The following is a 57,671-nucleotide window of genomic DNA, read 5'->3' on the forward strand; positions in this document are numbered from 1 at the left end:
TACCTTAATTAAATCTAAGTTATCTACACCTTTTGACGTTGAAAATTCTTTTCCTATCACTGAAGTGTTCACTGTTTTCATGAATTCTTCTAATAATGGTTTTGCAGCATGATCAAATAAGTAACAACCATATTCTGCTGTATCAGAAATGACTCTATTCATTTCAAAAAGCTTCTTTCTGGCAATGGTATTAGCGATTAATGGCAATTCATGTAATGATTCGTAGTACGCAGAATCTTCAATAATTCCAGCATTTACCATCGTTTCAAACGCCAATTCCACACCCGATTTTACAAAAGCAACCAATAACACACCATGATCAAAGTATTCTTGTTCCGAAATATGATCCGTGGTTAACGCTGTTTTTTCAAAAGCTGTTTCACCAGTAGCTTCGCGCCACTTTAATAGGTTTTTATCATCATTTGCCCAGTCTTCCATCATCGTTTTAGAGAAATATCCTGAAATGATATCATCCATGTGTTTCTCAAATAATGGTTTCAAAATTCCTTTTAACTGTTCAGACAATTCAAAGGCTTTTATTTTTGCAGGATTCGATAAACGATCCATCATATTGGTAATTCCTCCATGTTTCAACGCTTCCGTAATCGTTTCCCAACCTAATTGAATTAATTTTGCAGCATAATTAGCATCAACTCCTTCAGCGACCATTTTATCAAAAGCCAAAATAGATCCTGTTTGCAACACACCACATAAAATAGTTTGCTCTCCCATTAAATCACTTTTTACTTCTGCAATAAATGACGATGCCAATACACCAGCTCTGTGTCCACCTGTTGCAACGGCATATGCTTTCGCTTGATCCCAACCTTTGTTTTCTGGATCATTTTCAGGATGTACTGCAATTAAGGTTGGCACACCAAATCCACGTTTGTATTCTTCACGTACTTCCGTTCCTGGACATTTTGGTGCCACCATGATTACGGTAATGTCTTCACGAATTTGAGTCCCTTCTTCCACAATGTTAAAACCGTGCGAATAACTTAAGGTTGCTCCTTTTTTCATTAACGGCATCACAGCTTGTACTACATTTGTATGTTGTTTATCTGGTGTAAGATTTAACACTAAATCAGCCGTTGGAATCAATTGTTTGTAGGTTCCAACTTTAAAACCATGTGATGTTGCGCTTTGGTATGAATTGCGTTCTTCGTCAATAGCAGCTTGACGCAATGCATACGAAATATCTAATCCTGAATCGCGCATGTTTAACCCTTGGTTGAGTCCTTGTGCACCGCAACCTACGATGACTATTTTTTTGCCTTTTAATGCCTTGACACCATCTGTAAATTCAGAAGCATTCATGAATCTACATTTTGCTAATTGCGCTAACTGTTCTCGTAATGATAAAGTGTTGAAATAATTTGACATGACTTTGTTTTTTTTGAAGCAAGAACCAAGACATTTAGCATCTAGATTTTCTCACTCTTATGTTTTTTTGTTTGTTTTTAATTGAATTTATTTTGATTGTTTCCTCTTGAATCAAAAAATTGGAATTCATTGTTTTACTTTTTTAACTATCAATTTTATATGAAACAATCTAAAATCTTGGCTCTTACCCTGATTAATGATTGATTGCTTTGAGTATGCTTGAAATTTTCATTTCTTCTTTGGAAACTGCAATGCGTCCTGAACGTGTAAATTGCATGATTCCGAAGACACTGAGTTCTCTATACAACAATTCGATTTCTTCTTTACGTCCTGATTTTTCTATTACAAAAAATTGTTTGTTTACCGTGACGATTCGTGCATTACTATCTTTAATGATGTTTTGAATTTGACGTTCATCAAACAATAAATCTGACTTCATTTTAAAGATGCAAGATTCTTGATAGATGATTTCTTCTTCAGTGTGATAGTATGCTTTAATGACTTCGACTTGTTTTTCGATTTGACCGATGATTTTTTTAACTTTTTCTTCGGTCATCATGACAACAATGGTAAATCTGGAAACACCTTCAATTTCAGAAACAGAGATGTTCATGCTTTCAATATTGATGTGTCTTCGTTGAAAGATCGCTGAAATTCTATTCAACAATCCGATGTTATTTTCGGTGTATACCGAAATCGTAAATAGTTTGCTTGTTGTTTCCATACTACGATAATCTTATGTCTGAAACCGATGCTCCTGTTGGAATCATTGGAAATACGTTATCTTCTTTTTCTACACATACTTCAAGGAAGTATGCTTCTTTGCTTTGCATCATTTCTGCAACTGCTTCTGCTAATTCTTCTCGTTTGGTTACACGACGTGCATTTAGATGGTATCCTTTGGCAATAGCTACAAAATCTGGATTTGTCATTTCGGTAGATGCATAGCGTTTGTCAAAAAATAATTGTTGCCACTGACGCACCATTCCCAAGAAATCGTTGTTTAATACCACTATCTTAACCGCGGCTCTTTGCTGAAAAATGGTTCCTAATTCCTGAATCGTCATTTGGTAGCCACCATCACCACATACACAAACTACTTCGCGTTCTGGCGCTGCCATTTTTGCTCCAATCGCTGCTGGTAAGCCAAATCCCATTGTTCCTAATCCGCCCGAAGTAATATTACTTTTAGTTTGATTGAAATTTGCATAACGACAGGCAATCATTTGATGCTGACCAACATCAGAAACAATGGCAGCTTCACCTTTACTTTGTATATTAATTTCTTTTAATACTTCTCCCATCGTTAGACCTTCTTTTGTTGGATGTAGATCGTTTTTGATGACTTTTTCATATTCTATAGCATACAAATCGTCGAACGCGCGTCTCCTAATTGGATGTTCGTTTTTGTTGATTAATGATAAAATCGCAGCTAAACTCGTTTTGGCATCACCCAAAACTGCCACATCGGTTTTTACATTTTTATCAATTTCCGCAGGATCAATTTCGAAGTGAATTACTTTTGCTTGTTTGGCGTATGTTGCTAGGTTTCCTGTAACACGATCATCGAAACGCATTCCGATAGCAATCAGCACATCACATTCATTTGTTAATATATTTGGCGCATAATTTCCGTGCATTCCCACCATTCCTACATTTAATGGATGTTCTGTTGGAATTGCAGAAGCTCCCATGATCGTCCATGTTGAAGGAATTCCTGCTTTTTCAATGAAGTTTTTGAATTCTTGTTCGGCTTCACCCAAAATCACACCTTGTCCCCAAACTACCAAAGGTTTTTTAGCGCTATTGATCAATTTTGCAGCAGCTTTTAAAGAATCTTCATCCGTTTCAGGAACTGCTTTGTAACTACGAACTGCTGTGCACTTTTCATAAGCAAAATCGAACTCTTCAAATTGTGCATCTTTTGTAATGTCAATTAAAACTGGTCCTGGACGACCACTTCTAGCAATGTAAAATGCTTTTGCCATGACTTCTGGAATTTCAGAAGCTTTGGTAATTTGATGATTCCATTTGGTGACTGGTGTAGAAATACCCACAATATCTGTTTCTTGAAAGGCATCGCTTCCTAATAAATGAGAAGCTACTTGCCCGGTAATACATACCATTGGTGTGGAATCGATTTGTGCATCGGCAATTCCAGTAATTAAATTTGTTGCTCCTGGACCAGAAGTTGCAATGGCAACTCCAACTTCTCCAGAGATTCTCGCATATCCTTGTGCTGCATGTGTAGCACCTTGTTCATGACGCGTTAATACATGATGAATTTTATCTTGATACTTGTATAATTCGTCATATACTGGCATAATTGCTCCACCAGGATATCCGTATAATACATTTACACCTTCTGCTAGTAAACAACGAACGATAGCTTCGCTTCCTGTAAGATGTTCTGTTTTTTGAAGTGTTTCTTTTGTTTTTTGTATGGTTTTTGTCTCCATAATTTTATTTTTTTTGGATTCCTGCTTCATCTCGACTGCGCTCGATGTGATATAGGAATAGCAACGCTTTTTGTTCTAAAACTCATCAGTAACGCAACCTTTGGATGCTGATGAAACTGTTTTTGCATATTTATATAAAACACCTCGTTCAAATTTGAGTTCTGGTGCTTTCCATTGTTTTCTACGTTCTTGAAGTTCTTCTTCATTAACTTCTAATCGTATGGTGTTCGTTTCGGCATCAATTGTGATGATATCACCATCTTTCACCAATGCAATTGTTCCTCCTTCTTGTGCTTCTGGCGTAATGTGCCCTACAACAAAACCGTGTGTTCCACCAGAAAATCGTCCATCTGTAATTAATGCAACATCTTTTCCTAAGCCTGCACCCATAATTGCTGCAGTTGGTTTGAGCATTTCTGGCATTCCTGGCCCACCTTTTGGTCCTTCATAACGAATGACAACGACATCTCCTTTTTGGACTTTTCCATCACGGATTCCATCATTAGCTTCGTATTCACCTTCAAACACTTTGGCTTTCCCAGAGAATTTTAGACCTTCTTTTCCTGTTATTTTTGCCACACTTCCTTCGCTTGCTAAGTTTCCATAGAGCATGCGTAAGTGTCCTGATATTTTTATAGGATTTTCTAATGGTTTGATGACATCTTGACCTTCCGTTAAGTCGTCAACATCTAGTAAGTTTTCTGCAATGGTTTTTCCTGTTACGGTTAAACAATCGCCATGTAATAATCCTTTCTTTAGTAAATATTTTAATACGGCTGGAATTCCACCAACAGCATGCACATCTTCCATCAAGTACTTTCCGCTAGGTTTTAAGTCTGCTAAAAATGGTGTTGTATCGCTGATTCTTTGAAAGTCTTGTAAGGTAAAATCAATTTGTGCTGCTCTAGCAATGGCTAAAAAGTGCAATACTGCATTGGTTGATCCTCCTAAAATTGTTACCAAACGCACTGCATTTTCTAATGATTTGCGCGTAGTGATATCTGATGGTTTGATGTCTTTTTCAAGCAATACACGTATGGCTTCGCCTGCTGCTATTGATTCTTGTTTTTTAGCATCACTCAATGCAGGATTTGAAGAATTGAACGGCAATGTCATTCCCAATGCTTCTATAGCAGAAGCCATGGTATTTGCAGTGTACATTCCGCCACAAGCGCCAGCACCTGGACATGCTTTTTCAACGATATTTTGATATTCTGTTTCGTCCATTGTACCAGCAACTTTGCTTCCCCAAGCTTCAAAGGCGGACACTACATCGAGTTTTTTTCCATTGTGACAACCTGAATCAATGGTTCCTCCATAGACCAAAATACTTGGACGATTTAAACGAATCATTGCCATGAGTGCTCCTGGCATGTTTTTGTCGCAACCTACCACTGTGATAAGTCCGTCATAACTCATGGCCTGCACCACTGTTTCCATAGAGTCTGCAATGATATCACGTGATGGTAACGAATAACGCATTCCTGGTGTTCCCATCGAGATTCCATCACTCACACCAATGGTATTGAAGATTAATCCAACTACATCTTCGTTTTTGGTTCCTTGCTTGGCTAGCTTTGCCAAATCGTTTAAGTGCATGTTACATGGGTTTCCTTCATATCCTGTACTTGCAATTCCAATGATAGGTTTGTAAAAGTCTTCTTTGGTTAATCCGATTGCGTGCAACATAGCTTGTGCTGCTGGTTGCGTAGGATCTTGCGTGACTGTTTTACTGTATTTATTCAGATTGTTCATATTTATACTGCTTCTGATAGTTTTTTAGAGCGTTCGCATACTACTTCTTGCTTGTAAAGCTTCATGAGTTTGTAACCTAGAGACGATTCCCACGAAAGTGGAAACTTATAATCATCTAACGATTCCAAACCAACTACTTCAGCAGCGGTTCCTGTAAAGAATGCACTGTCTGCTTGTTTTAGTTCGTCAAGTGTAAAATGCTTTTCTTCTACCGAGAAACCTTCTTCTTTACAGATTTCAAGAATTGTAGAACGCGTAATTCCTGCCATGATATGTCCACGTTTTGGCGTGTAGAGTTTACCGTCTTTTTCCATGAATACATTTGCACCAGAACATTCTGCTACGTTTCCGTTCATGTCTAACAGTAAAGCTTCATCGTAACCTGCATTTTTAGCCTCGTTTGTAGATAAGATTGAATTTGTATAATGCCCTGTTACTTTTGCTTCTACAAAGCACGATTTTGGATTCGGTCTTTGAAAACGTGAAGTTTTTACTTTTAGGAGTTTATCTCCCATATATTTTCCCCATTCCCAACATTGAATCGTTAGGGACGACTCTTTAGCAGTTAATAAGCTCATGTTTGCTCCTGTGGTAAGCAATGGACGAATATAGGCGTCTTCTAAATTGTTTTTTTCTAATAGTTTATATGTAATCGCCACTAATTCTTCTACGGAATAGTTACATGGAATTCCCATGACTTGCGCTCCATATTTTAGGCGCTCATAGTGTTCTTCTGCTTTGAAGATTTTTGCGCCAAATTTTATTTTATAAGCTCTAATTCCTTCAAATACACCATTTCCATAGTGCAATGTTTGACTGTACATGTTTCCCGAAGCCTTTTCAGGATGCATGTATGCTCCGTTGTGATAGATGATACTGTCGTTTGTATAATACATGTAATTGTTATTATGATTCGAAATTAATTTTATTGTACTTTTTTTTGTGTTCAGTTTTGTTCTTTTCCCTAAAATCAATTGTTAAATTTTTATTTTAAACCACTGATTATTAATTGTTTAATTGTTTTCAAATACAACACTCAACCAGTGTTTTTTTCATAAAAAAAGCCTGTATCTCAATTGATACAGGCTTTTATTTTTTATATAGCAAATCGTATCAACTCAGGTAGAGTTCATAATAATAATGACGATGACGATAATGCTTGTTGTTATTTGATTCATTGTTTTTTATACTTTTCGCTTTTGTGTTCTGCTTTTTGAATGTCATTCTGAACTTGATTCAGAATCTTGTTGTTTTATTTATCTCTTTTATGTGAAGCTGAACTTGATTCAGCTTGACGAAATTTTGTTTCCAATTTTAAAATAAAAAAAGCCTTCCCGATAAAGGAAGGCTTTGTAAATTTTATACTGAAATTATATAGCATTCCTTATCCTTGTGAACTAATCACAATGACAATAATAGAAATGATATAGATAATTTGTTTTTTCATTTGTTAGGTCAAAGATTGAAAATGTTTTTTTAGAATCCTAATTTAATTTTAAAAAATATTGTTGCTATTTATGTGTTTGCAGTAAATTGTGTGGTTTATTTTATCAATTTCCCTGTACTTTTTGTTAGTATATAATTAAAATGCTCTACATCTTCACTATTAAGTTTTAAGATCCCTGTAATGGTAACAATATCATCAGTTCTATAGATTGGAGGAGAGGTAAATTCTACTTCTATTGCGGTTTCAGGTCCGCCAACTCCGCAGAAAAAACATGAAGACATAGGTCCTTTGGAAAGCACAAATAACCCACCACTTGGGTCTATATTTAAAAAATACCCTGTAATACTTACTTTTTTTCCTTCTAATGCTTTTACTGAAGACGAAAAATGTGGATACAAGAAATATTCATCATAAGTAGGAAAGTATTTTTTTTCAAATTTTACTTTTGCCAAATTTCGCCAAGTAATCTTCTTTTGTGCAAAACCTACAGTACAACTTAAAAATAGTAACGTTATTAAGATTTTATTTTTCATTACTTAAAATTGTTGAGATATTCATTTTTGTAATCGGATATATTGCCAGTAAAATAGCTGCGGCTATCATTATAAATATCAATGCTCCTATTTGAGCGAAATCTTCAAATGTGATACTTTGAAGTATTTTTTGATTGCTCATTACATCTACATTATTCACTAAAAAGTAAAGTCCCATTTTTGAGAGTATCAAGCCTACTACAAACGCAATGCATACAATTATTAGCCCTTCGTAAGCAATTATTTTTATCAATTGATTTTTATTTGCACCATAGGTACGTAATAATGCTAAATCGAACGAACGCTCTCTTACCATTTTATAGAGACTTATAAAAATAATAATGTTAGAGATCACTAAAATTATATACGCAATCCAAGAAATTGTTTTAAACCCTACACCTGTATATTCGTACAATCTATCTAGTTCATATTTAGGCAAAGCTGCCTGCATATTTGTGTTTTCATTAATTCTTCTTGGAAGTGTTAAAAACCCTGTTGGATTTCTAAACGAAACCAATAACGAAGTAATTTCTTTTTCATCATGATTTTCATGTTCATGCGTATCTTCTTCATGATCTTCATGATCTTCATGAATATCTGAATCAGCTGTATGCTCATGAGTATCTTCTTCGTGATCTTCATCAACATGATCATGATCGTGTACGTCCCACACACTTTCAAGATTAGTAATAATCAGTCTATCTATAACTTTTTGTGTAGGTTTGTAAATACCAACTACAATTAATTCTTCTTCGTGTACATCAATACTGTTTTCTACTAAGCCGTGAGAACTTAAAAAAGTATCTCCTATTTTTAGCTTTAATTTTTCAGCAACTAAATGCCCTAGTACAACTTCCATAGCATTTTTTACAGTACGCCCTTTCTCTAACTCAGCATTGTAAATAGTAGGAAAATCGCTTGTTGTTCCAACAATTTTATAACCTTTATAATTGTCGCCATAAGAAATTGGAATCGCTTGTTTTATAAAAGGATTTTCAGCTATTTTTTTTGCTTCTCCATATGAGATATTTCCTGTAGGATTATCCAAGTGCAGTACAGAAGACAGCACCAATTGTAAAGGGCTACCTTTTGCTCCAATAACCAAATCAATATCTCCCAAATTGTTTTTCATTTGATACTTGAAAGATGTTTTTAATTGCTGTATTCCTATGAGCAAGGCAATACTTAAACCTAAAATAAAGACACTCAAAAAAGTGTATATCGGTTTAATTTTGATATTTTGTATGCTAATCTTCCACAGCATCATAATGTTATGGTGTTTGAAAATGATGATTTCACTCTATGATCGTGGGTAATAACTATTAGATTTGCATTGGATTGTTTTGCTTGTTTTTTGAGAAGTTCAATAACAATACCACAATTTTCATCATCCAAACTTGAGGTCGGTTCATCCGCCAAAATAACTTTCGGATTATGAATAACAGACAATGCAATTCCTAAACGTTGCAATTGCCCTTCGCTCAAAGCATTGACTTTACGATTTTTATATTCTATTAAACCTAATTCTTTTAATAATTCATCAATAGCAGTGTTATGAATGCTTTTTTTGCTAAAGAAAAGACGTGCTTGCAAATTTTCAAAAATACTTAAAGATCTAACCGCATGATTTTTTTGAAATACGAGTCCAATATTTTGTCCTCTAAAGACATCTAACTTTCTTGTTCTTAAAGAACTAATATCAACTTCATCAATATGTATAGTACCACTAACAGGTTTTAATAAACCTGCCAAAAGATGCAAGAGTGTTGTTTTTCCTATTCCAGATTTACCTAAAATAAGTAGATTCTCTTGCGGTTTTAAGGCAACATTGGGAAAGTGGAATGTATGTTCTTTTTGTTTGTAATGAAATGTAAGATTTTCTGTTTTTATCATTGTATACGTTTGAGGGGAAAATGTGGTCTAAGATACTCTCTAAAAGATGTTTCACTTTTTAATGCTCATGCTTTCGAGAAACTCTTAAAAGTTTCCAATTAACATAATGCGCTGATGACACAAATAATGCTCCTAAAACAGTATTGACAACTTCCCATAATTCTGTAAATTCAAATCTTCCAATAGCAATTAACGCAAAACCTATTCCTGCGAGCAGTAAAGGTTTTCTTTGATGATGCATCTTTTTATAGCTAGGCCATAGCGATGTAAAAACAAATACAACTCCCATAAGAATGAACGTCCATTCTATCCAAGGATTTTCCAAAAAATGTAAACTACTTAAGGAAGAAAATGATAATACAATAGGGATTGCAGCACAATGTATGGCACAAATTAATGAACTTGTAAGCGCGATAATATCTATAGTGTTACTCTTTACTCTCATTGATTCTTTTTTTATTCATGGTTAGGTAAAAGATTTATTCATTAATGCAACTGAGTTGCATTAATGAATTCCACAAATATATTGTTTAGTTTATAGTATTTCAATATGTTTTTAATAATTATTTACTATTAACTTATAAATAATGATACATACAAGAGACAGACTTCCGCATGGTTGTAATTTTATAAGAGAGTAACACTAAACAACAATGCTTCAATACTACATGATTTTTTGTCATATAATACTGAAGCATTGCAATAACATTATTCAATCAAAGTCTTGTAAGCTACGTAAAGAAGCATTAATAAGCCTTAATCACTAGATTTTAAATGATAACAGCTACTTTTTTATCAAATAAATGAGTTTATACACGCGGTAAATCATTCACATCTTTTAATGGTAAATTAGTACTTCCCATCAAGAAAGCATCTATATGATGTGCTGCTTGGCGACCTTCTGAGATTGCCCACACAATGAGCGATTGCCCTCTACGCATATCACCTGCAACAAAAATTCCTGATTTGTTGGTAGCATAGTTTTTAGTCGTTGCCATTATATTGTTTCTGAAATCCATCTCCAATTCAAATTCATCTACAAGTGTTTTTTCTGCGCCTGTAAATCCTAAAGCCAATAAGACTAAATCACAATCCCAATGCTTTTCTGTGTTTGGAATTTGGTTGAGTTGCGGACGTTCTCCTTTTTTAAAAATCCATTCCACTTCTACCGTTTTTAAACCTGTTAAGTTTCCGTTGGCATCACTAATGAATTTTTTTGTAGCAATACTAAAAAAACGTTCCACACCTTCTTGATGCGAAGACGTTTCTTTAAGTTTCATTGGCCAATACGGCCACGGCTGATGTGCAGGACGACCAACAGTCGGTTTGTTTAATATTTCAAAATTAGTCACCGAAATTGCACCATGACGATTGCTCGTACCGATACAATCAGAACCTGTATCTCCACCACCAATCACAATGACTTTTTTATCTTTTGCCGAAATGATATTTTCAAAATTTACCAAACCATCAACATATTGATTGTTTAGTTTTAAAAAATCAATTGCTTGATGTACGCCTTTTGCATCTGCACCATCAATAGGAAGCGTTCTTCGAACAGTTGCCCCACCACAGAGTACTACTGCATCAAAGTCCTTTTGCAATTGTTTTGCATCAATATTGACACCAACATGCGCGTTGGTTTTAAAAATAATACCTTCTTCTTCTAATATTTTTAAACGCCTGTCAATGACATGTTTTTCCATTTTAAAATCTGGAATTCCATAACGCAACAAGCCTCCAATTTTTCCATCACGCTCAAAAACAGTTACAGTATGACCCGCTCGATTGAGTTGTTGTGCAGCTGCTAAACCTGCAGGTCCTGAACCTACAATTGCCACTGATTTTCCAGTTCTTATTTTTGGCGGATTTGCTTTGATCCAACCTTCTTGAAAAGCTGTTTCTATGATGTTTTTTTCAATGTTTTCGATACTTACTGGATCTTCATTGATTCCTAACACACAAGCTTCTTCACAGGGCGCAGGACATAAACGACCTGTAAATTCTGGAAAGTTATTGGTGGAATGTAAAATTTCTGCAGCAGCTTTCCATTTTCCACGATAGACTTTGTCATTAAAGTCTGGAATTAGATTTCCCAGCGGACAACCACTATGACAAAATGGAATACCACAATCCATACAACGTGCGCCTTGATCTTCGAGCTTTGATTTTTGCAATGCAATTGTAAACTCTTTATAGTTTTTGATACGTTCTGCTGGAGTTTCATACGCTTCATCTAGGCGTTTGTACTCCATAAATCCTGTTGTTTTTCCCATGTCTTACGCTGTTTGAAGTTGTTCTTGTTCTAATCGTAGTAATGCTTTTCTATACTCTTCTGGAAGCACTTTTATAAATTTCGGAAGATAGTCTTCCCATTGTTCTAAGATTCGTTTTGCTAGCGGACTTGATGTTACTCGATAATGATTTTGTATAAGTTGCTTTAATTCCATTTCATCTTCTTTTAATTCTACTGAATCAATGTTTAAACTATCCGAATTACAGTTTTGGAAAAATGTATTGTCTTCCGCTAAAACATAGGCGATTCCACCACTCATTCCTGCACCAAAATTACGTCCTACTTCTCCAAGAATTACCGCAACACCACCAGTCATATATTCACATCCATGATCGCCAATACCTTCTACCACTGCCTTTGCGCCTGAGTTTCGCACACAAAAACGCTCTCCCGCTTTTCCATTGATATACACTTCTCCAGAAGTAGCTCCATAAAGCGTTACATTTCCAGTAATGATATTATCTTCAGGAATGATTGTAGATACTTCAGGAACTTTTATGATGAGCTTTCCGCCAGAAAGCCCTTTTCCTAAATAATCATTGGTATTTCCATGAACCGTCATACGAATTCCTTTTGTGGCAAACGCACCAAAACTTTGTCCTGCAGAACCTTTAAAGTCTATGTTTATTGTATCTTCTGGCAAACCTTCAGCCCCGTAAATTTTTGAGATTTCATTACTTACAATAGCGCCAACTGCTCTGTCAATATTGGTGATATCTAATTTTAAGTCTGTTCGCTGTCTTCTAAATAAAGCTTGGTGTGCTTGTTTGATAATATTAAAATCTAAATGTGTTTCAAGTTGATGATCTTGTACTTCTGTATTGTAGAGTTTTACATCATCAGCAACTTCTACTTTGTGCAGAATTGGCGTTAAGTCAATTCCTGACGCTTTGTAATGTTCAATCGCTTTGTTTCTGTTGAGTTTTTGTACTTGACCAACCATTTCATTAACCGTTTTGAATCCAAGTTGTGCCATAATTTCTCGTAATTCTTGCGCTAAGAAGTACATGTAGTTAACAACATGCTCTGGCTTTCCTTTGAATTTTTTTCGCAATTCAGGATTTTGAGTTGCAATTCCAACTGGACAAGTATTTAAGTGACATACTCGCATCATTACACAACCAGAAGCTACTAATGGCGCTGTTGCAAAACCGAATTCTTCTGCACCTAATAAACAGGCAATCGCAACATCGCGACCCGTTTTTAATTGTCCATCACATTCTAATACGACACGATTTCGCAAATCGTTCATCACCAAGGTTTGTTGTGCTTCTGCAATTCCTAATTCCCATGGTAAGCCTGCATGTTTTAAAGAGGTTAATGGAGAAGCTCCTGTTCCGCCATCAAAACCAGATATAAGTATGACGTCTGCTTTTGCTTTGGCAACTCCAGCTGCCACAGTTCCTACACCAATCTCAGAAACTAATTTGACATTGATACGCGCTTCACGATTTGCAGATTTTACATCATAAATTAATTGTGATAAATCTTCTATGGAATAAATATCGTGATGCGGTGGCGGCGAAATGAGTCCTACATACGGTGTAGAGTTTCGTGTTTTGGCAATTTGCGGATTTACTTTTGGTCCAGGCAATTGTCCTCCTTCTCCGGGTTTTGCTCCTTGTGCTATTTTGATTTGAATTTCATTCGCGCTTGTCAAATAGTTAGATGTAACTCCAAAGCGTCCAGAAGCTACTTGTTTGATAGCTGAATTTTTCCAATCGCCTTGTGAACTTTTATAGAAGCGTTCTTGATCTTCTCCTCCTTCACCTGAGTTTGATTTTCCGCCAATTCTGTTCATGGCAATCGCCAAATTTTCATGGGCTTCTTTACTGATAGAACCATACGACATAGCTCCTGTTTTGAAACGCTTTACAATTTCCGTCCACGGCTCTACTTCATCGAGTGGTATTGGGTCAAATTGATCAAATTCAAACAAACCTCTAATTGTCATTAATGTTTTGGATTGATCATTTACTAGTTTTGAGTATTCCTTGAAAGTAGTCGCTTTATTGGTACGTACCGACTCTTGAAGTTTTGCTACAGTTAACGGATTAAACATATGTTTTTCTTGTCCGCGTCGCCATCTGTATTCTCCACCTACTTCAATACCTGCATTTACTTCATTTGGTTGAAATGCTTTTTTGTGACGTTTTACAATTTCTTGTTCTATCTCACGCAAACCAATTCCTTGGATACGTGTTGGTGTATTTGGAAAATATTTTTTGACTGTTGCTGTGTTGATTCCGACACATTCAAATAGTTGTGATCCTCGATACGAGTTTAAGGTAGAGATTCCGATTTTGTTCATCACTTTTAGAATTCCTTTTCCAATGGCCTTGTTATAATTTTTGATGGCAGCTAAGTATTCTAAATCTGTAATATCTCCATTGAGTACTTGCTTTTCTACAATTTCATTGACGATATACGGATTTACGGCACTCGCTCCAAAGCCAAATAGTAAGGCAAAATGATGTACTTCTCTTGGTTCAGCAGATTCTATAATGAGACTGATTTGTGAGCGTTTTTTGAGCTTATGTAATGCATGGTTTAAGTATGAACACGCTAATAATACTGGAATTGGCGCATGTTTTTCATCTACATATCTATCAGATAGAATGATAATATTTGCTCCATTATCAATGGCTTTTGATGCTTTGTGCATTAAATTTTCAAGCGCAATTTCCAATTCGTTCAACCCTCTATTTACTTCGTATAAAATCGAAATAGATTCTACTTTAAAATTTGGATTGCTTTCGTAGTTTCTAATTTTATCTAAATCGTGTTTTGAGATAACTGGATTTTGAATTTTGAGTTTTTTGCAGTGTTCTGCATTTATATCAAAAAGATTGACATCGCTTCCCAAAGTCAAACTAATATCTGTAATCAATTCTTCTCGAACACCATCTAATGGCGGATTGGTTACTTGGGCAAATAATTGTTTAAAATAGTTATATACTAATTGTGGTCTTTCAGAAAGAATTGCAATTGGTGTATCACTTCCCATAGATCCAATTGGTTCTTTAGCATTTTGTGCCATTGGGCGAATGATGGTGTCTAAATCTTCTTGCGTGTATCCAAAAACTACTTCTCGTTTTTTGAGTTCAATTTCATCATATTTGATCGGACCTTTTTTAGCTGATATATTTCGTAAATGAATTAAGTTTTCATTCAACCATTTTCGGTATGGGTATTTGGCTGCGATGGATTCTTTGATTTCCTCATCATTTACAATTCTTCCTTCATTCATATTTACCAAAAACATTTTCCCAGGTTCTAAACGCCCATGATACGCCACATTTTCTGGTTGAATGTCAACTACTCCCGTTTCTGATGACATGATTACATTTCCATGTTTCGTTACTGTATATCGTGACGGGCGCAATCCATTTCTATCTAAAACGGCTCCAATGTAATTACCATCTGTAAACGGAATAGATGCTGGTCCGTCCCAAGGTTCCATTAAACAAGAATTGTACTCGTAAAAAGCTTTTTTAGCATCAGACATGTCTGGGTTTTTCTCCCAAGCTTCTGGCACCAACATCATCATTGCTTCTGGTAACGATCGACCTGTCATGAGCAACAATTCCACCACCATATCTAAGGTTGCAGAATCTGATTTTCCTTTTAAGATCGTTGGTAATATTTTCTTTATATCATTGCCAAACAATGGACTTTTCATAATTTCTTCACGAGAAAACATACGAGATACATTCCCGCGAAGGGTATTAATTTCTCCATTATGACAAATGTATCTAAATGGCTGTGCTAAATCCCACGTTGGAAAGGTATTGGTTGAAAAACGCTGATGTACTAATGCTAAACGTGTATCCAAATCTGAATCAAACAGATCAAGATAGTATTCATTAATATGTTCTGGTTTTAACAATCCTTTAAAAATGATAATCTTCGTAGACAAACTTGGTACATAAAAGAACTGCTGCTCGGACAATTTAGAATTATATATGGTATGCTCTGCTATTTTGCGCGCTGCAAATAGTTTTAAATTAAAATCTTGGTTAGATTGCTTTGCGTTTGCTTTTCCAATAAATAGTTGTTTTACAAAAGGTTCTGTTTCTTTTGCTATTTCTCCTAAGATATCACTATTTACAGGAACATCTCTCCATCCTATAAGTGTAAGTCCTTGATTTTTGATTTCATTTTCAAAAACTTCGATACAAAACTCACGCTGATTTATTTTTTGAGGAAGAAATACATTACTTACTGCATATTCACCAGCACTAGGCAGTTTAAAATTGCAAAACTTTTCAAAAAAAGTATGCGGAATATCAATTAATATTCCTGCACCATCTCCTGTAACACCATCAGAACTTACAGCTCCTCGGTGTTCTAATTTTACTAAAATTTCAAGTGCTTTATGAATAATATCATTAGATCGTTTCCCAGTTAAACTACATATAAATCCTGCACCACAATTATCGTGTTCAAATTCTGGCAAATAGAGTCCTTGTTTCTTTAGCATCATCAAATAATTTTGGAGGTTTTTCAACCATGATTCGTTAACGAATATAGAATCCAGAATTTTATAATAAAAAAAGAGATCTCACTTTTCTCAAATCCATAATTAAACGCTTCTTAAATGAGAAAAAGGCAATTTTAAGTCCAATTTTTACGAAAAACACAGCTAAAAAAAATCATCAAAAATTGTTGATTTTTACGAAAACGTTTGCGAAAAATACATTTCGATGAAATATAATTATTGTTTTTATTAAAATTTTGAATATTCCTCAAAATTAAGATTGTTGATTTATTAAAAAAATGAATAAAAAAAATTATACCCATAAAAAAATAGGGTTTAAATTCGTATATCAATAAAAATTAAAGCTTAGCCCCTGTTTTTTTAAGGGTTAAAATAAAGTTTATATAGTTTTGAAAGCGTTTAACTAATACAAAATAGACTTTATGAGACATTTTTTTACGCTAACACTACTATTAACAACTTTAATTGTAAATGCACAGGAGGAGAACTCAGAAACTCCTAAAAAGAAATTCCTTTTTGAAGGAAGTGTTGATGCCTATCACAGAACCAATTTAACAGCCCCTAATGATGCAGATCAAATAGCACCCACCACTTCGTTTGCAGACACCTCTGGTTTTTCTCTCGGTATGGCTAATCTTATTGCTAGCTATGAGAAAGGGAAAGTCGGTGCTGTTGCCGATTTAGTTTTTGGACCTAGAGAAGAAGCTGCAAGTGCCACTGTATTAAATCAGTTGTTCGCTTATTATAATGTTAGCGAAAATACTAAACTGACCATTGGAAAGTTCAACACCTTTTTAGGATATGAAGTGATCTCTCCAACAGGAAACTTTAACTACAGTACTTCGTATTTATTTTCGAACGGACCTTTTTCACACACAGGTTTGAAAGCTGACTTTACACTTTCTGAAGATTTTAGCTTAATGCTTGGGGTTTTTAACCAAACTGATGTTACCGAATTTAATCCTGATGGCAGTTATGCTGTCGGAGCTCAATTAGGCTACAACAATCAATTCTTAAATCTTTTATATGATAAAGCTGGATTAGGTTTTGAAATTGACTACACTGGAGGTTTTGACGCTTCAGAAGGAATTTTTATTGGAATTAACGCTGCTTATGCCGACAATGAAGGCGAAGGGTTTTACGGTGTAGATATTTAACCTCAATACAGCGCTACAGAATCATTAACTATTGGTATCCGCGGAGAATATTTTCAAACACAAAGTGATGCCGTAAGTGATGACCCAAGTGTAATTGCCGTAACACTTACTGGAAGTTATGTAATTGATGAAGATTTAATCATTAAGCCTGAATTCCGATTTGACAGCGGTTCAGAAGACATCTTTATTGATACAGATTTAATGGCTACTAAAAGTTTAGGTTCTTTTGTTTTAGCTGCTATCTACAAATTTTAATCAAAAATAAGTACTAATAATAAATACAATTATGATGGATAATTTTTTAACAATTTTACCAACTATAATTACGCCTCAAGAAGTTGTTCCTGCGACTACTAAAGACATAGAGGCAGCGGTAAATGCCATTAATACAGATTTGGGAATGCTTTGGATGCTTCTTTCAGGCATTTTAGTTTTCTTTATGCAGGCTGGTTTTACACTAGTAGAATCAGGTATGACACGTTCTAAAAACGCGGTTAACATCGCTATGAAAAACATTCTAGACATTTGCGTCGGTTCGTTAACATATTGGCTTGTTGGATACTCTTTAATGTATGGAGACACTTCTAATGGTTGGTTTTTCTGGAGTGGATTATTCCAAGGAGAAGGTGCCGATTTATTTTTCCAAACTATGTTTGCCGCTACTGCTGCTACGATTGTTTCTGGAGCGATTGCAGGTAGAACAAAATACTCTACCTATATCATTTTCTCATTAGTAATGACCGCGGTGATTTATCCAATTTCTGGAGGTTGGCAATGGCAAGGAGAAGGTTGGTTAACTAAGCTTGGATTTATTGATTTTGCAGGTTCGTCTATTGTACATTCTGTTGGTGGTTGGGCTGCCTTGGTAGCTGCTATCTTAGTAGGACCTCGTATCGGAAAATTTGTTGACGGAAAAGTGATTCCTATTCCAGGGCACAACCAAATTATGGCAACTTTAGGTGTGTTTATCCTATGGTTGGGCTGGTTTGGTTTTAATGGTGGATCTCAGCTTGCTTGGGGAGGCGCAGATGCCATAGGAGCTTCTAATGTTGTTTTAATCACTAATTTATCTGCCGCAGCAGGTGGTTTAGCAGCATTAATAACTACTTGGATTTGGTATGGAAAACCTCATTTAGCACAAACGTTGAACGGTGCATTAGCCGGTTTGGTTAGTATTACTGCTGGCTGTGGTAATATGTCTTGTGGAGGTGCTGTTTTGGCTGGTTTAATTGGTGGTGTTTTAGTAGTAATTTCTATTGAATTTATCGAGAAAAAGCTAAAAATTGATGATGCCATCGGTGCGGTTTCTGTTCATGGTGTTGTTGGTGCTTGGGGAACTTTAGTAATAGGACTTTGGGGTATTGATGGCGACAAAGGCATTGGACTTTTTAATGGTGGTGGAGCCTCTCAATTAGGCACACAAGCTATTGGAGTTTTAGCGTATGCTGTTTGGGCTATCGTTTTATCTTTCATTGTTTTATACACACTTAAGAAAACAATCGGCTTACGTGTGAGTGCTGAAGTGGAAGAAAAACGATTGGATTTATCGGAACACGGTACAATTGCATATCCAGGAAAACGAGACAGAGGAGAATAATAATTTGAATAAAACTTAGTATAAAAAGCCTTGGAAAAAATGATTTCTGAGGCTTTTTTTATTTTATATTCTTATCTGTAATTTCTGAATGGTATTAAATTTGTATTTTTAGGAACAACTTTTAATAACACTACAATGAAAAAAATTACATATACACTCGTTTTAGTACTGTTTTGTTTTACTGCTGCTAATGCTCAAGTTTGGAAACAATTACGCGGTGGTGGAAAAGGAAAAGCTATTTGCAATGACAATGGAAACGTTTGGGTAATTGGCATGGGAAATAGTATTTTTTCCTTTAATGGTCGCTCATGGCGAGAATATCCCGGTGGCGGAAAAGCCATTGATATTACGGTACACAGAGGAACTCCATATATCATCGGAGTGAATAACGGAATATGGAAAGGAACGGGCTCAGGTTGGGTTCCAATGCCTGGAAACGGATTAGGAAAACGAATTTACAGTGACAATGGACAACTATGGATCATAGGTATCAATAATAATGTATTTTCGTTTGATGGCAGAAACTGGAATTTATATCCTGGTGGCGGAAAAGCTGTGGATATTGCTGCACATCGTGGCGTCCCATACATCATTGGAGAAGACGGGAGCATATGGCAAGGAAATGGAATGGGTTGGATACAACTTCGCGGAAGAGGAATTGGACAAAAAATTGCTTGCGATCAAGATGGAACCGTTTGGGTGATAGGAATTAATAATGGTATTTTTCGTCATCGATACAACCGTTGGGTAGAATATCGTGGCGGTGGAAAAGCCCTAGATATTAGCGTTTTTAGAGGCATTCCATACATAGTGGGATTACAGCATTCTATTTGGAAAGGGTAATTGACGGAAACTAAATAAAATAAAAAAAGAGGTTGTTAACAACCTCTTTTTGCATTTACATATTTGTCAATTATACCCAAGCATTCACAATTCCACCCATAATGAGGAATGTAACAACCTAATATCCAACACTTATCAATATGTATTTAAGTGACTTTTGTTCTAAAAGCGAATTAGTAACCAATGCTGGCATCACCAAAAATAATGCTGCTCCGGCACCATGTATTATTCCATGACCAAATGTATGAAATCTACTTACTTCAACACCATGAAATCATCTGATCCTAATCCTCCTGTCGCTACCGAAGTTGCATAAATAAAAAATACAGCTATAATAGCCAATACAACACTTAAGCCATAACGTAATGCCATGCCCTTTTCTTTCATCCAAGCTTTACGAAATAACAATCCGTACCATAAAAATCCAATGACTAGTGTAGATAATGCCGCTACTTCGAGCGCAATCCAATTCACAGGAATATTTTCCATATTTTTTTTGATGTTAGTTAATAAAGTTTTTTAGGTGTACTTAAAAGTATGTCTTTTAATTAATATTCAAAAAAATAATTTAAAATACACATTATCAACACATTACATATTTAACACCAACCATTAACACTCAAATATCTGAACTACTAAAATTTACGTTATTTTCATCATTAATTTGCATTTTTTTGCACCTGTTATAAGAAAAATACACGTTACGCTTATAAATTAAACGATTTTTCTTATTGAATTTTTTTTAATATACATCACTTTCTAGTAGCATTTTTTTATATTTGAGATTCACAGCAAAAATATTTCAAATGGCTATAAATTTACAAAAGGGACAAAAAATTGGAATCGGCTTATCCAAATTGACGATAGGTTTAGGATGGGATCCAAATGAAGGAACTGGGCATGACTTTGATCTTGATGCTTCAGCATTTCTTTTAAATAAAGACCGAAGACTCGCAAAAGAGACTCATTTTATATTTTACAATAACTTAGAATCACCTGACGGCTCTGTAATACACACAGGAGATGATCCAGATGGGAACTCTAGTGATGGTGACGATGATGAAGCAATCATTGTTGACTTGACTTTAATTCCAGATGAAATTGAAGAAATTCTGTTTGTAGTAACTATTGAAGATTACGAAGCAAGAAAACAAAACTTTGGACAAGTACGCAACTCTTACATCAGAATTGTAGATGATGCTAAAAATGAAGTGGTAGCTAAATATGAGCTTGACGAAGACTTCTCAATTGAAACAGCTGTAGAATTTGGCCGATTATACAAACGTAATGGTGAATGGAAGTTTGAAGCTTCTGGTATTGGATATAAAGAAGATTTAGGATTTTTCGTGAACAAGTATTACTCTGGAGAAGTAATTAAATAATAAATACATGGCAATAAACTTACAAAAAGGGCAAAGAGAAAAGTTAACTACAGGAAATTTTACTGTAGGACTGGGCTGGGATACAAATACAACAGCTACAGGTGCCGATTTTGACTTAGATGCATCCGTTTTTATTTTGGGTGACAATAAAAAAATATTATCAGATCAACACTTTGTGTTTTATAATAATTTAAAATCACCTGACGGTGCTGTTGAGCATACAGGAGATAATAGAACTGGTGAAGGAGATGGAGATGACGAATCTATACGTATCGATTTATCTAAAATTGATGATAAAGCTACAGAGATTTGTATTGTAGTGACTATTGATCAATATGATGTTAGAAAACAAAACTTTGGACAAGTACGCAACTCTTTTGTTCGTATTGTGGACAACTCAAGCAATACAGAAGTAATGAAATTTGAGTTAGACGAAGACTTTTCAATAGAAACGGCTGTAGAATTTGGCAGAATTTACAAACGCAATGGCGAGTGGAAGTTTGAAGCTATAGGTACTGGTATGCCTGGTGGCCTTGGTGATTTCTTAAATAAATACAACTAAATAATACATGGCTATCAATCTATCGAAGGGACAGAAAATTGATCTCAGAAAAAAAACACCTTCAGGAGAATCTTCTAATTTATTAAAATTTTGTGTCGGTGTAAATTGGGGAGCTATTCAACGCTCTTATACCATCGATGAAAAAAAAGGAGGTTTTCTTGGCTTCGGCGGCAAAACAGAAAAAGTAACAAAAACTTTTGTTGAAGCTGTAGATTTAGATGCAAGCTGTTGCATGTTTGATGCTAACAAAATACTTGTAGACACTGTTTCTTTCAGGCAATTAGCGTCTGGTGATGGTTCCATTATTCATAGTGGTGACGATCGTGAAGGAGATACAGCTGGAGATGACGGTTTGGACAATGAAATCATTTCGGTAGACTTAACTCGAATAAATTCGTCTATTGAAAAAATTGTTTTCTTCTTAAACAGCTATAAAAAGCAAGATTTTGCTACGATTCCTTTCGCTTCGATACGATTGTATGAAGGAACGCCAGATAGAGTATCACAAATTTTTGCTACGTACGATGTTGCTTCCGATCCATCTTTCCAAGGATATGTATCTATGGTAATGGGCGCACTCCACAAAAAGGATGGCGAATGGAAATTCAATGCAATTGGAGATCCAACTTCAGCCAGTGACTTAACAGAAACTATCAACGTAATTTCTCAGAAATACATGTAAAACATACTTTTAAAAACAATCAAAACTACTTAATTAAGTAACTAAACATTAAAACTAAAATCAGCATGGCTATAAATTTAACCAAAGGGCAGAAAATTGACTTAAGAAAATCATCAGGAGAAAAACTTACTAACTTTTGTGTAGGTGTAAACTGGGGAGCAATAGAAACAATAAAAAAAGGCTTCTTTGGAGGTAAGAAGAAAGTCGTTGAAGATGTTGATTTAGACTTGAGCTGCATCATGACAGACACAAACGGAGAACTTGTAGACTGGATTTATTCTCCTGAATACAACGGATTCTTACAACAAAACAACTATCCATTAGGAAAGTTAAGTTCTAAAGATGGTGCACTTCGTCATAGTGGTGATGACAGACAAGGTGATGTTGGAGGAGATGACGGACTTGACAATGAAATTATCAGCGTAGACTTAAACAGAGTTGACGCTAACATTGACAAAATATTCTTCTTCTTAAACATTTACTTAAACAAAGGGCAAAACTTTGATTTCTCTCACATTCCTTTTGCAAAGATTAGAATGTACGAAGGAACACCAACAAGAGTAAACAATGTACACTCTAGCTACGATATCGTAACAGATGGATCGTATGCTGGAAAAGGAGCATTAATTATGGGGAAATTGTATCTTAGAAATGGAGAATGGAAATTTGATGCCATCGGAGAACCATCTAACGATAAAATATTCTTACAGACAATTCAAAAAATATTAACAAATCATGCTAGATAATACTTATGAGAAAGCTACCGGTTTACGTTTTACTTGATACATCTGGCTCAATGATGGGAGAACCAATTGAAGCTGTTAAAAACGGTGTTCAATTAATGGTTAGTTCACTACGACAAAACCCACAAGCAATTGAAACTGCTTATTTAAGCATCATTACTTTTAGTAGTACTGCACAACAAGTAGTTCCTTTGACGGACTTAAGTTCGTTTCAAATACCTGACATACAAGCTGGCGGAACAACTGCTATGGGCGGAGCCTTAGAATTGGTAAGTAGATGTATTGACAATGAAGTTGCTTCTACTACGATCGATAGTAAAGGAGACTGGAAGCCTCTAATTTTTATCATGACTGACGGAATCCCTACAGATGATATTCAACGAGGATTGAGTGAACTTGGCAGAAGACATACTGCAATAGTAGTAGCTTGTGCCGCAGGAAGTGGCGCAGATACCTCGCTGCTAAAACAAATCACAGAAAATGTGGTTAGTTTAGACACTGCCGACAGTCATAGCATATCACAATTTTTTGCTTGGGTAACAGCCTCTATTGGAGTGACCTCAGCAAAAGTAGAAGATTCTGGAAAAGAAGCAGGTGGCTTAAATGAATTGCCGCCTCCACCAGATGAATTAAATATTGTATTATAACATTAAACCAAATTTATAAAATCAAAAAATGAAAACCTTAGAAGAATTAAAGAAAGATATATTAGCTGACGGAGTAATTGATGCTGGTGAAGTAAAAGAATTAGAAGCTGTATTATATGACGATGGTGTTATTGATCAGGAAGAAGCAGACTTCTTATTTGAGCTAAATGATGCCGTTTCTGGAAAAGATAATGACAGTTCATGGACCGATTTATTTGTAAAAGCTATTTCCAGTTTTGTCCTGGATGATGAAGGATCAAAAGGTGAAATTGATGCTGATGAAGCCGCATATTTAGCAAAACAAATTGAAGGTGACGGACAAATAGATGCAACTGAGCTTGCACTTTTAAACCACTTAAAACAAGCTACAGGATCACTGCCTGAAAACCTAGAAAATCTTTTAAAATAGACTTATGAGAAGACTTCCAGTATATTTCTTGTTAGATACCTCTGGTTCCATGTATGGAGAACCTATTGAAGCATTAAACAATGCTTTATCAGGAATGATAAGTACATTACGTTCTGATCCGCAAGCTTCAGAAACATTATGGATTAGCATCATTACATTTGATAGAGAAGTAAAAGAATTAATTCCACTAACGGACTTACAATCATTTCAATTACCTGAAATTACCTGTCCGCAAAGTGGTCCTACATTCACTGGAAAGGCGTTAGATTTTCTAGCTCAAAAAGTAAAAACAGACATCCGCAAAGGTACCGCAGAACAAAAAGGAGATTGGAGACCATTATTATTTTTATTTACTGATGGAAAACCTTCTGACGTACAATTATATCGAGAAACAGTTCCCAAAATTAAGGCAGTTAATTTCGGTACAATTGTAGGTTGTGCTGCTGGTCACCTTGCTGATGATGAAAAATTAAAAGAACTTACAGACACTGTAGTTCACTTGCAAACAACCGATAGCAACACATTGAAACAATTCTTTATGTGGGTTTCTGACACTATTGAACAAGGAAATAAAAGTTTGGGAACCACTGATACTGTTTCTTTACCTCCTCCACCAAGTGAAGACATAATTGTAATCTAAATGGTATTACTAAAATTATGTGCTGGTTTACTAATTATAGCATTATTCCTATTTAGCAAACTATACGCATACGAAGCTCGAATATTACCTAAATACAAAAAAGGATTTGGCTATATAATATTAGTCATAAAGCCCATTCTTAAAGCATTTAGTCAATTTTTTAAACCTCATCAAGTAGGCAACGGTATTGCATTAGATACTGCACAATTTGTACTACTAATTTTATTATTACTAATTATGATGGCATGAGAAGACTACCAATATATTTTCTAATTGACGTTTCTGAATCTATGGTAGGTGACCCTATCAGCGAAGTACAAGACGGAATTGCAAATATTATTCAAGAACTAAAAACAGATCCTAGAGCCCTAGAAACAGTATGGATTTCAATAGTCGTATTTGCTGGAGAAGCAAAAACCTTAGTTCCTCTTCAAGATATTATCAGCTTTTATCCACCAAAATTCCCTATTGGAAGCGGAACTTCTTTAGGAAAAGGCTTGGGACACTTAATGTTTGAACTCAGAAAGAATTTAGTACAAACTACCGCGCAACAAAAAGGAGATTGGAAACCAATTGTATTCTTATTTACCGATGGTGTTCCTACCGATGACAGTAGCGTGGCGATCAGAGAATGGCAAAACAACTGGAAATCTACTGCAAATTTAGTAGCAGTTTCTTTAGGGGACGGAGCGGATACACATGTACTAAATCAGCTTACTGAAAACATCATTCATCTAAAAAATACAGATCATACTGCCTATAAAGAATTCTTTAAATGGGTTACAGATTCTATCAAAACAAGTAGTGAAAGTGTTGAAAACAACAAATCTGGTTTTGAGCTTGCAAATTTAAGGTCTGATAATTTAGAAGAAGTAGACGTCTCTAAAGACCTTCCAACAGAAAACAGAAATAAAGTAGACGATAATTTTGTAGTGATTAGCGGTAAGTGTCAAAACACCAAAAAAGATTATTTGATGAAATATAAAAAAGTCATCAGACAATCGATGTTTGGAGGTGTAGAATTAGGCACAAAAGCATATAGACTTAATGGAGCCTATCAAGTTGACCATACTTATAAAGAATTATCAGATAACAGCGGACTCACATTTACTGTAAACACAGAAGAACTTATTGGCGCACCTACATGCCCATGCTGTGGAAATCAAATTGCGTTTGCCGTATGCCAATGTGGTCAAGTTCATTGCATAGGAGATGAAGAAATTTCAACCTGTCCTGCATGTGGAAATCAAGGAAGATATGGTGCAGGAACTGGTGGTTTTGATGTAAATCGTACGCAAGGATAATCAATGAGTACTCCAAGCGAATACATAAAAAAGTTACTCCATTCTAAAAACAAAGTCATCAATGACCAACTGTTAGAGGAATTTAGTAATGACGAATATTTTCAAAATAAAATACAAACAATAAAAGATATCCAAAACGAGATTATGGAAAAATGGCAAATAAGAACGCATATCATTAACTTCACGGATAAAACTATTCGTGTTCCTAACGGTACGCAAAATATTCCATATACTCACACCATCAATAAGTTTCTTTTTGAAGAACACCATGTAGTTAAATATCATTTTGAAGGACTTGACGAACTTGGGCTTACCTTAGATAAAGAAACACTCACACTAGAAGGAACACCAAAAATCAGCGGAAACTTTAAACTAAAAATACTATTTAAAGTTGAAGGTGAACCTGAAATTTCAGAACCAAACGAAAAACTAATTGATATTGTTTTCAATCCAGATCCTAAATCACTTTGGAAAAACATTCCGAGTGATACAGAAGCAATTTTTTGGAAAGAAGACAACAAATCTACCTCAGGATCATTAGGAGAAAAATCAATAATTATTGCTTCCAACAGAGGACGATCGCACCAAAATGACGGAAGTTTTAGAGATGATGATTTTGCATACAAACATTTTGAAGAAAATGATTGGAGTGTTGTCGCTGTTGCCGATGGTGCTGGAAGTGCTAGTTTTTCCAGAGAGGGCTCAAGAGTTGCTTGTAACGAAATCATTAACTATTTTGAAAACGAAATTCTTCCAAATAAGCAATTGGAACTAATTGAAACTAAATTGGACGAGTTTGCTGAGACAAAAGATGAACCTTTGCTTGAAGAAGCTAGAAATGATGGTAAAAAAGTACTGTACAAAGCAGTATTACATGCACATACTAAAATCAATTCGTTAGCAGAAGAAACTTTTGAAAAACACCCTGAATTATTTACAAAGAAGAATGCAAATTATAAGTCAGAATACTTTCATACAACATTAATTGTAACCGCAATTAAAAAAATAAAATTAGGATATGTATTCCTTACGTTTGGTGTGGGCGATTGTCCAATTGGTATTGTAAATAAAGATAAAACAGAAGCTCGTTTATTAAATTGGCTAGATGTTGGTGAATTTGGGGGCGGCACGCGCTTTTTAACACAACCATCTATATTTCACTCGCAAGAAAGACCTATGGCAACCCGATTCAAGGTGCACATAATTTCAGATTTCTCCTATCTATTTTTAATGACTGACGGTATTTATGATCCTAAGTTCGAAGTAGAAGCAAATCTAGAAAAAACAGGAAAATGGCTTGAATTTATTACAGATTTAGAAGGAAATAACGAAGATGGAATTGGTGTTGATTTTGGCGGAGAACTCTCAGTAGCCGAAATACAACTAAGCAATTGGATGAGCTTTTGGAGTAAAGGAAACCATGACGATCGAACTTTAGCAATTATATATTAGAAACTTTAGTATGGCAACGAAAACAGTAACTTCTATCATAAACACTAGCAAAAGTTATCAATATGTTGATAATGGAAACCCGATGCGCGGAGGAATGAAAGATGTGTATTTCAGTCCCAACAAAGACTATGTTGTTGCCTTTTATAGAGACAAGCAGAACTACAATTCTATAGAACGATTAAAGAAAATTGTAACTACCTATTATCAAAGCTTTTTTGAACGAGAAGGCGGCGATTATTATAAGAAACTATATTCATGGCCTACGGATGTTATTTCTGAAAAAGACTTAATTGGTATTGTAGTGCCAACCTATTCTAAAAATTTCTTTTTTGCGAAAGGATATGAAAATCTAGACTTACTAAAAGGCGCAGAAAAAGAAGGAAAATGGTATGCAAGTGCTAAATTTAGATCAAAAACTTCAAAATTGCGTTTGGCTAAATCAGAACTTGGAAACTGGCTTAGCTATTTTCAAGTATGTGTAAACATTGCACGTGGTGTAAAACGATTGCATGCAGCTGGTTTGGCACATTCTGATTTATCTTATAAAAACGTATTGATTGATCCTGTTACTAAAACTGCTGCAATTATTGATATTGATGGTTTAGTAGTTCCAGGCTTATATCCACCAGAAGTGATTGGAACAGCTGACTTTATTGCACCAGAAGTAATTGCCACAAAGCATTTGGACGCCAAAGATCCGAATAGAAATTTACCGAATCGACTTACAGATTTACATGCACTCGCTGTATTAATCTACATGTATCTGTTTTACAGACATCCATTGCGCGGCGGAAACTATTTTGGACAGATGGAAGCCGACGAAGAAGAAGATTTACTAATGGGATCCAAAGCCTTATTCATTGAGCATCCTACAGATGACAGCAACCGAAATTTCAAACGAGAATACGGCGATAATGTGAAAAATTTCCATCCTTGGACCGATTTAAATAGTACACCGTACACAATTGCAGGACCGTATTTAAAACAACTGTTCGATCAAGCATTCATCAAAGGTTTACAAAACCCTAGAGAACGTCCAATTGCAGAAAGTTGGGAACAAGCATTGATAAAAACAGACGATTTAAAACTAAAATGCAGCAATGCATCTTGCGAGCAACAATGGTTTATTTTTGACAATTCTAAAGTTACCAAATGTCCTTTCTGCGGCACACAGTACAAACATTCCATTCCGGTATTAGATTTCTTCTACCAGCTTGAACCAAATGTGTGGAAGCCTGAAAATCAGCGTTTAGTAATTTGCCACAATACCACATTGCATAAATGGCATGTAGATAGAAATATCATTCGAAATGAAAAACTGACAAATTACGATAAAAAACGATTAGGCTACTTTGCTTTCCACCATGGAAAATGGTTACTTGTTAATGAAGATTTAACCACTTTAAAAGACCTAACAAACGACACGGAAATTCCTCCTGGACAAAGTGTAGAACTCATCAATGGAAATAAACTACTTTTAGCGACTGACAAAGGAACAAGAGTAGCAACCGTAACAATAACTAATCAATAATAAATCAACTAAACTATGTCGATTCTAATTTCAATACTACTAATTGTATTATGCTGTATCATTATATGGCGTGCAAGTGATGGCTTTGAAGCCGCTTCTGAATATCTAGGAAGAAATCTTAGCGAAGGTGTTCGTGGCGCAACTATTAATGCTATTGGCTCCTCCATGCCAGAACTATTTACAACGCTATTTTTTCTCTTTGTCTTAAAAGACCGAGATGGATTTGCAGGTGGAATTGGAACTACGGCAGGTAGTGCCATTTTTAATGGAATGATTATTCCTGCAGTTGTGATTTTAGTAGTGGTTTTAAAACGTGTTACCTCACATGTAGAAGTCTCCAAAAAAGTACTTTTAAGAGACGGAATTTCGCTTTTGGTGTGTGAATTTGTATTAATCTTTTTATTAGGAGGAGACACCTTAAATTGGACACACGGACTTATTTTAATGGGATTATATGCAGCGTATGCAATATACATGCTTACCTCTATGAAATCAGCAGGTGAAGAAGAGGAAGAAGACGATGAGGACGAAGAGGAAGAAGAATCGGATGCTGGATTTTTTATGAATCTTATTACACTAAATCTTGAACCTGTATTTGTTAAAGATAAAATCAACTCAAAAAATGGCTGGACATTGTTAATTGTAGCCATGCTTGTTATTGGTGCAGCTTGTTTGCTCTTAGTAAAAGCGTGTGAATGGTTGGGAGATGGAATTGAATACTTTGGAGATGGCGGACTCGGAGTTCCAATTTATTTTATCGCAGTAATCTTAGCAAGTGCTGCAACGAGTGTTCCAGATACCATTCTTTCAATGAAAGATGCTAAAAAAGGAAATTATGATGATGCCGTATCAAATGCACTAGGAAGTAACATCTTTGATGTATGTTTTGCATTAGGATTCCCATTGTTCTTATTTACCATTTTCTACGGACCTATTGCAATGTCACCTGATACCGTACAAAACGTAGCAGAACTCAGAATCTTATTATTCATATTTACACTCATTGCCTTCTTTATCTATATCGCAAAACCAAAAATGGGAATGGTAAGCGCTGTACTACTGCTACTCATCTATGTTGTATTTACAGTATATATCTTCGGTAGATCGGTAGATGCAGAAGCTTCTTTACAGGTTAGTGAATGGCTAAGTAGTATTAACGACTATATAGACACGCTACGATTCTGGAAATAAAACAATAACACAGAAAGAGAATTTCTACAATTTCTTGATGTCAACTACTCAATTTAAGTAGCGCTGTTTATAGCTTAAAATTACTGTAATAAAACACACTTTTTTACAATAATTTTAAGCTATAATTAGTATAAAGTGTAACAAAATGTAGCATTCTTGAACTAACTATCAAATAGTTACTCTAAGTTTTGCGGCTTTTTGCCAAAACGACGTGTATCTTCTTTGGTCAAAGCTTTAAAGTTTTGTGCATGTGGAACGTTGCGCATTGCATCGTTGAATTGTGCTGGCAAACCGATTAATTGACGCGTTTTTAAATCAATCCAAGCGCCCATCATTTCACAGCTAGCAAAGTTTTTTCCATTCGCATCATAAAAATTATGGACAAATTCGAAGAACATTCCGTCTTCGCTTAAGCCTGCGACTTCCAAGGATACTTTAACAGGTTTTCCTAGAAAAGCTTCTTTAAAGTAATACATGTGTTCATAAAAAACGACAGGACCAATATTGTTTTTGGCTAATTCCCTTTGCGTAAAGCCATTTTCAATTAAAAATCCCATGCGTGTATGACTCATAAAGTTGATATATGCGGAGTTAGCAAGGTGACGATTTGCATCTAAATCGCTCCAACGAATGTCAAATTCTTTAAAATACATTATATTTATTTTTTTATTTTTTATTACCAAAAATAACATGCCAATACTAAAAAGTCATTACAATCCTCCACTTATTTTTAAAAGCGGTCATTTTTCGACGATTCATTCTGGTTTATACCGAAGTGTCACTGGCGTATATCAGAAGCGAAAACGCATCACTTTGAATGATCAGGATTTTATAGATTTGGACTGGAGTTACGCCGCGTATCAAAAAAATGTTTCCAAGCTTATTGTGATTTTACACGGTTTGGAAGGCAACGCACAACGTTCTTACATTAAAGGAACTGCCAAAATTTTCAATCGCAACGGATACGACGCTGTGGCGATGAATTTAAGAAGTTGTAGTGGAGAACCGAACAAATTATTCAGATCGTATAATGCGGGCGCTAGCGAGGATCTGCGAGAAGTGATGGAATATATAGTTACAAACTATCCGCAGTACAATCACATTGTTTTGAAAGGATTTAGTTTGGGCGGAAATATGTTATTGAAATATTTAGGAGAACCCATTCCAATTCCGGAAGAAATAAAAGCTGCTATTGCCATTTCTGTTCCGTGTCAATTAGAAGGTTCTTTACAGCAAATGCGCCGTTTGGAAAACTATTTATATAACAGAATGTTCATCAAACATTTGCATGAAAAGTTAAAAGACAAACACAAAGCATTCCCAAGTTTGATCAAGCTGGAAGATATTAAAAAAGCGAATTCAATGTTGCATATTGATAATTTGTACACTTCGGTAGCGCATGGTTTTGAAGATGCATTCGATTATTACAAAAAGTGCTCGTCCAGACAGTTCATTCCATATATAAAAATTCCAACCTTGCTGATCAATGCAAAAAATGATTCGTTTTTGTCTGAATGTTGCTTTCCGATTGAAGAGGCTGAAAAGAATGAAAATTTTTATTTAGAAATGCCAAAATACGGCGGACATGTTGGTTTTTATGATATTGATGATGTGTACTACAACGAAAAAAGAGCGTTTGACTTTGCTACTTTGGCCTAAAGTGTGAATTCCGTTGGTGAATCCGGATGGCTTTTTGTGACAGTAAAATTCCAACAGCCAAGGATACAAAAGCACCAATAGAAATTCCAGGAATGTAATTGATAAAAAGGAAGAAATCATAGATTCCATGGAAGAAAATAGCCAATCCCAAACCTATCAAATTGAATTTGATACGCTTCCTGGAAAATTTAGCTTTCCCCATATAATACCCCATAATGATTCCAAAAGTAGCATGTGCAGGAACCGCCGTAAACGCTCTGTACAAAGCAATTTCAATACCTCCTTGAAATGAATAGGCTAAATTTTCGGTTACTGCAAAACCCATAGAAACCATGACAGCGTACATAATACCATCATAGGGTTCGTCAAACTCTTTGTGTCGCTGTGCAAAATAGCGCACAAAAATGTATTTGCTAAATTCTTCTATCAGCGCAACTACAATAAAAGCTTTGAACAACTGAATCCATATTTCTTTTTCTTCCAGTCCAGGGAAATATTGTGAAATAACAAGATGTGAAACCGAAGAAATTAAAATACTACCAATTGCTCCTAATAAAAAACATATAAACAGGAGATGTCGCGGTTCTTTATCATATTTATCACTGTAATAAATGTAAATTATGATCAAAAGCGCTGGAGCAATAGATAATAATATTAATGGCATAGGTAATTTTATCAAAAATAAAAAAACGACGGATATTATGAAGTATTTCTAAAAATTTATCGTCTAAATAACTTTTGAAATTTTCAGGAAAACCATAAAAATATTTTTAATGAAAGTCTTGAAAACATACAGAATAGAAATGCATAAACGAAGGCGTTGTCACTAATTTTACTATTTTTGCCGTATGATAAAATCTATGACAGGATTCGGAAAGTCTGTAGAGCAACTTCCGTCTAAAAAAATAACCATTGAGTTAAAATCACTCAACAGCAAGAGTTTGGATTTAAATGCGCGAATTCCTTCTTCTTATAGAGAAAAAGAATTGTTGATGCGCAAAACAATTGCTAAAACATTGTTGCGTGGAAAGGTAGATTTTTCTTTGTATTTAGAAATGACAGCTGAAGAAACCTCAACGGTTATCAATAAAGCAGTGGTAAAAGAATACATGAATCAGCTTCGTGACATTCAACCAGATGCAAATGATATTGAATTGTTGAAAATGGTTGTTCGAATGCCAGACTCACTAAAAACAGAACGTGAAGAAATTGACGAAAAAGAGTTTGAAGTAATTCTAAATGCGTTACAACATGCTATCACACAATTAGACGAATATAGAATTGCTGAAGGAAAAGTACTTGAAAAAGACTTTTTATTACGCGTTGAAAATATTGCTGCATTGCTTCAAAAAGTAATTGATATGGACGATGAACGCATGGTTTCTGTAAAAACACGTTTACGTCGTGCATTAGATGATTTAAAAGAACAAGTAGACGAAAATCGTTTCGAACAAGAGCTAATTTATTACTTAGAAAAATTCGATATCACAGAAGAAAAAGTACGTTTAGCAAATCACTTAGATTATTTCTCAAAGTCTTTAAATTCTCCAGACTCTAATGGAAAAAAATTAGGTTTCATCACCCAAGAAATTGGTCGTGAAATCAACACCATAGGTTCTAAATCCAATTACGCACCAATGCAACAATTGGTCGTACAAATGAAAGATGAATTGGAAAAAATAAAGGAACAACTCTTAAACGTACTGTAATGAAAAAAGGAAAACTCATTGTATTTGCAGCTCCTTCAGGCGCTGGAAAAACTACTATTGTACATCATTTATTAGGCATTCCTGAATTAAATTTAGAATTTTCTATCTCAGCAGCTTCACGCGAAAAACGCGGTAATGAAATAGACGGAAAAGATTATTATTTTTTATCTCCTAAAGATTTTAGACAGAAAATTAAAAATAAAGAGTTTTTAGAGTGGGAAGAAGTATATCCTGAAAATTATTACGGTACGCTACAATCAGAAGTTGATCGTATTTGTAATGAAGGAAGAAATGTCATTTTTGATATTGATGTAGTTGGTGCATTGCGAATTAAACGAAAATTCCCAGAAGAAACAATGACCGTTTTTGTAGAACCACCACATATTAATGAACTGATTGTACGTTTGAAAAATAGAAAAACGGAAAGTCAAGACAAAATCAATATGCGCATTGCCAAAGCGCCTGCTGAAATGGCAAATGCTCCTCAATTTGATGTTAGAATTATGAATGACGATTTGGCCACTGCAAAAGCTGAAGCAGAACGCATAGTTGCTGAGTTTTTGGAAATTGACACTCTTTAAGTAGATAAAAAAAAAAGTAAACAGATGAAAGTTGGTTTGTATTTTGGCACATTCAATCCTATCCATATTGGACATTTAACCATTGCCAATCACATGGCGGAATACAGCGATTTAGACGCTATTTGGATGGTTGTAACACCTCACAACCCATTTAAGAAGAAAAGCTCTTTATTAGACAATCATCATCGTTATGAGATGGTTATGATTGCTACGGAAGAGTATCCAAAAATTAAGCCTAGCAAGATAGAATTTGACTTACCACAGCCCAATTACACCGTAAACACTTTAGCGCATTTACAAGAAAAATATCCAAAGTATGAGTTTTGCTTAATTATGGGCGAAGACAACTTGAAAAGCTTGCATAAGTGGAAAAACTATGAGGTCATTTTAGAAAACCATGAAGTGTACGTGTATCCACGTATTTCTGATGGAACTGTAGAACATAAATTTAAGGATCATCCAAAAATTCATAAGGTAACGGCTCCAATTATGGAAATTTCTTCCACATTTATTAGAAATGCCATTAAAGAGCAAAAAAACATCAAACCATTATTACCACTACATGTGTGGAAATATGTGGATGAGATGAATTTTTACAGAAAGTAATTTAGACTTTTTGGATTGCTACACCTGCTTCGACTAACTCTGGTTTTCAATCATTGAATCTTCAAGTAAAAAACTAATATACTTTCGTATACAAATGTTCTTCATTGTTGTCCATGTCTACCAACAATAAAACGTCATCATTTTGATTGTAAACATCTTTTAATTCGTAGCATTTAGAAAAGTTTTCTTTATCATCAATAATCTTTACAAATAATGACTGATATGCATTGTGCTCATCACATTTTGTAGAAACTGTGTAATGATACGGTTTTGCTTCTGTGTTTTCAGAGTATGATTTTCCAATACCATTTTGTAAAAACTCCAATTTTTCTGCTGGATTTTCTTGTGACACCCAAGCTCCAATAATTTCTTTTTTTGGAGTTACAAAAGCAGTAATCACCATTAAAATCAATAATAATATGGAAAGTGGAATAATTATTAAAGCGCGTTTACTTCTCATCGTATTGGCTATTTTTGATAGACAATATTAGGAAGTTTTCAAGATACCACACAAGGGGACTTTTCCCCTTTTTTATAGTTTTTTCACTACAAATTGCATATAAATTCCTAATCCAAAAGGATTTAGCTGTCTAATGTAGGAATACGCAGCACTTGTCCTGGGTAAATCTTGTCTGGATCTTTCAACATTGGTTTGTTAGCTTCAAAAATTTCTGGGTATTTCATTGCGTTGCCATAATATTGCTTTGCAATTTTCCCAAGTGTATCGCCTTTTGCTACGGTATGAAATTGTGCTTCTACCACTTGCTCTTCTACTTCCATTTGATCATCAACCATGGCAATTCCCATAGTATTTCCTGCGACTAAAACTACTTTTTCTTTTGTAGATTGATCTACAGCTTTTCCTGAAATTATTGCAATATCTCCATCAAGCGAAACACATAAGTTTTCTACTTCTAAGTCTAAATCGTGAATGGCTTCTGCAATGGCTGCTTCGGCATTGACTTTTTCATCAACAATATTTTCTGTAGATATTGTTACGGTTTCTTCTGCAGATTTTCCTCCAAATAATTTTTCTCCTACATCTTTTATAAAAGCGAATAAACTCATGTTTTTATTGGTATTAGGTGTTTGTTGTAAGGTATTAGTTTTACTATTTGAAAGATATAAAAATCTTGCTTTATTTGAAAAGATTATAATGCTTCACTTGAAGATTTCGTTCTACTTCAAAATTATATCGATATACATAATTTTGTGTGCCGCTGGCATCACAATCATGAGTCTCACTAAAAAAGAAACAGCCTTTACACGAATGTAAAGACTGTTTCTAAACTAAATAACCAACCAAAGTTTTATATATTTTTATTTCTTAAAGTCGTCCTTATTGAACTTCTTATTGATAATTTTTTTACGTTTTTTATCCGTTTGCTTCAATCTTGTTGAACTTCCATCACTTGATGGACGTAAGTATTGAATATATCCTCTTCCATTAAATTCATAGGTTGTTCCTGAATCTGGATGGAATAACTCTATCGTCTGGTCATTAATAACGTTCAATTCGAAGTATTCATTATCCAAATAATCATAATCTAATGTTAAAACTTTCGCATATGGATCACCTTCTACATCATACACTGTATAAATTCCTTCGTAATCATAGATCAAATCTGCAATTGCAGTATCTTCTGGATCTGTAGAAGACAAGAACGTATCGTCATTTCCTCCTGATAAAAATGACAGGAAATTCTCGTTATCAAATTCATTTAATGCTCCTTCTTGACTTGTATATATTTTTTTCCAAGCTGTAAATTCTTGTAATAAATAGTGAATGTTATCATAGAATACAAAATCATAGTCAAAGTTTGAACGCTGATATCCTGTTAAGTAATAACTAGTATTGCTACCAGCATCATACATACGAATTCTATTGGCACTTAACTGATCTACGCGCAATGGATAAAAACCATCAATGTCATGATCAATTTCTACCGTGTCGAAATTAGTTCCATACGCTCCAACATCAATTCCATATCCATTTCCATTGCTTCCAATTCCCGAAATATTATTGTTTGCATACATCGTTCCATTAATAAATGATACAGTAAATGCTCGTTGTAAAAATGGCACTTCACCATTTCCAGTTGTTTGATTAATATTCACATACCACAATTCATAAGAGCTTAACAACTGATTTAACGAAATTCCTGGCTCGTCAATAATTGGGTCTTCTATAAGGACTTCTGTATAACATGAACTCATCATAGAACTAAATAATGTAATTGCTAAAAGTAATTTTATAGTTTTCATAAGCCAATCGTTTTGTTGTTGATGTGTAATTACACTCAAAACGTGTGCCAAAAAATGAAATGGAGCGGAAATTAACAGTCTTACTTTTAGTAAAAAGAAAGCATTTTACTCACTTTTAGGATGTTTGTAAATGCCAAAAACTCATGTTACGCCTTGTGTTAAATCCTAGTTTTTCATAAAGTTTAATAGCGCCAACATTAGATGCCGCCACGTGTAAATACGCTTTAGTTTTTTTGCTGCTTCACCTAAAGATACTTAAAAAACTTTAGTTTATGTATTGAGCGAACTTCTGGTTTTCAACAGTAACATTGCAAGGATATTTTGTGTATTTTTGGATCATAGATTCACCTTTTATGGATAACAATTTAAAATACGCTGTTTTTGGAGCGGGAAGCTGGGCTACTGCCATTGTAAAAATGCTTTGTGAAAATTTAAATGAAGTAGGTTGGTACATGCGTAGCGTATATACAAAAGAACATTTGCTAAAAGAACAACACAATCCAAGTTACTTAAGTTCTGTTGAATTTAATATGGATAAATTGAAAATAAGCAATGATTTTGATGAAATTGCTTCGTATGCTGATGTACTAATTTTTGTAATTCCTTCCGCGTTCATTTATGGTGAGTTGAAAAAATTAACTGTTGATATTACAGATAAAACGGTTGTCTCTGCTGTAAAAGGAATCATTCCAGAATCTGGATTGTTAGTTGGCGAGCATTTTCATGATGTGTACAAAATTCCATTTGAAAATATTGCAGTAATTGCAGGGCCTTGCCATGCAGAAGAAGTAGCTTTAGAGCGCTTGTCCTATTTAACGATTTCGTGTGCCGATCAAGAGAAAGCACAGTCGATTGCAGATAAATTGTCTAGCAATTATATCAAAACAAAAATTAGTGATGATGTGATTGGTACAGAATACGCAGTGATGTTGAAAAATATTTACGCAATAGCTGCAGGAATAGCACACGGATTGGGTTATGGAGATAATTTCCAAAGTGTATTGATGAGTAATGCTATTCGCGAAATGAAGCGTTTTATTAAGAAAGTACACAAAATGAAGCGTAATATTAATAATTCTGCTTACCTGGGCGATTTATTAGTAACTGGATATTCGGTGTTTTCTCGAAATCGAATGTTTGGAAATATGGTTGGGAAAGGATACACCGTAAAATCTGCGCAAATGGAGATGAATATGGTTGCTGAAGGATATTATGCTACCAAAAGTGCTTTCTTATTGAATCAGAAGAACGAAAAGAAGACACAAATTCCAATTATTGATGCGGTCTACGCGATTTTGTATCAGAATAGAGATCCTAAAAAAGTATTTAAAAAATTGACTGAGAAGTTAGACTAATCTAATTTGATGATTTGTCAATGTGTTGATTTGAAAATTAAGACTCATCTACTTAACTACTAAAATCCCAAAATGAAATGGGTTTAAAAGTGCACACTGAGCTTGTCGAAGTGAAGCACTTCTAACAATCTATTTCACCAAAATACCTTTAGTATCCATCAACGGAATTGATTGAAAAGCCTTTATATTGATTGTATTTTTTCTAAAAATATACTTTTTATCGTACATTTTATTTCCTTCAAAAAAGGTCACACGAAATTCATTATTGAGCGCAAATACATCTTCTTGCATCCACTCTGCTTTCGCATACGATTTTGCAGGAAGTTTTTCCAATTTATGACGCATAATGGAAGTTTCTCTGTCCGCATCATAGCCACGAGAAACCACCAAGACCATTTCTAAATCTACGTCTTTGTCATTGATGATATAGGCGTTCCAGTCGTCTGTTTTGTAGATATCGTTGTATTCTTGCACAACGGCCATGTACACACCTTCTACTTCAGGAATTTCAATATCTTTTTTCACATGCTTAAATTTCAATAATTATCTGATAAATAAATTAATTATAAAATTGAGAACGTTTGTAATCACTTCGTTCTCACAATAAGAAATTTATAATGCAGACTTAAATTGCTCTAGGAAACGTACATCATTTTCACTTAACAAACGAATATCACCAATTTGGTATAATAACATCGCAATACGATCGATTCCCATACCGAAAGCAAAACCTGAATATTCTTTAGAATCAATTCCGCAATTTTCCAATACATTTGGATCTACCATTCCGCAGCCCATAATTTCTAACCAACCAGTTCCTTTAGTAATTTTATAATCGGTTTCGGTTTCCAATCCCCAATATACATCTACTTCTGCGCTTGGTTCTGTAAAAGGGAAATACGATGGCCGCAGACGAATTTTTGACTTCCCAAACATTTCTTTGGTAAAGTGTTGCAGCGTTTGTTTTAAATCTGCGAAACTTACGTCTTTGTCTATGTATAATCCTTCTATTTGGTGAAAAAAGCAGTGTGAACGTGCCGAAATCGCCTCATTACGATATACTCTTCCAGGAGAAATTGTACGAATTGGTGGCTGATTGTTTTCCATATAGCGAACTTGTACAGAACTTGTATGTGTTCGTAACAAGATGTCTGGATTTGTTTGAATGAAGAATGTATCCTGCATATCACGTGCTGGATGATATTCTGGAAGATTCAATGCCGTAAAGTTATGCCAATCGTCTTCAATTTCTGGACCTTCAGAAACATTGAATCCAATACGAGCAAAAATCTCCGTAATTTGATCTTTTACTAAAGATATAGGGTGACGCGCACCAATTTCAATCGGTTGTGCTGGACGTGTTAAGTCACCATACACACCTTTTTCTTCTGCTTTATTTTCTAAAGCTTCTTTGAGCGCGTTTACTTTTTCTTGAGCAACCGTTTTTAGTTTATTGATCGTTTGCCCAAATTCTTTCTTTTGTTCATTCGGAACATTTCGAAACTCAGCAAAAAACTCATTCAACAATCCATTTCTACCTAAGTATTTAATTCTGAAATTCTCGATGTCTTCTTTTGCTTGTGTTGTAAACTTTTCAACTTCAGCAATATGTTCCTTGATCTTATCTATCATGACGATATTTTGATTTAGCTTGCAAATTTAGAAAAAACTAGCTTATTCAATGTATTCCTTCTCTAAAAAGTAATTGACAATGGCTTCTTTCATCAATACGGTTTGTTCTCCAGCCTTTAAGGTTGGTAATTCTTCCTTAAATTTATAGTGTGGCCAGCCATCATCATCAAAGTAATCAAACTCATAATAACCGTATGGTTCCAACAGTCGGCAAATAGCGATATGCATCAGGTTTACTTTATCATCTTTTTTAAACGTTCGATGAATTTGACCAAGTTCTTGAACACCAATCAAATAAATAATTGCATCCAAATCCAAGGTGTCGCCTTCCGCAAACTGATGTGTCAGTTTCTCCACTACCGTATTCCAACGTTCTTTTAATACTTCATCTCTTGCCATTGTTCCTGTCTTTTCGGTTGCAAAGGTAGCTAACGTGCACTTATATTTTTATTTTTTTTGTACAAAAACTTGTCTTCTTTCACAATCAAATTAATGGTGTAATCATTATTTTTCTTTCTTTTAAAGATGGCATCCGTAACAAAACACAATAAAAAACTACCAATAGAAGTTCTATATTTGTAAAAACTCGATACTCATGAACTTTATTGACATCATTTTGGGCGGTATAATTGTCCTTGGGTTTGTACGAGGACTCATGAAAGGACTTTTCGTAGAAATCGCTTCACTCGTAGCATTGATCGCTGGATTATACGGCGCAATTCACTTTTCGTATTTCGCGGGCGACTTTTTAGTTGAAAATTTCCCGTCTTGGGAAGAAAAATATGTCAATTTAACTGCCTTTGCAATTACTTTTATTGTAATTTTAGTGGCGGTAACCATGGCTGGAAAGATATTGACCAAAGTAGCAGATTTTGCTTCGTTAGGTATTTTGAACAAGATTTTGGGCGGTGCTTTTGGTGGATTAAAAATAGCTGTGATTGTTGGAGCTGTACTGGTATTTTTTGAGCGTACCAATAATACCATGACATTTATAGAACAAGATAAGATTGAAGGATCAGCCTTGTATGAACCTGTAAAAGATGTTGGTGGATTTGTGTTTGCCTATGTATTGGAAGAAACGAATAAGAGTAATGTATTAGATTCGTTCAATACGGATAAAAGTCAGCAAGAAAACGATTTAAAAGAAATTGAAGAAAACGAAAATTAATTATGTGTGAATATTGTGGAGATCCAGGAATGAAACATCTGTATGACGAAGATATGATGAACCCTTTCATGGGCAGATTGAGCACAAATTCTTTAAAAATTAAATCTAAAAAAGAAAAAACCACTTCTAAACCAAAAATAGATATCTAAAAAATTACTTTAAAATTCATGTGTGAACATTGCTCCGGTTTTGCGACAGAACGTTTTTTTTCGCATCAAGATTTTGCTGCGTTTGAAAAAGCTTTTGAAAAAAAGTGCTTGGACGGCACTTTTATTCGTGTTGTGAATTCGAATCAAATTGCACAGGATACCTCTGAGACTACTTTCGAATGTACGCATTGTAATACCGATTGGGTATTATCAACACCAGAAAATGATTGGCAAGGATATTTTTTACGCGAAAATCAACTCGTTGCATACGACAATTATGAGTATGAGTCTACGAATAACAACACTACATTTCGAGCAAACTTTAAAGGTCAAAAAGGAAATTGCGGTTGCTGTTTGGCTATATTTCTTGGACTTTTGGCTTTGATTATTTACATCATCTATAGTGTGTTTGATTTTATTTTAGACATGCTCTTTTAGGCTTTAATTAAATACTATATACTATCCTAGAAGTCTATTCTCCTCTGTAATATCTTTCATTAAATTTCTATTCAAAAAAATAATAGGAAAACTTGCTTTGAAGTAAAAGATTTTAGCTAATTTACCCCATTACTTTTTTAAAAAGTATATTGTCCCTCACCCAAGCTATTGATGTTGTAACAGTATAGCCAAAACAACTTAATTAGAATTTATATTAAACTATTTAAAACCTTTAAACAATTATGAAGAAAACAATCTTATTAGCAGTTACCCTTATATCATTTTTTATGGTAAGTTGTGGTGGATCTATTGAAAGTGATGTTGCTAAATTAGCAGAATTACAATGTCAAGCTATAAAATTACAAGAAAAAGCAATGTCTGGTGATGTAGATGCAGTGAAAGAAGTAAAAGAGCTTGGTGAAAAAGTGATGAAAATGGCCGCTGAATTCAAAGACAAATATACTTCAGAAGAAGATCAAAAGAAATTTAAAGAAGCTATTGAAAAAGCTATCAAAGAACAAAATTGCGATAAATAATAGTTACTATTTATTTTATATCAAATAGAAAAAAACCCATCAACTTTTAAAATTTGATGGGTTTTGTATGTTTTATAGTTTTTTGTTTATAATTCGTCTTTCACCTTGGCTTTAATCCATTTTAAACAATCGTCAAAGGTATCAAAGCAATCTTCTTCCGAAACTAAATCTGGAATAATATCAATACGCTCCATCATATGCCTCGGTTGTTTTTGTATGTTTACAAATAAAACCTTGCGATCATTCGTTTTTAAATTGAATAAAATATCTTCCAATGTATACAATCCTGATTGATCCATATATTGCATTCTTCCCATACGAATAATAACAGTTTGTGTAGTATCTGGTAATTGTTTGGCAAGCGCTTGTATTTCACTTGTAGACCCAAAGAATAATGGCCCTTTAATATGCTTAATAAAGACTTCTTCTTTTAAGTTTTCTGGGAAGCCAATTTCATCTTCCCAAGCTTCTTCTTGGAGTGTTTTTACATCTGAAGTTTCTGCGGTAATGTCTCCAATTTTTTTCATGAACACCAATGACGCCAATACCAATCCAATTCCAACTGCATAGATTAAATCCCAAAACGTTGATAATCCTAATACCACCAACATAATAAATACTTCTGAGCTTAATTTTAAAGGACCAAGTTTGATATCTTTTGGCAAGCTTGCAATGGCTCTTAATCCTTTATAGTCCATTACACCAATACCTACCGTAATAAGAATTCCTGCTAATACTGCTGCCGGAATTTTTGATGCTACAGGTCCTAATGCTAGTAAAATTACCAATAATAATACACCTGCAATCATTCCTGACAAACGCGTTTTTCCTCCAGAATTGATATTTACAACTGTACGAATTGTTGCTCCAGCTCCTGGAATTCCTCCAAAAATAGCACCAATAGAGTTTCCTATTCCTTGTCCTATCAATTCTTTGTTTGGCTTGTGCTTTGTTTTGGTCATATTATCCGCCACAACGCTCGTTAATAAAGAGTCAATAGCTCCTAACAATGCCAAGGTTAGTGCTGTAAGTATGTATGGTGTAATACTTGTAATACTGAATTCTGTAAAGATTTCCATTTTCGGCATCGGGAAATCACCTGTAATTTCTTCTATAGGTTTGTAGTTTAAACTAAAACCATACGCAATTGCGGACATCACCACGAGCGCCACTAAAGTACTCGGAATAGCCTTGGTAATTCGTTTAAAACCATAAATAATAAGGATCGTTCCTAAAGCCAATAATAATTCTAACCAATTGATATTTTGTAAAGCACGTGGCAATACTTTTAACGTACCTATTACACCAGAAGAATTATTTTTTGCAAGTGTTCTCGCTTCATCTAAAATACGTGCATCTGTAATTTCGTTTCCGCGTTTTGCTACTTCTTGAATGTTTTCTATTACTAAAATACCTTCTTGTTGTTCTTGTTTTATAAAATCTTTTAGAATGACTTCTTTGGCTTGTGGTTTAAACTGCTCCACATACGCATCATCATTTTTTGCTGAATATCCAATAGAAGGTAAAATTTGCGTAATCAATATAATGACTCCAATGGCAGTCATAAAGCCTGAAACTACAGGGTAGGGAATGTATTTAATATATTTTCCTAAACCAATTGCTCCTAAACCTACTTGTATTAAACCAGCAAGTAAAAAGACTGTTAAAATTGCGGGTAAAGCTTTGTCTACATCGCCTCCATTGGTAGCAATAATTCCTGCAATTACAACCATACTTACGGCTGTCATCGGTGCAGTTGGTCCAGAAATTTGCGTGTTGGTTCCTCCAAATAAAGCTGCAAAGAAGCTAATAAAAATTGCTCCATACAATCCTGCGCTTGGTCCTAATCCTGAAGAAACTCCAAAAGCTAAGGCTAATGGCAAAGCAACAATCCCTGCGGTAATCCCTCCAAAAGCATCACCTTTGAGATTAGAGAATAAATTTTTCATCTGTTATTTTTTGTTATATGGTTTTTTTCAGATGAAATTCGCCATAGATCAGTCTTGGTTGTAGAATGACGTATTTCACTGTTTATTTATATGTCTACACACCAATTTTACATCGTAATGGTATTGTAGAATATAAATATATGTATTAAGTACGTAAGATTATAATTCCTTCACATCTTCTGCGACGATCCAACCAATTTTTCCGTCAATGAGTTGAATTTTTTTCCAGCTATCTACCGTATCTAATACTTGTACTTTGGTTCCTTCATGCAGTACAAATACCTCATCGCTACGTAAGTTTGGTTCTGCCTTTATAGCTGATTCTTTAGCAAATACAATGGCTGGACGATCTGATTGTGCTTTCCCATATTGTTGGTATGCAATGGCTACGGTTCCTAAGATAAAAAGGAAAGCTATAAAACTTATTAAAAAGTAGATTCTTTTTTTCAATGTATGATATGAAAATTGATACAGTAAGAATGAAATTACACATAGAAACCCAAATATTACAGTAATCCAAGCCCATTGATTGTAGGTAAACATTTCTGTAATGCTACTCACAAATTTAGCAAATTGCGTTTTTGGTAAAGATTCAATAGCATCGATGGTCATGTTTTTGGCAAATGCCAAATTGTTGAGAACATCTTCGTCTTTTGGTGATAGTTGTAGTGCTTTTTCAAAATAGTAAATACTTGGTCCTATTTCATTGCTTTTGTAATACGCATTAGCAAGATTGTAATATACTGCTGCAGAATGATTTCCTGTTTCTAGAATAGATTTGTATTGTTTGATGGCTTCTGGAAAGTTTTCATCATTGTAAGCTTTGTTTGCGGCTTCAAATGCGGTAGCATTGTCTTGTCCAAACACTAGTACACAACTAGAAATGAACACGAGAAGCATATATGTAATCTTAGTTTTCATTTCTTTATCTATTTATTTGTTTGTCAATTTGTGAAATGGTTTGCACCGATTTTTCATAATCATTGTTGATTGCAACGTTTGAAGCTGGTGTATAACGAGCAAATTCACAACTTTCTAATAAGCTGATAAAATCTTGAACGCTTTCTCCTTTTACATTACGTTCCGTCAATAGTTGACGTATCTTTTCTTTACTAAATTCAGAGGTTTCTATACTTAGTTTTGCACGTAAGTAATTGTGTAATGCTCTTTCTAATACTTCATAGAACGCTTCTTTATCATTCAGTTTCTTCTTCGCTTCCGATAAGTATTTTTTCGCCAATCGATTTGCAGTACGCGTTTTGCTTCCCTGAATATCATTATCGTACGCTCGTTTCTTTCTTCTAGCAATCAAGATAATTGGAATGAATAAGAAAGGAACTAATAGCAATCCGTAGAAAAAGTTTGATTTAAAGAAGTCTGCTTTTGTAACAGGGCTCAAATTTGCGGCTGTTTTTAAGTATCTAAATTGTGACCCTGTTGTAGTAATTGTTTGTTTTTGTGTTGAATTTTGATCGGTATTTGTTTTAGCTGTAGCTGTATTTACAGGACCTTCCACAACATCAATAACAATTTCATCAGAGGTTAAAGTCTTATACGTTTCATCTTCTGGATCAAAATACGAAAAGGATACACTTGGTATTGGATATTTTCCTTTGTATTGTGGCACAACCGTATAACTGTCTGAGATTTTTCCTTGCATTCCACTAATTCGAGTGGTAACACGTTCCGTAAATTCAGGTTCGTATACTTCTAAAGAACTTGGCAATTTTAGTTCAGGTAAATCAAATAGTTTTAGGTTTCCTTTTCCTGATACTTCTATTTTTGCTTGAAGTGATTCGTTTGCATTTAAAGATTTTTTACTTGTCGTTACTTCGAACTCAAAATCGCCTACCGCACCTGTAAAATTAGCTGGCTTTCCTGCCTCTGGCAATTCTTTTACATCCACTGTTCTACGCGCAGAAGTAATGGTTTTATGTACGGTTTCATAACGTCTTCCAAAGACATCTCTACGACGAGTAGGTACTGAAATTTGCAGATCAATAGAAAAAGGTTCTATGACTTGTTTTCCTGTTTTTTGTGGATATAACACAAATCTTCTCAGTGTAGCATATCTGTATTGCTCTCCTTTATACGTAGTGGTTTGCGCACCATTTTTTGCTTGAATATTTTGACTCCAGAAATTGTTGAATGTTGGTTTTCCAAGCGGCGCATAATCATTGACAATGATATTTGGCTTTACATATAACTTGTATGAAACCGTAACGGGTTCATTTAAATATGGATTTCCTTTAGAGACTTCTGTAACCAAATGTATTCCTTCTGAAATTACATAATCAGGATTACTGCCATCTGTAGGTTTGTCTACAGCTTTGGTTACTGTAACTTTTACAGGCAGCGTTTTATACGTTTGTCCGTCAATTTCAACCTTTGCTTGTTTGATGGTAAACGTTCCTTCATTTATTGGTTGCAAGAAATATGTATAGGTTTTTGAAAATGAACGCTTTCCATTGTTCCAAACGTGACTCATAGACTGAATAGGTCCGCCTACTACACGAAATCCTGTAAAGCTTGGCGCTGTGAAATTATCGCCGTCTCTGTCCATTTCAAAGTCTACTTTCAAACGCTCATTTACGCCCAATTTCTTTTTGCTTACTTTGGTTTCAAAGGTAACTTGCGCAGCTAATACGCCTGCAAATAGCAAGAAAATGATAGTTGATATGTATGCTTTTGTTTTCATTTGTTGTAACGAACTTTTGGTCGTTGTTGCTTCTGTGTTTCTAATAATTACCAGTCTTTTTCAGCTTTTACTTTAACTCCTTTTACCTTTTTCTCGTTCAGTTTGTCTTGCGTTTTCTTTTCAGCATTGTTCATTGCCTTTAACAAACTTTTTACTTGTTGAGGAGACAATTGATTTGGCTTAGGTTGTCGTTGCTGTTGTTTGTTTTTATCGTCTTTTTGATCTGCTTTTCCTTGACCGTCATTGTTATCTTTCTTTTGTTTTTCCTTTTCTTTATCGCCTTGACCGTCTTTGTTTTTGTCGTCTTTTCCACCTTCGTCTTTATCCTTGTCTCCTTTATCTTCGTTTTTATCTTTTTGATCTTTCTTATCCTGATCTTTTTTGTCTTGTTCTTCTTGCTGCTCCTTTTTGTCTTTGTCTTGCTTATTTTTATCATCTCCTTGCGGAGGGTTTTTATCGAGCATTTCTTTAGCTAAAGCATAATTGTAACGCGTTTCATCATCCGATGGATTGTTGCGCAATGCCTTTTTGTAGGCAGCAACTGCTTTTTCGTATTCTTTATTATTCATGAATACATTCCCCATGTTATGATACGCCTTGTGCTTTTCGGCTTTTGTTGTTGCTACTTCTGAAGCTTGCTTGTATCGATTGAACGCTTCTTCGTAGTTTTCGTGATTGTAGTATACATTTCCTAAATTGTACTTTGCTGCTACATTTTCGCCATCTTTTGAGATTGCTTTTCTATACTCTGCTTCCGCATCTGCGTAACTACTATCTTTTACCGCATTATTGGCTGCGTATGTATAGTTTTTTGAGTCTTTTTTGAATGCTTCTTCCTCTTTCTTATCCTGTGCATTTGCTACAGTAACCGAAAGCAATAAAAGCAGTATGTGTTTTACATATTTCATGATCCTTTTTCATTAAATAAATTCAACTTTCGCAACCATGCTGTTTTTCGCTCCAATAGAAAAACATCTAACAATAATAAGAAGATTCCTAAACCAAGAAACCATTGAAATTGATCTTGAAATTCAGAGAATTTTTTAGCTTCAAATTCTGTTTTGTTCATTGTTGATAGTTGGTCAGTGATTACTGCTACTGCATCTTCTGTGACTGTTCCATCAATATATTCACCATCGCCTTCTGAGGCAATGTTTTTTAGTGTTTTTTCGTTTAATCGTGTAATCACAACTTCACCTTGTAAATCGCGTTTGTAGGATTCTACAATTCCACGTCTTTTTAACGGAATGCGTCCACCTTTTGCAGTTCCTACTCCAATAGTATACGTTTTTATTCCTTCTTTGGTCGCTTCTTCTGCCAATTGTCCTGCGCCACCTGTATGATCTTCTCCATCAGAAATGATGACCAATACACGATTGGTTTGTTCTACATCATCATAATAGGTTTTTGCCAAACGAATAGCATCGTCAATGGCCGTTCCTTGCGATGATAACATATTTGTATTCAGATTTGCCAAGAACATTTTTGCTGCCGAGAAATCGGTGGTAATTGGCAATTGCGGCACCGCTCTTCCTGCGTAAGCGATAATTCCAATACGGTCGCTTCCTAATTTATTAATTATTTCAGAAACAATACGTTTTGCTTTATCCAATCGGCTTGGCGAAATGTCTTCTGCCAACATACTTTTAGAGACATCAACGGCAAATACAATATCTACTCCTTCACGTTTTACGGTTTCCAATTTTGTGCCAATTTTCGGATTTACCAATGCCACGACTAAAGAACCTATTGCCAAACACCAAATTACTAGTTTTAAAATGGGTTTAAAAGTTGACTTTTCTGGACTTAATCGTTCTAACAATTGCTTATTGGCAAATTTACGCTGTGCACTTCGTTTCCAAAACTGCAAGAGTATGAACACCAACACCACAATTGGGATGATCATTAGTAAGTAAAAGTATTTTTTTTCTTCTAACATAAATTATTTCTTCATCAATCGATTCGCAAATTCAGTAATGCGTTGCTGCACTGTTTGCGGTATTTTTCTATTTTCAATCCATGTATGTATATGTCCTACATATTCCATACCTAAATAGTTTGCACTTTCTACAAAAGGCATTTCAAAACCTTTTTTTGTTTCTTGATCCGAACCACAACTCATAACTCCCATGTTCATTCCGCGCAAGCGTCTTCCTATTTCTTTTTCTTCAAACAAAAAATCTGATATTCTATCAAAAAACACTTTCATCACACCACTCATCGTATACCAATAAATGGGCGTTGCAAAGACGAAGGTTTCATAATTTGCTGTCAATTTTTTAAACAACGCATTGAAATCGTCTTCATTTTTTAGATCGTACTCAAAATGATTGATTTTGTATGCTTTTAAATCAATCAGATCAAAACCTGTTTGTTGTTGAAGTTCAGAAACAACGGTATGTGTGTTTCCTTTACTTCTCGAACTTCCTAGTATAATGACACCTTTTGCACTCATTCTTAAATAAAACTTCTAAATAAGGTATTGCGCAATAGGATTTCTATCAACAATAATATTCCAGCAAAAAACACAAATATTCTGAATTTCTCTTCATAGTTTGTATAGCGAAACTCTTCGATTTCTGTCTTTTCTAATTTGTTGATTTCATCATAGATTTCCGCCAGCTTTTTGCTATTATTCGCTCTAAAATATTTTCCTCCAGTGGTTTTGGCAATTTGCTTTAAGAGCTTTTCGTCAATTTCCACTTGCATGTTTCTAAACAAAAAGGTTCCATCAGGGTTTAACGCAAATGGTGTTGAAGCCGTTCCATTGGTTCCAATTCCGATTGTATAGGTTTTGATCCCATATTCTACTGCCAATTCGGAAGCAATTTGCGGTTCAATGAATCCTGCATTGTTCACTCCATCTGTTAATAGAATAATAACTTTACTTTTGGCTTTGCTATCTTTTAAACGATTTACAGCTGTTGCCAATCCCATTCCAATGGCAGTTCCTCCAATTAATTCACCATACTTATACTTGATATCTTTCAATGCATTTTGAATGATATTTTTATCCGTTGTAATTGGTGTTTTAGTAAAACTTTCTCCTGCATAGACTACCAATCCGATACGGTCGCTTGGTCGCCCATCAATAAATTCAGAAGCCACTCTTTTTAATGCAGTGAGTCGGTTTGGCTTTAAATCTTTTGCCAACATACTTGCCGATACATCAATTGCCATCACAATATCAATTCCTTTGTTGGTTTTGATTCTTTTGGATACTTCTTTGGTTTGCGGACGTGCTAATGCTGTAATTAATGCAGCAACTGCTAACATTCGCAATGCAAAAAGTATTGGTTTTAATTTGGGTAATATGCTTTGTTTTACTTTGAAGCCTTGCAAACTTGACATTTTTACGTCGGCAAGCTGCTTTGGTTTTTTCCATACATACCAAGCTATTGCTAAAGGAATGAACAATAGCAACCAGAAAAACTGTGGATGTGCAAACGTATAATTATCTATCATTTTTTGTCTCTTCTATTAGCGTGATGGAACTTAAAATTCGATCAACTAGTTTTTTCCCATCTTCATCATCTTCAGCATACATCATAATAAGGGTTTGTATACCGCGCCCTTCTTCAAACACATACGCTTCATAGGCGCTTTCTTGTGTACTGCTAAAAGGACTTAAGTCATCTACAAAAATCCCAGTTCCGTACATTTTGAGTCCTTTGATTCCTGTTGGTGATTCGTACTCATCGTATTTTACCACAAATTTCTTTGCGCCTTCTTCTTCAAATTTCTTTACAATTCCTTGTGCAATGTCATCGAGTGTAATATCTGGTTTTTGCGTAAAAGTTGTTACACCTAAGCTTACTGAGAATGGTGCTAAATGACTTTGATAACTGTATATTTCAGTTTCAGATGGTAACGGAACTGAATCTTTTGCTTTTAATGGCGTAGCACGCTTCAATACTTTTGGTGTTGCAATGGTAAAATCGGAAGTTCCGTATTTACTTGTGACCCATTCATCTTCTAATAAATCACCCATAGAGTGACCTAAATACGTATTCTCTTTTACATATTCTAAAGTTGCATATCCGATTAATCCTCCAAAAGCAATAATCATTGCCATAACACCAATAACCGTATTTCTAAAACGTTGTTTTTTGCGTTGTTCTTCCAACAGTTTTAATTGGTATTCTTCGTCTTTTCGTAATTCTTCGTCTGAAATCTCAGGAATCGCTTCTTTGGTTTCTACAACAATGTTTTCGACCAAATTACGATCTGCTTTTACAACACTATCATCAGGCTTTGATTTTGCAAATTTTACCAAATCGGCCGTTTGCAATACATTTTTTAGATTTTTGATGGTTTCATCTCTTAAATCTAAATAACCAGCATCTTTTTGAGCTTCTATTTTACGAATGAGTTCAGCTGTTGTACTTTCTAAAGCATCAATTCGTACTTCTTCTTCTATATACTGACGTACAATGTTTGTTAGTTCAGAGTAGTAATCTTTGTATTCTGAATTGATCAATAATTTTGATTTATCCAGCTCATTTAATTGTAATAATGCACGATCGTACGGTGGAATTTCGGCTTTTTTCTTTTTCTTATTTTTTGCTTTCAGTTGAAAAACAAAAAAATAAAAATACGCACCAAATAAAGTAAGCAATCCTAAAATAATAAGTGCATAAATCCACCAAGTGCTACTAGCTTTTTCAACCGACGTGATTTTTTTGATATCAAACATTTTTTGTTTGAGCGTATCTACCACAACATTTGCCACTGCAATGCGAATAGAATCCGTAAAGTATGGTTTGTTATTTATAAGTATTTTTTGCTTTGGAATGAAATACGTCCCTGAGTCATACTGTGTAACTCCGTATTTTTTGATAAGACTGTATTTCGCATTTTGTTTTACAGTATCTGCTTCATAAGCTTCCAACAATTCTAATGGCGTGAAGATATTGTTCCCTTCAGGGAATACTACAGTTGCTGCAGTATCTGCTTCTACCATAATAGAAAGCTTGATTTCTTCTCCAATTTTTATTTGTGTAGAATCCACAACCGCTTCTACTTTTTGTGCGAATGATTGTGCGGTGAATAGCAAAAAGAAAACCATCCAAAAAGCGTGTATTTTTAATAATACTTTGCCGACTTTGGATCGTTGTAATTTTTTATTCATACTTCTTACTTCGTTATTCATAATTCGCTTAGCCTCTTCTTTTAAAATAGCCTAATAGTTTTTTTACATAGCTTTCGTCTACACTAGCACTGATTGTACCTGCGCCACTTCTAGAGAATAATTCTTGGAAGTAGTTTACCTTGCCTTTATAATATTTTGTATAATTGGTTCGCACTGCTTTTGAACCTGTATTGACCAACATCGTTTCGCCTGTTTCACTATCGAGCATTTGTACAATTCCTAGATTCGGAATGGTTTCTTCACGTTGATCATAAATGCGAATTCCTGTTAAATCGTGCTTTTTGGCAGCAATTTTTAAGGTTTGTTCATATTCATCTGCGATAAAATCAGAGAGTATAAAGACAATTGCTTTTTTCTTCATCACACTTGATAAGAATCGCAAAGCTTGTGAAACATCTGTTTTAGTACTTTTGGGTGTAAATTCCAAAAGTTCACGAATGATGCGCAATACGTGTGATTTTCCTTTTTTAGGTGGAATGAACAATTCGATCTCGTCTGAAAACAGAATCAGTCCAACTTTATCATTGTTTTGCATTGCTGAGAAAGCTAATGTTGCTGAAATTTCTGTGATGGTTTCATTCTTGAATTGCGAATTTGTTCCAAAAAGTTCGGATCCTGAAACATCAACCATCAGCATCATTGTCAACTCGCGTTCTTCCTCAAATACTTTGATATATGGTTCATTATAACGAGCCGTTACATTCCAATCAATATTTCGAACATCATCTCCAAATTGATACTGACGCACTTCGCTAAACGTCATTCCACGACCTTTGAAAGTAGAATGATATTCTCCTCCAAAAATGTGGTCGCTCAATCGGCGTGTTTTAATCTCTATTTTACGTACTTTTTTAAGTAACTCTTTTGTATCCATTGTTTTCAGTATGCAACAGTGTTCGGTATACAGTGAACGGTAAAAAGTTTTAGATTGGTTTGCTAATGTAATAAGCGTGTTCGTTATTTAAAATAACTTAACACTCGTTAACACACAATTAGTCTATGGTACTTCAATTTCGTTTACAATTTTATTGATGATTTCCTCGGAAGTTATATTTTCAGCTTCTGCTTCATAGGTAATTCCGATTCTGTGACGTAATACATCGTGTACAACAGCACGAACATCTTCAGGGATTACGTAACCTCTACGTTTGATGAATGCATAACATTTAGCTGCATTGGCTAAGTTGATACTTCCACGAGGCGACGCTCCAAAACTGATTAATGGTTTTAAGTCTTCTAGTCTATATTTTTCTGGATAACGAGTAGCAAAGATGATATCCAAGATGTATTTTTCAATTTTTTCGTCCATGTAGACATCTTTCACCGCTTCTTGTGCTTTTAAGATTTGATCTACAGATACGACTGGATTTACTGTTTCAAAACTTCCTTTTAAGTTGGCACGCATGATGAGTTGTTCTTCATCCATTTTTGGATAATCAATCACAACTTTCAACATAAAACGGTCTACCTGTGCTACAGGTAATGGATAAGTTCCTTCTTGTTCTACAGGATTTTGCGTTGCCATTACTAAGAAAGGTTTGTCTAACACAAAGGTTTCGTCCCCAATAGTTACTTGCTTTTCCTGCATTGCTTCTAACAAAGCCGATTGCACTTTTGCTGGTGCACGGTTAATCTCATCAGACAATACAAAGTTGGCAAAAATTGGTCCTTTTTTAATTGAGAAATCATTCTCTTTCATGTTGTAAATAAGTGTTCCTACAACATCGGCTGGAAGCAAATCGGGCGTAAACTGAATTCTGCTAAAACTTCCTTGCACAGCTTTACTTAACGTATTAATGGCTAAAGTTTTTGCTAATCCAGGAACACCTTCTAACAGGATATGTCCTTTTCCAAGCAAGCCAATTAATAAACGCTCTACCATGTGCTTTTGTCCAACGATTACTTTGTTGATTTCCATCGTAAGTAAATCGATAAATGCACTTTCTTTTTCAATTTTTTCGTTAATGGCTCTAATATCTATTGTTTCTTCCATTTAGGTACTTTTTTTTGAGGTGTGAATTTACTAATCACATTTTAACAATGCAAATTGTCAAAATTATTCGTTTATTGCTGTTAATAATAGGTTAAAATATTTAGGATATTTATATATTGAAGCCTTTAAAACTCAAAAGCATAGTAGATCGGAAACGATCTCATTTTTTTGTTGATAACTCAAAGCCTTATAGTTGCGCAGCTTGTCAATTGTATTGTCTTTTTTTGAACTGTATTTTATGGAATTATCAGGATTAGATTATAGCCTTATTTTTGGATTTTTCGCCATTGTTTTAGGAATAGGAATTTATGTTTCGAAAACTTCTGGAAAAAATAGTACCGAGTATTTTTTATCGGGACGAAATATGCCTTGGTGGATTTTTGGAGTTTCCATGGTAGCGACGACCTTTTCAACTGATACACCAAATTTTGTTACAAACTTAGTTAGAGAAAAAGGTGTTTCAGCAAACTGGGAATGGTGGGCTTTTTTAATTACTGGTTTATTGACTGTTTTTGTATATGCAAAATTGTGGCGAAAATCGAATGTCGCTACAGATATTGAATTTTACGAATTACGCTATAGTGGGAAACCTGCTCGTTTTTTAAGAGGATTTCGATCTTTATACCTTGGAGTTATTTTCAATGTTTTAGCAATGGCAGGTGTTACTTTAGCCGCTATCAAAATTGGTAGTGTGATGCTAGGGTTACAACCTTGGGAAACCGTAGTGTATGCAGGAGCAATTACCGTAGTTTTTAGTGCTATTGGCGGATTTAAAGGTGTTGTATATACAGATTTTTTACTGTTTTTTATAGCCATGGCTGGTGCTATTGGAGCCGCATATTATTGTGTGAACCTTCCCGAAGTTGGTGGATTAGAAAACTTGATTACACATGAAAATGTTGCAAACAAGATTAATATATTTCCTGATTTTAGAAAAAAAGAAGCCTTAATTACTCTAATTATAATTCCGCTTGCGGTACAATGGTGGAGTTCTTGGTTTCCAGGAGCTGAACCTGGCGGTGGCGGTTATATTGCCCAGCGTATGCTAGCGGCAAAAGATGAAAATCATGCGATAGGAGCTACCTTCTTTTTTAATATTATGCACTATGCATTACGTCCGTGGCCATGGATTATTGTTGCCTTAGCTTCCCTAGTTGTATTTCCTGATTTAGAAAGTATTCGAGAAGCTTTTCCAACAATTACTGAAGATAAACTAGGACATGATGTTGCATATTCTGCGATGTTAACCAAACTACCGAGTGGATTGTTAGGTTTGGTATTAGCTTCACTTGTTGCAGCCTATATGTCTACAATTTCTACACACTTAAATTGGGGATCATCTTATATTGTTAATGATTTTTATAAAACCACAGTTAATAAAGATGCTTCTGAAAAAGAATTGGTCAATGTAGGGCGAATTTCAACAGTAGTTTTAATGATTTTGAGCGCTGTTTTAGCACTGTTTCTTCAGGATGCATTGCAAATTTTTAAGTTTATCATCATGTTTGGAGCAGGAACTGGACTAATTTTTATTTTACGCTTGTTTTGGTGGCGAATTAATGCTTGGAGTGAAATTTCAGCAATGGCAGTTTCTGGAGTGATTTCAATTCTCTTTAGTATTGATTCAATTAAAGATTTACTTTTTACTCATACAACTGAATCTGGTGACATTATTGAGCGATTGATGCCTGAGTATTTAAAATTTCCTTTGGTAGTCCTAATTACAACTGTTGTTTGGCTCATCGTAACTTTTATGACACAACCCGAAACTAAAGAAACTTTATTCAATTTTTATAAAAAGATTCAACCTGGTGGACCTGGCTGGAAAAAAACAATTGCAGATGCCGAAGCCGCAAATATTGAAATTGTAACTGATAAAGAACCTTGGAATGTTCCTTCAGGAATTTTAGCCATGTTAGTCGCTATGATCTTTATTTACAGCATTATGTTTGCGACTGGGTATTGGATTTATGGAGAAACAACATTAGCACTTACGTTAACCTTTGTTGCGTTGAGTTCAGGGTTTATTTTAACACAGCTTTGGAAGAAGATTAAAGCATCGGTTTTTTAAGGACATCTTGAAATGTTAGACACGATTTGCTTTGGTATCGCTCTTAGACTTGCTTAGATATTTTGATATCTCTTCAAGCTGAACTTGATTTAGCTTCACATAACAGTATGTGATAATTTTGTGAGATTCTGAAACTAGTTCAGAATGACGCAAAAACTAACCATCTAATTCGTACTTTTACAATAAAATTATTTACACTGTGAATTCAAATTATTCAAGAATTATTGCAGGTACCATGACCTGGGGAATCTGGGGAAAACAGCTTTCTACCACACAAATGATTGACCTGATGCATCATTGTAAAGATGTAGGAGTTACAACCTTCGATCACGCAGATATTTATGGTGATTACACCACAGAAGCCGATTTTGGAAAAGCATTTTCTGAAAGTAAGATTGATCGCGAAAGTATCGAAATTATTTCCAAATGTGGTATTCAATACAAGGCCAAAAATCGCCCAAATAACATAAAACATTACGATTATTCTGCTGACTATATTATTTGGTCTGTTGAAACTTCACTTCAAAATTTACAAACCGAGTATTTAGATCTCTTGCTACTGCATAGACCAAGTCCGTTAATGCATCCTGATGAAGTAGCAAAGGCAATTGATCACTTAAAAACACAAGGGAAAATCAAAAATTTTGGTGTTTCTAATTTTACGCCATCACAAATGACAATGATCGATACAAAAAGTGATATTTCTACCAATCAGATTCAGTTTTCATTAACTGATTTTGATGCCATGCACAATGGCACCCTTGATTATATGATTACCAATTCCATTTTACCAATGGCATGGCAACCACTAGGAAGCATTTTTAGAGAAGAAACCGAACAAACTACCAGAATTCATAAAGTTTTAAATACACTTACAGCGAAATACAACGCAAACAAAGATCAATTGGTATTAGCGTGGATTTTAAAACATCCTTCAAACGTACATCCTGTAATTGGAACAACAACTCCCGAACGTATTACGAATGCCGCTAAAGCAATAGAAATAGACTTGTCGTTGGAAGATTGGTTTACTTTGTTGGTGGAAAGTCAGGGACATAAAGTTCCGTGATGATAGTTTTGAGATTTTTAGTTTAATTAAAAAAAAATCCCGTTTTCATGGGAAATAAATATGAAAAAAACAGCTTTTATTACAGGTGCAACAAGCGGAATTGGACGAGAGATTGCACGGGAATTTGCCAAAAATAGTCTTCGTTTGATTTTGTGCGGACGAAGACAGGAACGTCTGGACAAATTGCAAACAGAATTAAGCGCGCATACCGAAGTACACACACTTAACTTT

55 protein-coding genes and 3 pseudogenes (2 of these 58 cut by a window edge) are annotated in these 57,671 nt (G+C 34.8%); 26 read left to right on the forward strand and 32 right to left on the reverse strand.

The window, feature by feature from the left end:
• The 11 genes from ilvC to gltB form a co-directional block, all read right to left on the reverse strand.
• On the reverse strand, positions 1–1,386 hold the 5' portion of the coding sequence (gene ilvC, locus MK119_RS10735) for a ketol-acid reductoisomerase (RefSeq protein WP_290678218.1). The gene continues 117 nt to the left of window position 1, outside the view; 1,386 of the gene's 1,503 nt are visible here — the first part of the coding sequence; its start codon is at positions 1,384–1,386; its stop codon lies beyond the left edge, outside the window.
• A gap of 193 nt (positions 1,387–1,579) precedes the next feature.
• The gene (gene ilvN / locus MK119_RS10740; protein ID WP_290678221.1) at positions 1,580–2,110 is read right to left on the reverse strand and encodes an acetolactate synthase small subunit; all 531 of its coding nucleotides are present in this window, start codon (positions 2,108–2,110) and stop codon (positions 1,580–1,582) included.
• A gap of 1 nt (position 2,111) precedes the next feature.
• Entirely contained in the window at positions 2,112–3,845 is a 1,734-nt protein-coding gene (gene ilvB / locus MK119_RS10745; protein ID WP_290678224.1) for a biosynthetic-type acetolactate synthase large subunit, read from the reverse strand.
• Between the two features lie 75 nt (positions 3,846–3,920).
• Positions 3,921–5,600, reverse strand: coding sequence for a dihydroxy-acid dehydratase (ilvD, locus tag MK119_RS10750; RefSeq protein WP_290678227.1), 1,680 nt, complete (start codon positions 5,598–5,600; stop codon positions 3,921–3,923).
• 2 nt (positions 5,601–5,602) lie between these two features.
• Complete coding sequence (locus tag MK119_RS10755; RefSeq protein ID WP_290678230.1) at positions 5,603–6,496, reverse strand: branched-chain amino acid transaminase; 894 nt, start codon at positions 6,494–6,496, stop codon at positions 5,603–5,605.
• A 646-nt stretch (positions 6,497–7,142) separates the two neighbouring features.
• On the reverse strand, positions 7,143–7,580 hold the full coding sequence (locus tag MK119_RS10760) for a hypothetical protein (RefSeq protein WP_290678233.1): 438 nt from the start codon (positions 7,578–7,580) through the stop codon (positions 7,143–7,145).
• A complete protein-coding gene (locus tag MK119_RS10765) occupies positions 7,570–8,790 on the reverse strand; it encodes an ABC transporter permease (RefSeq protein WP_290678236.1) in 1,221 nt (406 codons plus the stop codon). The genes MK119_RS10760 and MK119_RS10765 overlap by 11 nt, the downstream gene beginning before the upstream one ends.
• A 53-nt stretch (positions 8,791–8,843) precedes the next feature.
• A complete protein-coding gene (locus MK119_RS10770) occupies positions 8,844–9,473 on the reverse strand; it encodes an ATP-binding cassette domain-containing protein (RefSeq protein ID WP_290678239.1) in 630 nt (209 codons plus the stop codon).
• A 58-nt stretch (positions 9,474–9,531) separates the two neighbouring features.
• Positions 9,532–9,918: a MerC domain-containing protein gene (locus tag MK119_RS10775; protein ID WP_290678242.1), complete on the reverse strand. Its 387-nt coding sequence runs from the start codon at positions 9,916–9,918 to the stop codon at positions 9,532–9,534.
• A gap of 364 nt (positions 9,919–10,282) precedes the next feature.
• Entirely contained in the window at positions 10,283–11,749 is a 1,467-nt protein-coding gene (locus MK119_RS10780; protein WP_290678245.1) for a glutamate synthase subunit beta, read from the reverse strand.
• A gap of 3 nt (positions 11,750–11,752) precedes the next feature.
• Positions 11,753–16,255: a glutamate synthase large subunit gene (gene gltB, locus MK119_RS10785; RefSeq protein ID WP_290678248.1), complete on the reverse strand. Its 4,503-nt coding sequence runs from the start codon at positions 16,253–16,255 to the stop codon at positions 11,753–11,755.
• Positions 16,256–16,692: 437 nt separating this feature from the next.
• Between gltB and MK119_RS10790 the strand changes: the two are divergent.
• The 3 genes and pseudogenes from MK119_RS10790 to MK119_RS10800 all read left to right on the forward strand — a co-directional run bounded on the left by MK119_RS10790 (position 16,693) and on the right by MK119_RS10800 (position 19,867).
• Positions 16,693–17,682, forward strand: a pseudogene (locus tag MK119_RS10790) (outer membrane beta-barrel protein).
• Between the two features lie 34 nt (positions 17,683–17,716).
• Entirely contained in the window at positions 17,717–19,024 is a 1,308-nt protein-coding gene (locus MK119_RS10795) for an ammonium transporter (RefSeq protein WP_290678403.1), read from the forward strand.
• 135 nt (positions 19,025–19,159) lie between these two features.
• On the forward strand, positions 19,160–19,867 hold the full coding sequence (locus MK119_RS10800) for a hypothetical protein (RefSeq protein WP_290678251.1): 708 nt from the start codon (positions 19,160–19,162) through the stop codon (positions 19,865–19,867).
• Between the two features lie 118 nt (positions 19,868–19,985).
• Here the strand turns inward: MK119_RS10800 and MK119_RS24280 are convergent.
• Both MK119_RS24280 and MK119_RS10805 read right to left on the reverse strand, forming a co-directional pair.
• Positions 19,986–20,102, reverse strand: a pseudogene (locus MK119_RS24280) (DUF1761 domain-containing protein); the annotation flags it as partial.
• 20 nt (positions 20,103–20,122) lie between these two features.
• Entirely contained in the window at positions 20,123–20,356 is a 234-nt protein-coding gene (locus tag MK119_RS10805) for a DUF1761 domain-containing protein (protein ID WP_290678254.1), read from the reverse strand.
• A 317-nt stretch (positions 20,357–20,673) separates the two neighbouring features.
• Here MK119_RS10805 and MK119_RS10810 point away from each other — a divergent pair, with 317 nt between their 5' ends.
• From MK119_RS10810 to MK119_RS10860, 11 genes are all read left to right on the forward strand, one after another.
• Entirely contained in the window at positions 20,674–21,249 is a 576-nt protein-coding gene (locus MK119_RS10810) for a TerD family protein (protein WP_290678257.1), read from the forward strand.
• Positions 21,250–21,256: 7 nt separating this feature from the next.
• Positions 21,257–21,811 (forward strand): TerD family protein, encoded by a 555-nt coding sequence (locus MK119_RS10815; protein ID WP_290678260.1) that lies wholly within the window; start codon positions 21,257–21,259, stop codon positions 21,809–21,811.
• Between the two features lie 7 nt (positions 21,812–21,818).
• Positions 21,819–22,493, forward strand: coding sequence for a TerD family protein (locus tag MK119_RS10820; RefSeq protein WP_290678261.1), 675 nt, complete (start codon positions 21,819–21,821; stop codon positions 22,491–22,493).
• 65 nt (positions 22,494–22,558) lie between these two features.
• Positions 22,559–23,239: a TerD family protein gene (locus MK119_RS10825; protein WP_290678263.1), complete on the forward strand. Its 681-nt coding sequence runs from the start codon at positions 22,559–22,561 to the stop codon at positions 23,237–23,239.
• 5 nt (positions 23,240–23,244) lie between these two features.
• On the forward strand, positions 23,245–23,883 hold the full coding sequence (locus tag MK119_RS10830) for a VWA domain-containing protein (protein ID WP_290678265.1): 639 nt from the start codon (positions 23,245–23,247) through the stop codon (positions 23,881–23,883).
• A gap of 28 nt (positions 23,884–23,911) precedes the next feature.
• A complete protein-coding gene (locus tag MK119_RS10835) occupies positions 23,912–24,292 on the forward strand; it encodes a TerB family tellurite resistance protein (protein WP_290678267.1) in 381 nt (126 codons plus the stop codon).
• A 4-nt stretch (positions 24,293–24,296) separates the two neighbouring features.
• Positions 24,297–24,932 carry a VWA domain-containing protein gene (locus MK119_RS10840; protein ID WP_290678269.1) on the forward strand — a complete coding sequence of 212 codons (636 nt, stop codon included), beginning with the start codon at positions 24,297–24,299 and terminating at the stop codon, positions 24,930–24,932.
• 245 nt (positions 24,933–25,177) lie between these two features.
• Entirely contained in the window at positions 25,178–26,236 is a 1,059-nt protein-coding gene (locus tag MK119_RS10845) for a TerY-C metal binding domain-containing protein (RefSeq protein WP_290678272.1), read from the forward strand.
• 3 nt (positions 26,237–26,239) lie between these two features.
• Positions 26,240–27,688: a PP2C family serine/threonine-protein phosphatase gene (locus MK119_RS10850; protein WP_290678275.1), complete on the forward strand. Its 1,449-nt coding sequence runs from the start codon at positions 26,240–26,242 to the stop codon at positions 27,686–27,688.
• Between the two features lie 10 nt (positions 27,689–27,698).
• A complete protein-coding gene (locus MK119_RS10855; protein ID WP_290678278.1) occupies positions 27,699–29,219 on the forward strand; it encodes a kinase in 1,521 nt (506 codons plus the stop codon).
• Between the two features lie 15 nt (positions 29,220–29,234).
• Positions 29,235–30,410: a sodium:calcium antiporter gene (locus tag MK119_RS10860; protein ID WP_290678281.1), complete on the forward strand. Its 1,176-nt coding sequence runs from the start codon at positions 29,235–29,237 to the stop codon at positions 30,408–30,410.
• A 176-nt stretch (positions 30,411–30,586) separates the two neighbouring features.
• On the opposite strand, the gene MK119_RS10865 is transcribed toward MK119_RS10860, so the two are convergent.
• Positions 30,587–31,063 carry an acyl-CoA thioesterase gene (locus MK119_RS10865; RefSeq protein WP_366512794.1) on the reverse strand — a complete coding sequence of 159 codons (477 nt, stop codon included), beginning with the start codon at positions 31,061–31,063 and terminating at the stop codon, positions 30,587–30,589.
• A gap of 37 nt (positions 31,064–31,100) precedes the next feature.
• Between MK119_RS10865 and MK119_RS10870 the strand changes: the two genes are divergently transcribed.
• On the forward strand, positions 31,101–32,069 hold the full coding sequence (locus MK119_RS10870) for an alpha/beta fold hydrolase (RefSeq protein WP_290678287.1): 969 nt from the start codon (positions 31,101–31,103) through the stop codon (positions 32,067–32,069).
• Here the strand turns inward: MK119_RS10870 and MK119_RS10875 are convergent.
• Positions 32,056–32,733 carry a PrsW family glutamic-type intramembrane protease gene (locus tag MK119_RS10875; RefSeq protein WP_290678290.1) on the reverse strand — a complete coding sequence of 226 codons (678 nt, stop codon included), beginning with the start codon at positions 32,731–32,733 and terminating at the stop codon, positions 32,056–32,058. The two genes, MK119_RS10870 and MK119_RS10875, sit on opposite strands and share 14 nt — an antisense overlap.
• A 184-nt stretch (positions 32,734–32,917) precedes the next feature.
• Here MK119_RS10875 and MK119_RS10880 point away from each other — a divergent pair, with 184 nt between their 5' ends.
• From MK119_RS10880 to nadD, 3 genes are read left to right on the forward strand one after another with little or no spacing between them, the layout of a single operon-like run.
• A complete protein-coding gene (locus tag MK119_RS10880; RefSeq protein ID WP_290678293.1) occupies positions 32,918–33,778 on the forward strand; it encodes a YicC/YloC family endoribonuclease in 861 nt (286 codons plus the stop codon).
• Positions 33,778–34,359 carry a guanylate kinase gene (gmk, locus tag MK119_RS10885; RefSeq protein ID WP_290678296.1) on the forward strand — a complete coding sequence of 194 codons (582 nt, stop codon included), beginning with the start codon at positions 33,778–33,780 and terminating at the stop codon, positions 34,357–34,359. Before MK119_RS10880 ends, gmk begins: the two co-directional genes overlap by 1 nt.
• A gap of 24 nt (positions 34,360–34,383) precedes the next feature.
• Positions 34,384–34,965: a nicotinate (nicotinamide) nucleotide adenylyltransferase gene (gene nadD / locus MK119_RS10890; protein ID WP_290678298.1), complete on the forward strand. Its 582-nt coding sequence runs from the start codon at positions 34,384–34,386 to the stop codon at positions 34,963–34,965.
• A gap of 73 nt (positions 34,966–35,038) precedes the next feature.
• Here the strand turns inward: nadD and MK119_RS10895 are convergent, their stop codons facing one another.
• The 4 genes and pseudogenes from MK119_RS10895 to MK119_RS10910 all read right to left on the reverse strand — a co-directional run.
• Positions 35,039–35,425: a hypothetical protein gene (locus MK119_RS10895; RefSeq protein WP_290678301.1), complete on the reverse strand. Its 387-nt coding sequence runs from the start codon at positions 35,423–35,425 to the stop codon at positions 35,039–35,041.
• A gap of 122 nt (positions 35,426–35,547) precedes the next feature.
• Positions 35,548–36,033 carry a peptidoglycan-binding protein LysM gene (gene lysM, locus MK119_RS10900; RefSeq protein ID WP_290678303.1) on the reverse strand — a complete coding sequence of 162 codons (486 nt, stop codon included), beginning with the start codon at positions 36,031–36,033 and terminating at the stop codon, positions 35,548–35,550.
• Positions 36,034–36,285: 252 nt separating this feature from the next.
• Complete coding sequence (locus MK119_RS10905) at positions 36,286–37,230, reverse strand: nicotinic acid mononucleotide adenyltransferase (protein ID WP_290678306.1); 945 nt, start codon at positions 37,228–37,230, stop codon at positions 36,286–36,288.
• A gap of 115 nt (positions 37,231–37,345) precedes the next feature.
• Positions 37,346–37,453: pseudogene (locus MK119_RS10910) on the reverse strand (hypothetical protein); the annotation flags it as partial.
• A gap of 130 nt (positions 37,454–37,583) precedes the next feature.
• On the opposite strand from MK119_RS10910, the gene MK119_RS10915 reads away from it, so the two are divergent.
• Complete coding sequence (locus tag MK119_RS10915; protein WP_290678309.1) at positions 37,584–38,585, forward strand: NAD(P)H-dependent glycerol-3-phosphate dehydrogenase; 1,002 nt, start codon at positions 37,584–37,586, stop codon at positions 38,583–38,585.
• A 129-nt stretch (positions 38,586–38,714) separates the two neighbouring features.
• On the opposite strand, the gene MK119_RS10920 is transcribed toward MK119_RS10915, so the two are convergent.
• From MK119_RS10920 to MK119_RS10930, 3 genes are all read right to left on the reverse strand, one after another.
• Complete coding sequence (locus tag MK119_RS10920) at positions 38,715–39,110, reverse strand: hypothetical protein (RefSeq protein ID WP_290678312.1); 396 nt, start codon at positions 39,108–39,110, stop codon at positions 38,715–38,717.
• A gap of 87 nt (positions 39,111–39,197) precedes the next feature.
• Positions 39,198–40,217, reverse strand: coding sequence for a phenylalanine--tRNA ligase subunit alpha (gene pheS / locus MK119_RS10925; RefSeq protein WP_290678315.1), 1,020 nt, complete (start codon positions 40,215–40,217; stop codon positions 39,198–39,200).
• Positions 40,218–40,259: 42 nt separating this feature from the next.
• Positions 40,260–40,616 carry a hypothetical protein gene (locus MK119_RS10930; protein ID WP_290678318.1) on the reverse strand — a complete coding sequence of 119 codons (357 nt, stop codon included), beginning with the start codon at positions 40,614–40,616 and terminating at the stop codon, positions 40,260–40,262.
• Between the two features lie 196 nt (positions 40,617–40,812).
• Between MK119_RS10930 and MK119_RS10935 the strand changes: the two genes are divergently transcribed.
• The 4 genes from MK119_RS10935 (at position 40,813) to MK119_RS10950 (ending at position 42,508) form a co-directional block, all read left to right on the forward strand.
• Positions 40,813–41,385: a CvpA family protein gene (locus MK119_RS10935; RefSeq protein WP_290678322.1), complete on the forward strand. Its 573-nt coding sequence runs from the start codon at positions 40,813–40,815 to the stop codon at positions 41,383–41,385.
• A 2-nt stretch (positions 41,386–41,387) separates the two neighbouring features.
• Complete coding sequence (locus MK119_RS10940; RefSeq protein ID WP_290678325.1) at positions 41,388–41,534, forward strand: hypothetical protein; 147 nt, start codon at positions 41,388–41,390, stop codon at positions 41,532–41,534.
• An 18-nt stretch (positions 41,535–41,552) separates the two neighbouring features.
• Complete coding sequence (locus MK119_RS10945; RefSeq protein ID WP_290678327.1) at positions 41,553–41,972, forward strand: hypothetical protein; 420 nt, start codon at positions 41,553–41,555, stop codon at positions 41,970–41,972.
• A 242-nt stretch (positions 41,973–42,214) separates the two neighbouring features.
• Positions 42,215–42,508 carry a hypothetical protein gene (locus MK119_RS10950; RefSeq protein WP_290678329.1) on the forward strand — a complete coding sequence of 98 codons (294 nt, stop codon included), beginning with the start codon at positions 42,215–42,217 and terminating at the stop codon, positions 42,506–42,508.
• An 86-nt stretch (positions 42,509–42,594) separates the two neighbouring features.
• Here MK119_RS10950 and MK119_RS10955 read toward each other — a convergent pair whose 3' ends face one another.
• The 10 genes from MK119_RS10955 to MK119_RS11000 all read right to left on the reverse strand — a co-directional run bounded on the left by MK119_RS10955 (position 42,595) and on the right by MK119_RS11000 (position 54,300).
• Positions 42,595–44,457, reverse strand: a complete 1,863-nt coding sequence (locus tag MK119_RS10955) for a SulP family inorganic anion transporter (protein ID WP_290678331.1) — start codon at positions 44,455–44,457, stop codon at positions 42,595–42,597.
• 159 nt (positions 44,458–44,616) lie between these two features.
• Positions 44,617–45,378 (reverse strand): tetratricopeptide repeat protein, encoded by a 762-nt coding sequence (locus MK119_RS10960; RefSeq protein ID WP_290678333.1) that lies wholly within the window; start codon positions 45,376–45,378, stop codon positions 44,617–44,619.
• Positions 45,379–45,382: 4 nt separating this feature from the next.
• Positions 45,383–47,155, reverse strand: coding sequence for a BatD family protein (locus tag MK119_RS10965; RefSeq protein ID WP_290678336.1), 1,773 nt, complete (start codon positions 47,153–47,155; stop codon positions 45,383–45,385).
• Between the two features lie 47 nt (positions 47,156–47,202).
• Positions 47,203–48,063, reverse strand: a complete 861-nt coding sequence (locus MK119_RS10970) for a tetratricopeptide repeat protein (protein ID WP_290678339.1) — start codon at positions 48,061–48,063, stop codon at positions 47,203–47,205.
• Positions 48,060–49,094: a VWA domain-containing protein gene (locus tag MK119_RS10975; RefSeq protein ID WP_290678342.1), complete on the reverse strand. Its 1,035-nt coding sequence runs from the start codon at positions 49,092–49,094 to the stop codon at positions 48,060–48,062. The genes MK119_RS10970 and MK119_RS10975 overlap by 4 nt, the downstream gene beginning before the upstream one ends.
• A gap of 3 nt (positions 49,095–49,097) precedes the next feature.
• Positions 49,098–49,610 carry an NAD(P)H-dependent oxidoreductase gene (locus MK119_RS10980; protein ID WP_290678345.1) on the reverse strand — a complete coding sequence of 171 codons (513 nt, stop codon included), beginning with the start codon at positions 49,608–49,610 and terminating at the stop codon, positions 49,098–49,100.
• A 2-nt stretch (positions 49,611–49,612) separates the two neighbouring features.
• Positions 49,613–50,620, reverse strand: coding sequence for a VWA domain-containing protein (locus MK119_RS10985; RefSeq protein WP_290678349.1), 1,008 nt, complete (start codon positions 50,618–50,620; stop codon positions 49,613–49,615).
• Positions 50,610–52,307, reverse strand: a complete 1,698-nt coding sequence (locus tag MK119_RS10990) for a hypothetical protein (RefSeq protein ID WP_290678352.1) — start codon at positions 52,305–52,307, stop codon at positions 50,610–50,612. Before MK119_RS10990 ends, MK119_RS10985 begins: the two co-directional genes overlap by 11 nt.
• Before the next feature lie 7 nt (positions 52,308–52,314).
• Positions 52,315–53,181 (reverse strand): DUF58 domain-containing protein, encoded by an 867-nt coding sequence (locus MK119_RS10995; RefSeq protein WP_290678355.1) that lies wholly within the window; start codon positions 53,179–53,181, stop codon positions 52,315–52,317.
• A 123-nt stretch (positions 53,182–53,304) separates the two neighbouring features.
• On the reverse strand, positions 53,305–54,300 hold the full coding sequence (locus tag MK119_RS11000) for a MoxR family ATPase (protein ID WP_290678358.1): 996 nt from the start codon (positions 54,298–54,300) through the stop codon (positions 53,305–53,307).
• A 238-nt stretch (positions 54,301–54,538) separates the two neighbouring features.
• Here MK119_RS11000 and MK119_RS11005 point away from each other — a divergent pair, with 238 nt between their 5' ends.
• From MK119_RS11005 to MK119_RS11015, 3 genes are all read left to right on the forward strand, one after another.
• Complete coding sequence (locus MK119_RS11005) at positions 54,539–56,371, forward strand: sodium:solute symporter family protein (protein WP_290678361.1); 1,833 nt, start codon at positions 54,539–54,541, stop codon at positions 56,369–56,371.
• 199 nt (positions 56,372–56,570) lie between these two features.
• Positions 56,571–57,440 (forward strand): aldo/keto reductase, encoded by an 870-nt coding sequence (locus MK119_RS11010; RefSeq protein ID WP_290678364.1) that lies wholly within the window; start codon positions 56,571–56,573, stop codon positions 57,438–57,440.
• Positions 57,441–57,500: 60 nt separating this feature from the next.
• Positions 57,501–57,671, forward strand: partial view of an SDR family NAD(P)-dependent oxidoreductase gene (locus MK119_RS11015; protein WP_290678367.1) — the 5' portion only. The gene runs 582 nt beyond the window's last position; the window shows 171 of its 753 coding nt (coding positions 1–171); its start codon is at positions 57,501–57,503; its stop codon lies off the right edge, out of view.

It is taken from the genome of Kordia sp. (assembly GCF_022447245.1).
GTDB lineage: Bacteria > Bacteroidota > Bacteroidia > Flavobacteriales > Flavobacteriaceae > Kordia.

Bases quoted from the DNA above. Each gene is read 5' to 3' on its own strand.
- ilvN (WP_290678221.1), bottom strand. From the start codon at position 2,110: ATGGAAACAACAAGCAAACTATTTACGATTTCGGTATACACCGAAAAT.
- ilvB (WP_290678224.1), bottom strand. From the start codon at position 3,845: ATGGAGACAAAAACCATACAAAAAACAAAAGAAACACTTCAAAAAACA.
- ilvD (WP_290678227.1), bottom strand. From the start codon at position 5,600: ATGAACAATCTGAATAAATACAGTAAAACAGTCACGCAAGATCCTACG.
- MK119_RS10755 (WP_290678230.1), bottom strand. From the start codon at position 6,496: ATGTATTATACAAACGACAGTATCATCTATCACAACGGAGCATACATG.
- MK119_RS10760 (WP_290678233.1), bottom strand. From the start codon at position 7,580: ATGAAAAATAAAATCTTAATAACGTTACTATTTTTAAGTTGTACTGTA.
- MK119_RS10770 (WP_290678239.1), bottom strand. From the start codon at position 9,473: ATGATAAAAACAGAAAATCTTACATTTCATTACAAACAAAAAGAACAT.
- MK119_RS10775 (WP_290678242.1), bottom strand. From the start codon at position 9,918: ATGAGAGTAAAGAGTAACACTATAGATATTATCGCGCTTACAAGTTCA.
- MK119_RS10780 (WP_290678245.1), bottom strand. From the start codon at position 11,749: ATGGGAAAAACAACAGGATTTATGGAGTACAAACGCCTAGATGAAGCG.
- gltB (WP_290678248.1), bottom strand. From the start codon at position 16,255: ATGATGCTAAAGAAACAAGGACTCTATTTGCCAGAATTTGAACACGAT.
- MK119_RS10795 (WP_290678403.1), top strand. From the start codon at position 17,717: ATGGATAATTTTTTAACAATTTTACCAACTATAATTACGCCTCAAGAA.
- MK119_RS10800 (WP_290678251.1), top strand. From the start codon at position 19,160: ATGAAAAAAATTACATATACACTCGTTTTAGTACTGTTTTGTTTTACT.
- MK119_RS10805 (WP_290678254.1), bottom strand. From the start codon at position 20,356: ATGGAAAATATTCCTGTGAATTGGATTGCGCTCGAAGTAGCGGCATTA.
- MK119_RS10810 (WP_290678257.1), top strand. From the start codon at position 20,674: ATGGCTATAAATTTACAAAAGGGACAAAAAATTGGAATCGGCTTATCC.
- MK119_RS10815 (WP_290678260.1), top strand. From the start codon at position 21,257: ATGGCAATAAACTTACAAAAAGGGCAAAGAGAAAAGTTAACTACAGGA.
- MK119_RS10820 (WP_290678261.1), top strand. From the start codon at position 21,819: ATGGCTATCAATCTATCGAAGGGACAGAAAATTGATCTCAGAAAAAAA.
- MK119_RS10825 (WP_290678263.1), top strand. From the start codon at position 22,559: ATGGCTATAAATTTAACCAAAGGGCAGAAAATTGACTTAAGAAAATCA.
- MK119_RS10830 (WP_290678265.1), top strand. From the start codon at position 23,245: ATGAGAAAGCTACCGGTTTACGTTTTACTTGATACATCTGGCTCAATG.
- MK119_RS10835 (WP_290678267.1), top strand. From the start codon at position 23,912: ATGAAAACCTTAGAAGAATTAAAGAAAGATATATTAGCTGACGGAGTA.
- MK119_RS10840 (WP_290678269.1), top strand. From the start codon at position 24,297: ATGAGAAGACTTCCAGTATATTTCTTGTTAGATACCTCTGGTTCCATG.
- MK119_RS10845 (WP_290678272.1), top strand. From the start codon at position 25,178: ATGAGAAGACTACCAATATATTTTCTAATTGACGTTTCTGAATCTATG.
- MK119_RS10850 (WP_290678275.1), top strand. From the start codon at position 26,240: ATGAGTACTCCAAGCGAATACATAAAAAAGTTACTCCATTCTAAAAAC.
- MK119_RS10855 (WP_290678278.1), top strand. From the start codon at position 27,699: ATGGCAACGAAAACAGTAACTTCTATCATAAACACTAGCAAAAGTTAT.
- MK119_RS10860 (WP_290678281.1), top strand. From the start codon at position 29,235: ATGTCGATTCTAATTTCAATACTACTAATTGTATTATGCTGTATCATT.
- MK119_RS10865 (WP_366512794.1), bottom strand. From the start codon at position 31,063: ATGTATTTTAAAGAATTTGACATTCGTTGGAGCGATTTAGATGCAAAT.
- MK119_RS10870 (WP_290678287.1), top strand. From the start codon at position 31,101: ATGCCAATACTAAAAAGTCATTACAATCCTCCACTTATTTTTAAAAGC.
- MK119_RS10875 (WP_290678290.1), bottom strand. From the start codon at position 32,733: ATGCCATTAATATTATTATCTATTGCTCCAGCGCTTTTGATCATAATT.
- MK119_RS10880 (WP_290678293.1), top strand. From the start codon at position 32,918: ATGATAAAATCTATGACAGGATTCGGAAAGTCTGTAGAGCAACTTCCG.
- gmk (WP_290678296.1), top strand. From the start codon at position 33,778: ATGAAAAAAGGAAAACTCATTGTATTTGCAGCTCCTTCAGGCGCTGGA.
- nadD (WP_290678298.1), top strand. From the start codon at position 34,384: ATGAAAGTTGGTTTGTATTTTGGCACATTCAATCCTATCCATATTGGA.
- MK119_RS10895 (WP_290678301.1), bottom strand. From the start codon at position 35,425: ATGAGAAGTAAACGCGCTTTAATAATTATTCCACTTTCCATATTATTA.
- lysM (WP_290678303.1), bottom strand. From the start codon at position 36,033: ATGAGTTTATTCGCTTTTATAAAAGATGTAGGAGAAAAATTATTTGGA.
- MK119_RS10905 (WP_290678306.1), bottom strand. From the start codon at position 37,230: ATGAAAACTATAAAATTACTTTTAGCAATTACATTATTTAGTTCTATG.
- MK119_RS10915 (WP_290678309.1), top strand. From the start codon at position 37,584: ATGGATAACAATTTAAAATACGCTGTTTTTGGAGCGGGAAGCTGGGCT.
- pheS (WP_290678315.1), bottom strand. From the start codon at position 40,217: ATGATAGATAAGATCAAGGAACATATTGCTGAAGTTGAAAAGTTTACA.
- MK119_RS10930 (WP_290678318.1), bottom strand. From the start codon at position 40,616: ATGGCAAGAGATGAAGTATTAAAAGAACGTTGGAATACGGTAGTGGAG.
- MK119_RS10935 (WP_290678322.1), top strand. From the start codon at position 40,813: ATGAACTTTATTGACATCATTTTGGGCGGTATAATTGTCCTTGGGTTT.
- MK119_RS10940 (WP_290678325.1), top strand. From the start codon at position 41,388: ATGTGTGAATATTGTGGAGATCCAGGAATGAAACATCTGTATGACGAA.
- MK119_RS10945 (WP_290678327.1), top strand. From the start codon at position 41,553: ATGTGTGAACATTGCTCCGGTTTTGCGACAGAACGTTTTTTTTCGCAT.
- MK119_RS10950 (WP_290678329.1), top strand. From the start codon at position 42,215: ATGAAGAAAACAATCTTATTAGCAGTTACCCTTATATCATTTTTTATG.
- MK119_RS10955 (WP_290678331.1), bottom strand. From the start codon at position 44,457: ATGAAAAATTTATTCTCTAATCTCAAAGGTGATGCTTTTGGAGGGATT.
- MK119_RS10960 (WP_290678333.1), bottom strand. From the start codon at position 45,378: ATGAAAACTAAGATTACATATATGCTTCTCGTGTTCATTTCTAGTTGT.
- MK119_RS10965 (WP_290678336.1), bottom strand. From the start codon at position 47,155: ATGAAAACAAAAGCATACATATCAACTATCATTTTCTTGCTATTTGCA.
- MK119_RS10970 (WP_290678339.1), bottom strand. From the start codon at position 48,063: ATGAAATATGTAAAACACATACTGCTTTTATTGCTTTCGGTTACTGTA.
- MK119_RS10975 (WP_290678342.1), bottom strand. From the start codon at position 49,094: ATGTTAGAAGAAAAAAAATACTTTTACTTACTAATGATCATCCCAATT.
- MK119_RS10980 (WP_290678345.1), bottom strand. From the start codon at position 49,610: ATGAGTGCAAAAGGTGTCATTATACTAGGAAGTTCGAGAAGTAAAGGA.
- MK119_RS10985 (WP_290678349.1), bottom strand. From the start codon at position 50,620: ATGATAGATAATTATACGTTTGCACATCCACAGTTTTTCTGGTTGCTA.
- MK119_RS10990 (WP_290678352.1), bottom strand. From the start codon at position 52,307: ATGAATAACGAAGTAAGAAGTATGAATAAAAAATTACAACGATCCAAA.
- MK119_RS10995 (WP_290678355.1), bottom strand. From the start codon at position 53,181: ATGGATACAAAAGAGTTACTTAAAAAAGTACGTAAAATAGAGATTAAA.
- MK119_RS11000 (WP_290678358.1), bottom strand. From the start codon at position 54,300: ATGGAAGAAACAATAGATATTAGAGCCATTAACGAAAAAATTGAAAAA.
- MK119_RS11005 (WP_290678361.1), top strand. From the start codon at position 54,539: ATGGAATTATCAGGATTAGATTATAGCCTTATTTTTGGATTTTTCGCC.